Origin of the sequence: Mesorhizobium sp. M1C.F.Ca.ET.210.01.1.1 (genome assembly GCF_004791585.1) — a bacterium.
Lineage (GTDB): Bacteria > Pseudomonadota > Alphaproteobacteria > Rhizobiales > Rhizobiaceae > Mesorhizobium.
The window spans coordinates 31,236-88,906 of record NZ_SRUU01000005.1 but is presented as its reverse complement, the minus strand read 5'-3'; the positions used below and the strand labels follow the sequence as shown (position 1 = coordinate 88,906).

The 57,671-nt window shown below is 64.4% G+C and carries 42 protein-coding genes and 1 tRNA gene; 20 read left to right on the top strand and 23 right to left on the bottom strand.

Features of this window, described 5'->3' with window-relative positions:
* Positions 1–133 precede the first annotated feature (133 nt).
* Both EN853_RS07550 and EN853_RS07545 read right to left on the bottom strand, forming a co-directional pair.
* Positions 134–210 (bottom strand) — tRNA-His (locus tag EN853_RS07550).
* A gap of 340 nt (positions 211–550) precedes the next feature.
* Positions 551–1,015, bottom strand: coding sequence for a phasin (locus EN853_RS07545; protein WP_127858914.1), 465 nt, complete (start codon positions 1,013–1,015; stop codon positions 551–553).
* A gap of 245 nt (positions 1,016–1,260) precedes the next feature.
* Between EN853_RS07545 and EN853_RS07540 the strand changes: the two genes are divergently transcribed.
* Positions 1,261–5,118, top strand: a complete 3,858-nt coding sequence (locus EN853_RS07540; protein WP_127858913.1) for a PAS domain S-box protein — start codon at positions 1,261–1,263, stop codon at positions 5,116–5,118.
* 249 nt (positions 5,119–5,367) lie between these two features.
* Here the strand turns inward: EN853_RS07540 and EN853_RS07535 are convergent, their stop codons facing one another.
* Positions 5,368–7,326, bottom strand: a complete 1,959-nt coding sequence (locus EN853_RS07535) for an acetoacetate--CoA ligase (protein WP_127858912.1) — start codon at positions 7,324–7,326, stop codon at positions 5,368–5,370.
* A 263-nt stretch (positions 7,327–7,589) separates the two neighbouring features.
* Between EN853_RS07535 and EN853_RS07530 the strand changes: the two genes are divergently transcribed.
* Complete coding sequence (locus tag EN853_RS07530; protein ID WP_127858911.1) at positions 7,590–9,476, top strand: AsmA family protein; 1,887 nt, start codon at positions 7,590–7,592, stop codon at positions 9,474–9,476.
* Between the two features lie 87 nt (positions 9,477–9,563).
* Here the strand turns inward: EN853_RS07530 and EN853_RS07525 are convergent, their stop codons facing one another.
* The 6 genes from EN853_RS07525 to EN853_RS07500 all read right to left on the bottom strand — a co-directional run bounded on the left by EN853_RS07525 (position 9,564) and on the right by EN853_RS07500 (position 16,569).
* Positions 9,564–10,382, bottom strand: coding sequence for an ABC transporter permease subunit (locus tag EN853_RS07525; RefSeq protein ID WP_127858910.1), 819 nt, complete (start codon positions 10,380–10,382; stop codon positions 9,564–9,566).
* Positions 10,379–11,341, bottom strand: coding sequence for an ABC transporter permease subunit (locus EN853_RS07520; RefSeq protein WP_127858909.1), 963 nt, complete (start codon positions 11,339–11,341; stop codon positions 10,379–10,381). Before EN853_RS07520 ends, EN853_RS07525 begins: the two co-directional genes overlap by 4 nt.
* A 9-nt stretch (positions 11,342–11,350) precedes the next feature.
* The gene (locus EN853_RS07515; protein WP_127858908.1) at positions 11,351–12,490 is read right to left on the bottom strand and encodes an ABC transporter ATP-binding protein; all 1,140 of its coding nucleotides are present in this window, start codon (positions 12,488–12,490) and stop codon (positions 11,351–11,353) included.
* Between the two features lie 77 nt (positions 12,491–12,567).
* A complete protein-coding gene (locus EN853_RS07510) occupies positions 12,568–13,665 on the bottom strand; it encodes a polyamine ABC transporter substrate-binding protein (RefSeq protein ID WP_127858907.1) in 1,098 nt (365 codons plus the stop codon).
* Positions 13,666–14,003: 338 nt separating this feature from the next.
* Positions 14,004–14,954 carry a DMT family transporter gene (locus EN853_RS07505; protein ID WP_127858906.1) on the bottom strand — a complete coding sequence of 317 codons (951 nt, stop codon included), beginning with the start codon at positions 14,952–14,954 and terminating at the stop codon, positions 14,004–14,006.
* Between the two features lie 166 nt (positions 14,955–15,120).
* Entirely contained in the window at positions 15,121–16,569 is a 1,449-nt protein-coding gene (locus EN853_RS07500; protein ID WP_127858905.1) for a helix-turn-helix domain-containing protein, read from the bottom strand.
* A gap of 247 nt (positions 16,570–16,816) precedes the next feature.
* On the opposite strand from EN853_RS07500, the gene aceA reads away from it, so the two are divergent.
* The 3 genes from aceA (at position 16,817) to EN853_RS07485 (ending at position 19,075) form a co-directional block, all read left to right on the top strand.
* A complete protein-coding gene (gene aceA / locus EN853_RS07495) occupies positions 16,817–18,106 on the top strand; it encodes an isocitrate lyase (protein ID WP_127858904.1) in 1,290 nt (429 codons plus the stop codon).
* A 50-nt stretch (positions 18,107–18,156) separates the two neighbouring features.
* Positions 18,157–18,399 carry a hypothetical protein gene (locus EN853_RS07490; RefSeq protein ID WP_127858903.1) on the top strand — a complete coding sequence of 81 codons (243 nt, stop codon included), beginning with the start codon at positions 18,157–18,159 and terminating at the stop codon, positions 18,397–18,399.
* A gap of 313 nt (positions 18,400–18,712) precedes the next feature.
* A complete protein-coding gene (locus EN853_RS07485; RefSeq protein WP_348631565.1) occupies positions 18,713–19,075 on the top strand; it encodes a response regulator in 363 nt (120 codons plus the stop codon).
* Positions 19,076–19,189: 114 nt separating this feature from the next.
* Here the strand turns inward: EN853_RS07485 and EN853_RS07480 are convergent, their stop codons facing one another.
* Complete coding sequence (locus EN853_RS07480; RefSeq protein WP_245516848.1) at positions 19,190–19,930, bottom strand: HAD family hydrolase; 741 nt, start codon at positions 19,928–19,930, stop codon at positions 19,190–19,192.
* 131 nt (positions 19,931–20,061) lie between these two features.
* On the opposite strand from EN853_RS07480, the gene EN853_RS07475 reads away from it, so the two are divergent.
* The 3 genes from EN853_RS07475 (at position 20,062) to EN853_RS07465 (ending at position 23,943) form a co-directional block, all read left to right on the top strand.
* A complete protein-coding gene (locus EN853_RS07475; protein WP_127859066.1) occupies positions 20,062–21,495 on the top strand; it encodes a glutamine synthetase family protein in 1,434 nt (477 codons plus the stop codon).
* A 6-nt stretch (positions 21,496–21,501) separates the two neighbouring features.
* Positions 21,502–22,788, top strand: a complete 1,287-nt coding sequence (locus tag EN853_RS07470; protein ID WP_127858901.1) for an FAD-binding oxidoreductase — start codon at positions 21,502–21,504, stop codon at positions 22,786–22,788.
* A gap of 258 nt (positions 22,789–23,046) precedes the next feature.
* The gene (locus EN853_RS07465; RefSeq protein WP_127858900.1) at positions 23,047–23,943 is read left to right on the top strand and encodes an SH3 domain-containing protein; all 897 of its coding nucleotides are present in this window, start codon (positions 23,047–23,049) and stop codon (positions 23,941–23,943) included.
* Between the two features lie 100 nt (positions 23,944–24,043).
* Here EN853_RS07465 and EN853_RS07460 read toward each other — a convergent pair whose 3' ends face one another.
* Both EN853_RS07460 and EN853_RS07455 read right to left on the bottom strand, forming a co-directional pair.
* The gene (locus EN853_RS07460) at positions 24,044–24,325 is read right to left on the bottom strand and encodes a Mur ligase family protein (RefSeq protein ID WP_135922529.1); all 282 of its coding nucleotides are present in this window, start codon (positions 24,323–24,325) and stop codon (positions 24,044–24,046) included.
* A 216-nt stretch (positions 24,326–24,541) separates the two neighbouring features.
* Positions 24,542–25,288, bottom strand: coding sequence for an SDR family oxidoreductase (locus tag EN853_RS07455; protein WP_127859065.1), 747 nt, complete (start codon positions 25,286–25,288; stop codon positions 24,542–24,544).
* A gap of 345 nt (positions 25,289–25,633) precedes the next feature.
* On the opposite strand from EN853_RS07455, the gene zwf reads away from it, so the two are divergent.
* The 3 genes from zwf to edd all read left to right on the top strand — a co-directional run bounded on the left by zwf (position 25,634) and on the right by edd (position 29,695).
* Positions 25,634–27,103: a glucose-6-phosphate dehydrogenase gene (gene zwf, locus EN853_RS07450; protein ID WP_127858899.1), complete on the top strand. Its 1,470-nt coding sequence runs from the start codon at positions 25,634–25,636 to the stop codon at positions 27,101–27,103.
* Complete coding sequence (gene pgl, locus EN853_RS07445; protein WP_127858898.1) at positions 27,085–27,807, top strand: 6-phosphogluconolactonase; 723 nt, start codon at positions 27,085–27,087, stop codon at positions 27,805–27,807. Before zwf ends, pgl begins: the two co-directional genes overlap by 19 nt.
* 64 nt (positions 27,808–27,871) lie before the next feature.
* On the top strand, positions 27,872–29,695 hold the full coding sequence (edd, locus tag EN853_RS07440) for a phosphogluconate dehydratase (protein WP_127858897.1): 1,824 nt from the start codon (positions 27,872–27,874) through the stop codon (positions 29,693–29,695).
* A 61-nt stretch (positions 29,696–29,756) separates the two neighbouring features.
* On the opposite strand, the gene EN853_RS07435 is transcribed toward edd, so the two are convergent.
* The 4 genes from EN853_RS07435 to EN853_RS07420 all read right to left on the bottom strand — a co-directional run bounded on the left by EN853_RS07435 (position 29,757) and on the right by EN853_RS07420 (position 35,971).
* Positions 29,757–31,412 carry a VWA domain-containing protein gene (locus EN853_RS07435; protein ID WP_127858896.1) on the bottom strand — a complete coding sequence of 552 codons (1,656 nt, stop codon included), beginning with the start codon at positions 31,410–31,412 and terminating at the stop codon, positions 29,757–29,759.
* An 88-nt stretch (positions 31,413–31,500) separates the two neighbouring features.
* Complete coding sequence (locus tag EN853_RS07430) at positions 31,501–32,463, bottom strand: GlxA family transcriptional regulator (RefSeq protein WP_126085807.1); 963 nt, start codon at positions 32,461–32,463, stop codon at positions 31,501–31,503.
* A gap of 52 nt (positions 32,464–32,515) precedes the next feature.
* The gene (gene folD / locus EN853_RS07425) at positions 32,516–33,415 is read right to left on the bottom strand and encodes a bifunctional methylenetetrahydrofolate dehydrogenase/methenyltetrahydrofolate cyclohydrolase FolD (protein ID WP_127858895.1); all 900 of its coding nucleotides are present in this window, start codon (positions 33,413–33,415) and stop codon (positions 32,516–32,518) included.
* 234 nt (positions 33,416–33,649) lie between these two features.
* Positions 33,650–35,971, bottom strand: a complete 2,322-nt coding sequence (locus tag EN853_RS07420; RefSeq protein ID WP_127858894.1) for a GumC family protein — start codon at positions 35,969–35,971, stop codon at positions 33,650–33,652.
* Positions 35,972–36,168: 197 nt separating this feature from the next.
* Here EN853_RS07420 and EN853_RS07415 point away from each other — a divergent pair, with 197 nt between their 5' ends.
* Positions 36,169–37,464: a lipopolysaccharide biosynthesis protein gene (locus EN853_RS07415; RefSeq protein ID WP_127858893.1), complete on the top strand. Its 1,296-nt coding sequence runs from the start codon at positions 36,169–36,171 to the stop codon at positions 37,462–37,464.
* Positions 37,465–37,466: 2 nt separating this feature from the next.
* Here the strand turns inward: EN853_RS07415 and EN853_RS07410 are convergent, their stop codons facing one another.
* Genes EN853_RS07410 through EN853_RS07400 form a run of 3 tightly spaced genes read right to left on the bottom strand, consistent with a single transcriptional unit; the run spans position 37,467 to position 40,356 of the window.
* Positions 37,467–38,393 (bottom strand): DUF6492 family protein, encoded by a 927-nt coding sequence (locus EN853_RS07410; RefSeq protein ID WP_127858892.1) that lies wholly within the window; start codon positions 38,391–38,393, stop codon positions 37,467–37,469.
* The gene (locus EN853_RS07405; protein ID WP_127858891.1) at positions 38,390–39,184 is read right to left on the bottom strand and encodes a WecB/TagA/CpsF family glycosyltransferase; all 795 of its coding nucleotides are present in this window, start codon (positions 39,182–39,184) and stop codon (positions 38,390–38,392) included. Before EN853_RS07405 ends, EN853_RS07410 begins: the two co-directional genes overlap by 4 nt.
* Entirely contained in the window at positions 39,181–40,356 is a 1,176-nt protein-coding gene (locus tag EN853_RS07400) for a glycosyltransferase (protein ID WP_127858890.1), read from the bottom strand. Before EN853_RS07400 ends, EN853_RS07405 begins: the two co-directional genes overlap by 4 nt.
* Before the next feature lie 168 nt (positions 40,357–40,524).
* Between EN853_RS07400 and EN853_RS07395 the strand changes: the two genes are divergently transcribed.
* The 3 genes from EN853_RS07395 (at position 40,525) to proC (ending at position 43,714) form a co-directional block, all read left to right on the top strand.
* On the top strand, positions 40,525–41,538 hold the full coding sequence (locus EN853_RS07395; RefSeq protein ID WP_127858889.1) for a glycosyltransferase: 1,014 nt from the start codon (positions 40,525–40,527) through the stop codon (positions 41,536–41,538).
* On the top strand, positions 41,507–42,826 hold the full coding sequence (locus EN853_RS07390) for an O-antigen ligase (RefSeq protein ID WP_127858888.1): 1,320 nt from the start codon (positions 41,507–41,509) through the stop codon (positions 42,824–42,826). Before EN853_RS07395 ends, EN853_RS07390 begins: the two co-directional genes overlap by 32 nt.
* 72 nt (positions 42,827–42,898) lie before the next feature.
* Positions 42,899–43,714, top strand: coding sequence for a pyrroline-5-carboxylate reductase (gene proC, locus EN853_RS07385; protein WP_127858887.1), 816 nt, complete (start codon positions 42,899–42,901; stop codon positions 43,712–43,714).
* 12 nt (positions 43,715–43,726) lie between these two features.
* On the opposite strand, the gene EN853_RS07380 is transcribed toward proC, so the two are convergent.
* The 3 genes from EN853_RS07380 to EN853_RS07370 all read right to left on the bottom strand — a co-directional run bounded on the left by EN853_RS07380 (position 43,727) and on the right by EN853_RS07370 (position 45,764).
* On the bottom strand, positions 43,727–44,119 hold the full coding sequence (locus EN853_RS07380; protein ID WP_127858886.1) for a type II toxin-antitoxin system VapC family toxin: 393 nt from the start codon (positions 44,117–44,119) through the stop codon (positions 43,727–43,729).
* Positions 44,119–44,361 (bottom strand): type II toxin-antitoxin system VapB family antitoxin, encoded by a 243-nt coding sequence (locus EN853_RS07375; RefSeq protein WP_126085818.1) that lies wholly within the window; start codon positions 44,359–44,361, stop codon positions 44,119–44,121. Before EN853_RS07375 ends, EN853_RS07380 begins: the two co-directional genes overlap by 1 nt.
* 89 nt (positions 44,362–44,450) lie before the next feature.
* Entirely contained in the window at positions 44,451–45,764 is a 1,314-nt protein-coding gene (locus tag EN853_RS07370; protein ID WP_127858885.1) for an NAD(P)H-dependent oxidoreductase, read from the bottom strand.
* 540 nt (positions 45,765–46,304) lie between these two features.
* On the opposite strand from EN853_RS07370, the gene EN853_RS07365 reads away from it, so the two are divergent.
* Genes EN853_RS07365 through EN853_RS07350 form a run of 4 tightly spaced genes read left to right on the top strand, consistent with a single transcriptional unit; the run spans position 46,305 to position 51,863 of the window.
* A complete protein-coding gene (locus EN853_RS07365; RefSeq protein ID WP_127858884.1) occupies positions 46,305–47,762 on the top strand; it encodes a TolC family protein in 1,458 nt (485 codons plus the stop codon).
* Between the two features lie 30 nt (positions 47,763–47,792).
* Complete coding sequence (locus EN853_RS07360) at positions 47,793–49,925, top strand: type I secretion system permease/ATPase (RefSeq protein ID WP_127858883.1); 2,133 nt, start codon at positions 47,793–47,795, stop codon at positions 49,923–49,925.
* A gap of 17 nt (positions 49,926–49,942) precedes the next feature.
* Positions 49,943–51,232: an HlyD family type I secretion periplasmic adaptor subunit gene (locus EN853_RS07355; RefSeq protein ID WP_127858882.1), complete on the top strand. Its 1,290-nt coding sequence runs from the start codon at positions 49,943–49,945 to the stop codon at positions 51,230–51,232.
* Positions 51,222–51,863 carry a ribbon-helix-helix domain-containing protein gene (locus EN853_RS07350; RefSeq protein ID WP_127858881.1) on the top strand — a complete coding sequence of 214 codons (642 nt, stop codon included), beginning with the start codon at positions 51,222–51,224 and terminating at the stop codon, positions 51,861–51,863. Before EN853_RS07355 ends, EN853_RS07350 begins: the two co-directional genes overlap by 11 nt.
* A gap of 12 nt (positions 51,864–51,875) precedes the next feature.
* Here EN853_RS07350 and EN853_RS07345 read toward each other — a convergent pair whose 3' ends face one another.
* Positions 51,876–52,880 carry a transglutaminase-like cysteine peptidase gene (locus tag EN853_RS07345; protein ID WP_127858880.1) on the bottom strand — a complete coding sequence of 335 codons (1,005 nt, stop codon included), beginning with the start codon at positions 52,878–52,880 and terminating at the stop codon, positions 51,876–51,878.
* A gap of 324 nt (positions 52,881–53,204) precedes the next feature.
* Here EN853_RS07345 and EN853_RS33880 point away from each other — a divergent pair.
* Positions 53,205–57,671 (top strand): DUF5801 repeats-in-toxin domain-containing protein (locus EN853_RS33880; RefSeq protein WP_210235715.1); only part of this gene is annotated, 4,467 nt, incomplete at its 3' end.

The following is a 57,671-nucleotide window of genomic DNA, read 5'->3' as shown; positions in this document are numbered from 1 at the left end:
GCTTTCGGGAGAAACGACAATGGCCATCAACATCGACAAGGCCGCGCTTGCGGCAAGCCCGGCAATAGCGATCAGCATCAGGGACGATGGGGCACTTTGGACTGAAAAGTCAGCTGCTTACGCGACAGGTCGATGGTACCGTTGGCTGGGCTCGAACCAGCGACCCCCAGATCCACAATCTGGTGCTCTAACCAACTGAGCTACAACGGCACATCCGCCTGAGCGCAATCCGAGGAGAAATCATTCTCCGCGTCCGCTCTGTCGTCGGCGATGCGTCCAATACGGGCTATCAGAGTCTAATTCAAGGCCTTTGATAAGGCAAAGATCGGTTCAGCGAACCGGCGTCAGTTTTTAACGGGCAAAAGAAAAGGCCGGCGGGAGGAGGTGCCGGCCTTTTCCTGTTACGAGCCAGCGGGAGGAGGAGCTGGCTGGTCACCCCGGAGAGCGAAGGGAGGAGGTTTCACTCCCCGGGTATTCATCTGATCAACATATCGCACGTCTATTTGTCTGACAAAATGCGACGTTTTGATGCAGCTTTGGCAAGTGCGTATCAGGCCGCCTTGACGTCCTTGAACGCCTTTTCGAAAGCGGTCTTGACCGGCTTGGCGACGTCCTCGACCGCCTTGGAAGTGACGGCCTGGAAGTCCTTGGCCTGCTCGACGGCCATTTCGGCGCGCTTGCGCAGGAAAGCGGTCTGCAGTTCGACGACCTCGGAGAGCGTCTTGGCGCCTACCAAGGCTTCGAGATGCGAGAAGCCGGCTTCGGCATTGGCGCGCAGCACGGCGATGGTCTTGAGCGACAGGTCGCTGGACACGGTCTTGGCGGTCTCGTAGGTCGACTCCAGAACCTTCTGGGTCTCCTCGGCACCGTTCTTCAGCTTGGCATAGGCCTCTTTCGACTGCTCAACGCCTTTCTCGGCGAAGGCGCGGAACTGGTCGGTGGCCTTGGAGGCGTCGAAGCTCGGGAATTCCACGGTTTCGATGGTCTCGCCGGTCTTGGTCGTAGTCTTGGACATTTTTCCAACCTCTCAGGGGCAGCGGCTTTGACAGAAAGCCGTCTCGTTCATGTATGATGGCAATATAAAGGCAAATTTTGTGCATTGCAACATCTTTGTTGCGGTGCACCATCAAATCGCCCGCCCGTTAACCACGAGCCCAGAGATTTCAGTCATTGCACGGCATGGCTTGTGGACCTTCACCGCGTACGCTTTTATTAACAAAGCGTTAACCGAAATGCCCGCTTCGGAGGGTTCGCCAGCGCATGCCGCCTGAAAACTACTCCTTCCTCGATGTCGCCGTGCTCGATGCAGTGCGCCAGCGTTTTGCCGCCGGCGACGCGCTTGCCATATTGTCGGCCGACCTCGAGCAGGTCATCTGGGCCAACGGGCCGGGTGCCGCGGTGTTCGGCTATCCGGATATCGAGGCCATCATCGGCGCCTCCGCGCGGCTGCCGCTGATCGCCAGGCGGCAGATCATGGCGACCAGCGGCTTCCCGGAAATCGGCAGCAACCGCGCCATCACCGTGAGACTCGCAACCGGCATGATGAGCCGCGCCGTCGGCTTGCTGGCCAGCGCGGTGACGATGCCGGACGGCGAGAAGGCGATCATGCTGGCGATGCCGGCGGCGCAGACCGGCTCGCGCAGCACCGCCGAAATCGCCAGCCGCGCCATCGGCGGCCTCACCGAGGCCGGCCATTTCATCGCCTTCGTCGACGCCCAAGGCCATGTCGAGGCGGCTTCGGAGGGTTTTGCGGCGCTCGGCATCACGCCGGAGACGTTGGCGGCGCTGGTCGCGGATGTGGCAAGCGCGGGCGACCGCATCGTCAAGCGGCTTGTTCCGGGCGCAGGCACCTCCTACCCGGCCGGCTTTGCACGGTTGACCGACGCGCGCCATCTCCTGGTGGTGATCGACGAGAACAAGTTGAACGTCCAGCAGGACGACCGGACTGCCGGCGATCAGGTGGCAGCGTCGGAAAGCGCGCCGGCCATCTCCGAAGACCAGAGCGCCGAAGCCGAGCCTGCCCGGGAGGCCCAGCCTCCCGCCGCGACCGTGGGCGAAAAGGCGGACACGATCCCGGTGGCCGCGGATGGCGCTCGGCCGATTGAAAAGACCGCGGCCACGGTCGATCATGGGCCGGATGCTGCCGAGGCCGCCAAGCAGCCAGCCGATGCCGGTCCCGCGCAGCACGACCATTGGTATTTCAACGCCGGCGGCGACGATGTGAGACGGCCGGAGGAGCCGGCACGGATCGAAGCGACGGACACCGCGGCCGAAAGCCGGCCGGCCATCGCCGAAGGGGCTCCGGCCCAGTTGCACGCGGCCCGCAACATCAACCGTTCGGCACCGCCGCTGCGTTTCGTCTGGCGCACCGACGCAGAAGGCAAGTTCAGCGCGCTGTCGCCGGAATTCGCCGACATTGTCGGCAGGCCGGCCGCCGATGTGATCGGCCGCCGCTTCAGGGACGTCGCCACGACTTTCGGTCTCGACGCATCGGGCGAAATTGCCACGCTGCTCGAGCGGCGCGACACCTGGTCCGGACGCTCGGTGCTTTGGCCGGTGGCAGGCACGGACCTGAAGATCCCGGTCGATCTTGCGGCGCTGCCGGTCTATGACCGCAGCCGCGCCTTCGAGGGATTCCGCGGCTTCGGCGTCGCGCGCGGCGCCGACGCCGTTGTCGACCCGGAAGCGCTCGGCATGGCGCTCGTGCCCAATGGCGCCGCGCCGGCCAAGCCCGCACCTGCCGCCGGGCAACCGGCGGCCGAGCCGTCGAAGCCTGCCGACCCGTTCCTGGGCGAAGTGCCGGCGCTGACCATCGTGCCGAAACCGGAGCGGCGCTATGCCGACAAGGTGATCCGGCTGGCCGAGCACAGGCAACCGGCCAACGACAAGCTGCCGGGAAACGACACGCTGGCAAGCGAGCGGGGTCTGTCGATCCTCGAGCGCAGCGCCTTTCGCGAGATCGGCGAGCGGCTGCGCAAGGACAGTTCCGGCCCGGCCGAGCCGCTTTCCCCTGAAGCTGAAAAGCGCCCCGATGCGATCGGGGCCGCAAGTAGGGCCGAGCCCGCGGCGGGACAGCCGAAGACCGGCGGCGGGAAGACCGGCGAACCCAGTCTAACGGCGACCGGGCCCGTGCAAGAAGCGCCTCCCGAGGCCGAGGCCATTGAAACGGCGGAGGCGCAGACCGAGGCGGAAGATCAGAAGGACCTGGCTCGCCTTGACGGCGCCGACGAGGCTTCCGTGGCTGCCGGCGGGGAAGACGGAACGCCACCCGCCTCGGGTTCGCTGCTCAACTATGCCGGGCGAGAGGAAGCTGGGGGCGACGCGGATGAAGCGCCGACTCCCGCGGCCCGCCAAGCCGCAGCGACCGAGGGATCCGAGCCAAAGGCTGAACGGCCGGCCGAAGCCTCTCGTGCCGACGCCGATGACAGCATGACCGCCGACGATTTTCGTGACGCGGAAGACAGCGAGGACTGGGCCGGTTCCGAAAGCGCCCTGCCCGCAGCCGAACAGTCCAGCGAAGCGAAGGCAGCACCTCCGGAGCGGCCGCGCCTGACGGTGCCGCCGCTCAAGCTTGAAGGCTTCGTGCCATCGGCTTTCTCGACCGGCGAGGAAACGCGGGCGCCCGATACGTCGATCGTCGCCAGGCTGCCGGTGCCCCTGGTTATCCATTCCGGCGATGTGCTGCACTACGCCAATGAGGCGTTCCTCGAACTCACCGGCTACGACACGCTGGAGGACCTTGCCGATGCCGGCGGACTGGGCGCGCTGTTCGCCGATCACTACGCCGACGATGGCGAGGCCGACGAAAGCGACCGTTCGCTGAAGCTCAAGACCCGCCAGGGCCAGGAATTCCCGATCGATGCGCTCTTGCGTTCCGTTCCCTGGCGCGGCGGCAAGGCGCTGATGCTGGTGGTGCGCCGTGCCGGCGAAGACGAAGCACCGGCGCCGCTGATCAGCGCGGCCAATGACGAGCCGAGCCAGCAGCCGGATGTTTCGGAGCTCAAGGCGCGCATCGCCGAAATGCGCACCATCATCGACACGGCGACCGACGGCGTGGTGCTGATCGGCCGCGACGGCAATATCCGTTCGATCAGCCGCCCGGCTGAAGCCTTGTTCGGCTTCGACAGCGACGATATCGCCGGCAAGCCCTTTGCCTCGCTGTTCGCCATCGAGAGCCAGCGCGCGGCGCGCGACTATCTCGCCGGCCTTTCCGAGCCGGGCGTGGCGAGCCTGCTCAACGACGGCCGCGAGGTCATCGGCCGCGAGGCGCAGGGACGCTTCATACCGCTGTTCATGACCATCGGCAGGCTGCCGAACGACAGCGGTTTCTGCGCCGTGGTGCGCGACATCACGCAGTGGAAACGGGCCGAGGAGGACCTTACCCAGGCGCGCGCCGTGGCCGAGCGCGCCTCCTCGCAGAAGACGGATTTCCTCGCCCGCATCAGCCATGAGATCCGCACGCCGCTCAACGCCATCATCGGCTTTTCCGAACTGATGGTGGACGAGAAGTTCGGTCCGGTCGCCAACGACCGCTACCGCGACTACCTGCGCGACATCAACCGCTCCGGCAATCACGTGCTCGACCTCGTCAACGACCTTTTGGATATCTCAAAGATCGAGGCCGGCCAGCAGGAGATGGCCTACGAGGCGGTGTCGCTCAACGACACGCTGGCCGAAACGGTGGCGCTGATGCAGCCGCAGGCCAACCGCGAGCGCGTCATCATCCGCTCGAGCTTCGCCTCACGGCTGCCGGAAGTGGTGGCGGACCTGAGAAGCGTGCGCCAGATCGCGCTCAACATCCTATCCAACGCCATCCGCTACACGCAGGCCGGCGGCCAGGTGATCGTGTCCACTGCCTACGAGGCCTCCGGCGATGTCGTCATGCGCGTGCGCGATACCGGCATCGGCATGACCCCGGCCGAGATCGAGCAGGCGCTGAAGCCGTTCAAGCAGATCAATGCGCTGAAACGCGGCCGCGGCGACGGCACCGGGCTCGGGCTGCCGCTGACCAAGGCGATGGTGGAGGCCAACCGCGCCCGCTTCACCATCACGTCCACCCCCGGCGAAGGCACGCTGGTCGAGGTCGGCTTCCCCTCGACGCGCGTGCTCGCGGAATAGTCGCGCTCCCGGAAAAGAAAAAGGCGTCCAATGGACGCCTTAAGAGATGGGATTGCTGTCACAACGGGGCTTGAGCGAATCTGATCCTCAGGGGACGAGGAACGGGATTTCTCCCTCAAGTTACACGCGACTATCGGCGCCGTCCCTTAACAAGTCCTTACCGGGGCCCGAAAAAATTTACGAATGTGTACCACTCGTGAAATCTAGGTAAATTCGACCGACACTGTTCCTTAACCATGCCGCAGCGGCTCAATCCGCCAGCTGCGGCAAATTCCTGAACAGCTCGAGCGCCTCCGGATTGGCGAGCGCCTCTTTGTTCTTGATGGCGCGGCCGTGCACCACGTCGCGCACGGCAAGCTCGGTGATCTTGCCGGACTTGGTCCTTGGAATGTCGGTGACGGCAACGATCTTGGCCGGCACGTGGCGGGGGCTGGCGCCGCTCCGGATCCTGGCGCGGATGCGCTTTTCCAGGTCTTCGTCGAGGCTCACCCCGGCGGCCAGCCGCACGAACAGCACGACGCGCACATCGTTGTCGAAATCCTGGCCGATGCAGAGCGCCTCCAGGATTTCCGGCATCTGCTCGACCTGGTTGTAGATCTCGGCCGTGCCGATCCTGACCCCGCCCGGATTGAGCGTGGCGTCGGAGCGGCCGTGGATGATCATGCCGCCATGGGCCGTCCATTCGGCGAAGTCGCCATGGCACCAGATGTTGTCGAAGCGCTCGAAATAGGCCGCGTGATACTTCTTGCCTTCGGGATCGTTCCAGAAGCCGATCGGCATCGCCGGAAAGGCTTTCGTACAGACGAGCTCGCCCTTCTCATGCCGCACCGGCTTGCCGTTGTCGTCCCAGACATCGACGGCGAGGCCGAGGCCGGCTCCCTGGATCTCCCCGGTCCAGACCGGCTCGGTCGGCACGCCAAGCACGAAGCAGGAAACGATGTCGGTGCCGCCGGAAATCGAGGCGAGATGCACGTCCCTCTTGATGCCGTCATAGACGAAGCGGAAATCCTCCGGCGACAGCGGCGAGCCGGTGGAAGAGATCGTGCGCACGCTCCCGAGGTCGTGGCTCGCAATGGGTTTCAGCCCCGCCTTGCGCACGGAATCGATGAATTTCGCCGAGGTGCCGAAATAGGTCATCTTCTCGGCATCGGCGAAATCGAAGAGCGCATTGCCGTCAGGATAGAAGGGCGAGCCGTCGTAGAGCAGAAGCGTCGCACCCGAGGCGAGGCCCGAAACCAGCCAGTTCCACATCATCCAGCCGCAGGTGGTGAAGTAGAAGAAGCGATCGCCGTCGAGCAGGCCCGCATGCAGGCGCTGTTCCTTGACATGCTGGATCAGCGTGCCGCCGGCCGAGTGCACGATGCATTTCGGGATCCCGGTAGTGCCGGAAGAGAAGAGGATGTAGAGCGGATGCGCGAACGGCAGCCGCTCGAAGCTTACGGGCTTCACGGCGAAGGAAGACAAGGCGGCCTCCAGGGCATCGGCCTTGTCGACGGTGGCGGCGACATCGGAGGACGTGCCGAGATAGTCGACGATCAGCACCTTGCGCACCGTCGCCAGCTTCCCGGCCACCGCCCGGACCTTGTCGGCGACCTCGATCGCCTTGCCGTTGTACCAATAGCCGTCGGGGGCGATGAAGACGACCGGCTCGATCTGGCCGAAACGGTCGAGCACGCCCTGTTCGCCGAAATCGGGCGAACACGAGGACCAGACCGCGCCGATCGACGCGGCGGCCAGCATGGCGGCGACCGTCTCGGGCATGTTGGGCATCATGGCGGCGATGCGGTCGCCCTCTCTGACCCCAAGCGAGCGGAAGAGCTGCTGCAGGCGCGAGGTGAGCGCATGAAGCTCGCTCCAGGACAGCCGGCGCTCGACCTTGTCCTCGCCGCGGAAGACGATGGCCAGGCTGCCACCGGTCTTCTTGAGAAGGTTCTCGGCGAAATTGAGTTTCGCGTCGGGAAAGAACGCGGCGCCCGGCATCTTGTCGCCATCGATCAGAGCCCGCTCGCCCTTGTCGCCAACCAGTCCGCAGAAATCCCAGACCAGGCTCCAGAACGCCTCGCGATCGTCGATCGACCAGCGGTGGAGCTCCGCGTAGCTGGAGAAAGCCTCGCCTGACTTCGCTGCCGCTGCCTTCATGAAGGCGGTCATGGGCGCTGCGGCGATCCGGTCCTGCGTCGGCGTCCACAAGGGGGTATCGGCGGCCATCATCGTTCCTCCCAGAGCGCGTCGCGATTGCGGCAGTTAAGCCTGATGTCGCCTGCGTCGTTGTCCCAAAACCGGCGTGGCGTTCGTAGGCCGGCGGGTCCATCGCTTATGCATACCGCAGCGCAGCAGAGCAAGATTTTGTTGGAATGGCCGGCCAGGACGCGGCGCAAATGCCATCGCAGAGCCATAAAGACTTGAAAAGCGTCGGCGCTTGGTTACACCCGTCGGGCGATTTTGTCGGCAACGGAAATATACGGGGCGAGATGCCATCATCTTTGATCCGGCGCGGGGTATGGGTGATCGGTGTCGCGGTGCTGGTCATCGCGCTCGCCTTCGCGGCCCTGCCGCTGATTGCCTCGACGCGCATCGTGCGCGACCGCATCGCCTGGGAATTGAGCGCCTGGAGCGGCTTTCGCGTGACGATCGACGGCTCACCGCGCATCGAGGTGTGGCCGAAGTTCCGGGCAATCCTCAGCGATGTGACGCTGTCGCAATGGACCGAGGCCGACGCCCCGCCAGTGGTCGAGGCCGAGCGTGTCGAAGTTGACCTCTCCGCTATGGCCGCGCTGCAGGGCGACGTCGCGTTCTCGACGGCAAGGCTGGTGCGGCCGACCATCAGGGTCGAGCGCACGGCGAGCGGCTTCTATCTGCCATCGCTGCCCACCGGCGGCCGCATCACACGCTCGATCGACACGGCGCGCGGCGTGGTCAGCGCGAACCCGCAGAAGCCCGATCTCGGCAGATTGCCTTCCGATCCGTTCGGCACCGTCGAATTCCGCGACGGCCGCGTCGTGACCTCGGCGGGCGGCAAGGACACCGAAATCCTGAGCAGCCTCAGCGGCCAGGTGAACTGGGCGGCCATGAACAGCGACGCCACGCTTACCGCGACCGGTATCTGGCGCGGCGAGAGCGTCCAGATCGATTTTTCCTCGGCGAGGCCGCTTGTGCTGTTTGCCGGAGGCGCCGCGCCCGTCACGCTCGCCTTCAAGGCTGCGCCGGCGACGCTCTCTTTCGACGGCGTCGCCTCGATGTCGCAGAACGCCTATCTGGATGGCCAGGCGAAATTCGCCGCTCCTTCTCTGAGACGCCTGCTCGAATGGTCGCAAGCCGGCATGGCGCCCAGCGCCGCGATCGGCTCCGTCTCGGTCGCGAGCAAAGTGACAGCGTCGGCGGGACGCGCAAAATTTGAGAACACGACGGTAGCGCTGGACAACAATCCCGGCATGGGCGTGCTGGACCTTTCGTTCGGCGAGGCCCTGCCTGTCATTTCCGGCACGCTTGCCTTCGACACGCTCGATCTTCGATCGTTCCTTTCCGCTTTCACGCCCATCGCTCCCACCGGCCAAGCAGGCCCCGGCGAGATCGACACCAGCTTTGCCGACAAGATCAACCTCGACCTCAGGCTGTCGGCGGCGCATGCCACCGCCGGCCCGATACAACTCGCCGACGTCGCCGCGACCGCTCAGGTCAAGAACGGGCTCGCCGTCTTCGACATCTCCGACGCCTCGGCCTTCAACGGCAACATCCAGAGCAGCCTGCGTTTCGACCGCAAGCCGGACGGCACTCAGGTCGAGATGCGGCTTTTGGCGTCGGACGTCGAGACCGGCGCCTTCGCAACCGCGGCTGGGATGACGCGGCTGGTGCCGGCCGGCACCGGAACCGTCTCGATCATCCTCAAAGGGCCGGGCAAGGCTTGGGACTCCATCTTCGAGAACGCCGATGGGTCGTTCTCGGCGACCTTCGGGCCGGGCTCGCTAAACGGGCTCAACCTGCCCGCCTTCCTCAAGCGCAACGAACAGGGCGGGTTCTTCGCCCTCGACGACGTCGCCGACGGTTCGCTGCCGATCGACGGCGCCGAGATCAAGGCGAGCATCTCGAAAGGCGTGGCGCGGCTCGACAAGGCCGAGGTCAATTCCCAGAAGTACAAGATCTGGCTTTCCGGCATCGCCTCCTATGCCGGGCGCGGGTTGGCGCTGTCCGGCGGCATCGTCTCGACGGCGCAGCCACAACAACAGCCGGCGCAGCAACCGGCAACCAGCGGTCAGGCAGCCGTGCAGGCGCCGCAGCCTCCAAACCAGTCGCTGTTCTTCGTCGGCGGCAACTGGAGCACGCCGTTCATCTCGCCGATCAGCGGCGTTTCAGGCCAGTAGAGCAATTCCGGGAAAGGCTCGCGGTTTCTCCGCCGGGCGAGGATATGCAAAAACGACGGACGCCAGCCGCGTCCGTCGTTAAATGCCTTACCCGCGCTGTGCCGCCTGCTCGTCGCGCTGACGCTGGACCTCGCGGCGCTTGTTGGCGATCGAGGCGATGATCACGCCGACCGCGACCACCGCGATCAGGATGGTACAGGCTGCGTTGATCTCCGGCGTCACGCCGAGGCGCACCTGGCTGTAGATCTTCATCGGCAGCGTCGTGGCGCCCGGGCCGGAGGTGAAGGAGGCGATGACCAGATCGTCGAGCGACAGCGTGAAGGCCAGCATCCAGCCGGAGATGATCGCCGGCATGATGACCGGCAGCGTGATCTGGAAGAAGGTCTTCACAGGCGGCGCGCCGAGGTCCATAGCGGCTTCCTCCAGCGAGCGGTCGAAGGAGACCAGGCGCGACTGCACGACGACGGCGACGAAGCACATGGTGAAGGTGATGTGTGCAAGCGTGACCGTGAAGAAGCCGCGGTCGAGCCCGACGGCCACGAACAGCAGCAGCAGCGACAGGCCGGTGATGACTTCCGGCATGACCAGCGGCGCGAAGACCATGCCGGAAAACAACACCCGCCCCTTGAAGCGCGTATAGCGCGTCAAGGTGATCGCGGCGAGCGTGCCAAGCACGGTCGCCACTGTGGCCGAGATGACGCCGACGCGGGCCGTCACCCAGGTGGCGTCCATCAGGCCCTGATTGTGGAACAGCGACACGTACCATTTGGTCGAGAAGCCGCCCCAGACGGTGACGAGCTTCGATTCGTTGAAGGAAAAGACGATGAGCAGAACGATCGGCAGATAGAGGAAGGCAAAGCCGAGCACGATCGAGGTGATGTTGAAGCGGCTCCAGGTGGCGTTCATTTGCCTTGCTCCTGGGCTTTCGCCTGGGCCTGCTGGAAGAACATGATCGGAACGGTCAGCACCAGCAACAGAATGACCGCCACCGCCGACGAGACCGGCCAGTCGCGGTTGGCGAAGAACTCGTTCCACAGCGTCTTGCCGATCATGAGCGTCTGCGAGCCGCCGAGAAGATCCGGGATGACGAATTCGCCGACCGCCGGGATGAACACCAGCAGGCAGCCGGCGATCACGCCCGGCAGCGACAGCGGGAAGGTGATCTTCCAGAAGGCGCCGGTCGGTGGGCAGCCGAGATCCTGCGCCGCCTCGATCAACGAATAGTCCATCTTCTCCAGCGACGAGTAGAGCGGCAACACCATGAAGGGCAGGTAGGAATAGACGATGCCGATAAAGATCGCGGTGTAGGTGTTGAGGATGACCAGCGGCTGGCTGATGAGGTGCAGCGACAAAAGCACCTGGTTGAGCAGCCCTTCGGGCTTGAGGATGCCGATCCAGGCATAGACGCGGATCAGGAACGAGGTCCAGAACGGCAAGATCACCAGCATCAAGAGGGTCGGCCGGATCGTCGCCGGGGCGCGCGCCATGCCATAGGCGATCGGATAGCCGACGATCAGCGTCAGCAGCGTCGAGATGGCCGCGATGATCAGGCTGGTCACATAGGCGTTGAAGTAGAGCGCGTCCTGGGTGAGCCAGGTGTAGTTGTCGAAGTTCAGCTCGCGGAAGCCGGCGAAGAATCCGGAAATGCCTTCGCTGAAATCGAGCACGGGGGTGTAGGGCGGCATCGAGATCGCCGTCTGCGACAGCGAGATCTTGAAGACGATGATGAATGGAACGAGGAAGAAAAACAGCAGCCAGAGGTAGGGGACGATGATGACGAGGCGGTCGACGAAACCTTTCGCCAGCCGAGTCGGCAAGGCGGCGGTTTCGGCTGGCGGAGAAGCGGCGGCGGCGATGTTGGTCATGGCCCGCTCCTACCTGGTCAGCACGACGCCGGCATCCGGCCGGAAGGAAACCCAGGCGCGGTCGTTCCAGGTCAGCGGATCCTCGGTGACGCGTGAGGCGTTCATTGCGCTGGCCCGCACCATCTGACCGTCATCGAGCTTGATGTGGAAGACGGTCATGTCGCCGAGATAGGCGACATCATAGACCTCACCCTCCAGCGCATTGACGGCATCGGCCGGCTTTTTCGACGAGACCCTGATCTTTTCCGGTCGGATCGCGAAGACGATGTCGGCGCCCATGGCGGTGTCGGCGGCGTTCTCGACGACGATCTGCGCCCCGGTCGCGCCGGTGATGCGCGTGGTGTTCGCCGCCCGCTCGGCGACCTTGCCCTCGAACATGTTCACATTGCCGACGAAATGCGCCACGAAGCGCGAGGTCGGGGCCTCATAGATTTCCGCCGGCGTCGCCACCTGCATCACCTCGCCCTTGTCCATGATGGCGATGCGGTCGGCCATGGTCATGGCTTCTTCCTGATCGTGGGTGACGACGACGAAGGTGAGGCCGAGTTCCTGCTGCAGGTCCATCAGCTCGAACTGCGTCTCCTCGCGCAGCTTCTTGTCGAGCGCGCCGAGCGGCTCGTCGAGCAGCAGCACCTTCGGCCGCTTGGCGACCGAGCGGGCCAGCGCCACGCGCTGGCGCTGGCCGCCGGAAAGCTGATGCGGCTTGCGCTTGGCGAACTGCTCGAGCTTGACCAGCCGCAGCATCTCGGCGACGCGCTTTTCGATATCGGCGGCGGGCATACCCTCCTGCTTGAGGCCGAAGGCGATGTTCTTCTCCACGGTCATATGCGGGAACAGCGCGTAGGACTGGAACATCATGTTGACCGGCCGCTTGTAGGGCGGGATGCCACGCAGGTCCTGGCCGTCGAGCAGAATGCGCCCCGCGGTCGGCTCCTCGAAGCCGGCGAGCATCCTGAGCAAGGTCGACTTGCCGCAGCCCGAGGCGCCGAGCAGGGCGAAGAATTCCCGCTCGAAGATGGTCAGCGACAGATTGTTGACCGCGGTGAAGTCGCCGAACTTCTTGGTCACCTTGTCGAACTGGATATACGGCTTGGCGTTCGGATCATTCCACGGCGCGAAATCCCTGCGGATGCTGCCAAGCGATTTCATGTCCCCACTCCGTTCTTTCTTGGTGCTGCAAAAGAACGCGGCCCCGGCAGCTGGCTGCCGGGGCCGCTTCTCAATGCTTATTGGCCAGTGACGATCTTGGTCCAGGTACGCGTGATGATGCGCTGTGTCTTGGGATCGTATGGCTGCACTGTGTAAAGCTTCTTGGTCGTCTCCTCGTCCGGATAGACCGAGGTGTCTTCCAGCAGAGCCTTGTCGACGAACTGCTGCGAAGCCTTGTTGCCGTTGGCGTAAAGCACGTAGTTCGACGACTTGGCGATGACTTCCGGCGTCATCATGTAGTTGATGAACTCAAGCGCCTCGGCGACATGCGGTGCATCGGCGGGGATCGCCATCTGATCGAACCACATCTGGGCGCCTTCCTTTGGCACCGAATAGCCGATCTCGACGCCCTGCTTGGCTTCATCGGCGCGGTTGCGCGCCTGGAACACGTCACCCGACCAGCCGACCGCCAGGCAGATATCGCCGTTGGCCAGAGCATTGATGTATTCGGACGAATGGAACTTGCGGATATAGGGCCGGACCTTCAGCAGCGCTTCCTCGGCCTTGGCGATATCGTCGGGCGAGGTGCTGTTCGGGTCGAGGCCGAGATATTTCAGCGCCGCCGGAATGATATCGGCCGGCGAATCCAGCACATAGACACCGCAATCCTTCAGCTTGGCGAGGCTCTCCGGATTGAAGAACACGTCCCAGCTGTCGATCTTGTCGGTGCCAAGTGCTGCCTGCACCTTCTTGATATTATAGCCGAGACCGACCGTGCCCCACATGTAGTTGACCGAGTATTCGTTGCCCGGATCGTACTTGGAGGTGCGCTCCGAAATGACATCCCACATGTTGGAGATGTTGGGCAGCTTCGACCTGTCGAGCTTCTGGAAAACGCCGGCCTGGATCTGGCGCGCAAGGAAGTTGGCGCTGGGCACGACGACGTCATAGCCGCTGCCGCCGGCCAGCAGCTTCGTCTCCAGTATCTCGTTGGAATCGAAGGTGTCGTAGACCACCTTGATGCCGGTCTTCTTGGTGAAATCATCGATGATCGAGCTGTCGATATAGTCCGACCAGTTGTAGACGTTGACGACGCGGTCGTCGGCATGGCCGCCTACCGTGAAGAGCGTCAGAAATGCCGAGGTCGCCGAAAGCAAAAGCGCTTTGCGGATCATGATGTTCTCCTTTGGTGAGTGTTCCCCTGCCGGCCCGTCGCGTTAGGAGCGCGGGACGGCGTTTGGTTCAGATTATTGAGCTTTCCGGAGAGCGACAGGCGCGCCCGCGTGGCGCTGCGCCGGATCGTTGAGCGGCAGTTGCGGCCCTTGCATCCCTTCCAGGAAGCTATCCGGGCGTCAGCGGCGTTCGCCGCGGCGTAAGCAGAGATATGACAATGTTGTCCGACCCCGGTGAGGCCGGCGGAGACACTTGGCAAGATACGCCTGTCTTGTTGTTGCCGTAATTGCAGCCTGCCCGGCCGGCAACGGGGTTGTCAATGGGGGAAGACTCCCCAACTTCAATTAGGCGACGGCAGGCCGGTGACACCCGGCCGCTCGGGGCGCGTCTGCCGCTTGAATTCAAAACCGATATGGACGAGCAGCGCGGTGACCACGACGGCGCCGCCGACGATGGTGCGCGCCGACGGCACTTCGGCATGGACCAGCCAGACCCAGATCGGCCCAAGGATCGGCTCGAACGTGCCGAGCAGCGCCGCGACGGCCGCCGGAACCAATCGCGCACCCATGGCGAAAAAGGCGAGGCCGACGCCGAGATTGAGGACACCGAAGGCGAACAGGAAGCCCATGTCGCGTCCGGAAACGGCGAATTGCGAAGCCTGCGAGGCAGCGAACATACAGGCAAGCAGCGCGCCGAGGCAGGTGGCCGGAACCATGCGCACATGCGCGAAGCGCCGGGTGATGACGGTCGCCGTCGAGAACATCACCGCGATCAGCAAGGCCAGCCCGTCGCCGATCGGCGAGACGGCGCCGCCAAGGGATTCCGAGACCATGATGGCAACGCCGGTGATGACCGCGGCAATGGCGATCCAGGTGGCCGGGCTCACGCGTTCGCGAAACAGCAACCAGGCGAGCAAGGCCGCCAGGAGCGGCACGCCGGCCTGCATCAATAGGATGTTCGCCACCGTCGTGTAGGCGAGCGCCACCACGAAGCTCGTAGAAGCGGTGGCGAAGCAGAAAGCGACGCCGAGCCCCGGCAGGCCCATGCCGCGGAACAGTCTCAATGTGCCGCGCACGCCATCGCGCCAGAGCATGAAGGCTATGAGGAAGGCCACCGCCCAGAGCGAGCGCCAGAACACCACGGTCCAGCTGTCGCCGAGATGGATGAAGCGGGCGATAGTGCCGCCAAAACTCCACATCAGCGCCGACAGGAAAACCAGCAGCATGCCGATCCGCTCCTCGCGCGGCGAGACGGCAGGCAAGGCAAGGCGGGGCGAAGCGGTATCGGTCATAGACGGGACTGTCAGCAATTTGCGGGCGGCACGATCCACCACGGACGGCGATGCTATATCCCATTCGCGTAGCGCAAAGGCTGGAGCGCGGCGTGATCCAGCACCAGCTGAAATGTAGGACAAAGCCCGATGACGGCCGCTAAGCCGCTACACGCTTGGGCGACGGCTATCCCTGGAAATCGAAGGCGCTAAGGCCCGTCACCATCTCATCAAGGCCGAGCGGGCGGGTCACGGGCGGCTCGGCGCGCGCCAGGCAGCCGGCGCGCTCGCAGAGCCTGCAGGCCGGGCCGACCGGCGTTGCGAATGCAATACCCTGCGCGGCCTTGCCGGCGGACGGTCCGGGCAGCGCCGCGCTGTAGACGATCTCGTCGCGAAAGCCGATGTCGCAGCCGAGCAGAAGCGCTGTGCGCCGCGGCCGCTCGGAGAAGGCGCCTTGCGGCCCTTCGAGCGTGCGGGCGATGCAGAGGAACTCGGCGCCGTCGGGCATTTCCACCGCCTCGACCAGGATCCGGCCCGGCTGCGAAAAGGCGGCATGGACAGGAAGCTTCGGGCAGGCGCCGCCAAAACGGCTTTGCGGATAGCCCAGGCTGCCCGCCTTGCGGAAGCGGTTGCCGGCATTGTCGACCTCCAGCATGAAGAACGGCACGCCGGCCGCGCCAGGCCGCTGCAGCATGGTCAGGCGGTTTGCCGCCTGTTCGAAGGACACGCCGAAACGGGACCGCAGGACATCGATGTCGTAGCGGGCGCGGATCGCGGCCGCATGAAAGGCCTGATAGGGCATCATCAGCGCGTGCGCGGCATAGCGGCCAAGCTCGAAGCGGGCGAGCCGGCGCGCTTCGTCGGTGCCGAGCTTCAATGCCTGGATCTCGCCCGCCACGGCCACAGTCATGCGCATCAGGCTGGCCTCCATGGCGACTTCGCGCAACTGATCGAAGGGGGAGAGCCGCTCCGACAGGAACAGGCGTTGCGAATGGCGGTCGTAGCGCCTGCGCCAGTTCGGCATGGTGGCGACCGGCAGGACCTTGACCACGATGCCGTGCTCGCGCCTCAGCCACGCCTTCAGCGCGCCAAACAGGTCATCGCCCGGATCGAGCACTGAAATGAAGGCTTCGGCTTCCTCTTCCAGCGCGGCGAAGTGATTGGGCCGCCGTTCCAGAACCTCGTGCACCTCATCGACAGGCAGGCGCGTGCCGGACAATGCGGTCGCCCTGCCCTCCCGCGCCAGGAGCTCATTGAGATCCGACAGCCGTTCTGCCTGTTCGCGATAGGCGCGAAACAGTTTCACCATCGCGGCGGAAGCGTTCGGCGCGATCTCGGCGAGATCGATCAGCTCCTGGTCGCCCGGCAGTTCGCCTGAGAGCAGCGGATCGCCGAACACTTCCTTCAGCGCCGCGATCGACCCTTTGCTCTCGCCCTGCAATTCGTGCGGGTCGATCTTGTAGGCGGAGGCCAGCTTGAGGATCAGCTGAACCGTCAGCGGCCGCTGGTTGCGCTCGATGAGGTTGAGATAGGACGGCGAGATTCCCAGCCCCTCGGCCATCGCCGTCTGGGTCAGGCCCTTGGCGTTGCGAAGCCGGCGGATGCGCGGCCCCGCGAAGATTTTCTGGTCGGCCAATCGGCTGTCCTTGACAAGATTTTACATGAAGCTACGCGGTTTGCAGTGAGGCGTCCTTTTACAATCATGACAAATTTACAGCGTCCGCCTGTCAAACACAATACAGGTTTTCCCTTATTTTTCCCGGAAATCTACGGTTTTCCTGGCTCTCTTTGCGTCGCGGTGTAAACAATGTCACAGATCAACGGCGCCGGAATGACTCAGAAGAAGGCGCCATCCGAACAGCAGAACCGATCTGGAGCAACCGATGACTGATTTTTACAACCTCGTCCCGTCCGCGCCGGAAGGCCGTTTCGACGGAATCGAACGGCCCTACTCGCCACAGGATGTGAAACGTCTGCGCGGCTCGGTCCAGATTCGCCATACGCTTGCCGAAATGGGCGCAGGCAGGCTTTGGAAACTCATCCACGAGGAAGATTTCGTCAATGCGCTCGGCGCCATGTCGGGCAACCAGGCCATGCAGCAGGTCAGGGCGGGTCTGAAGGCGATCTATCTGTCGGGCTGGCAGGTCGCGGCCGACGCCAACACCGCGTCCGCCATGTATCCGGATCAGTCGCTCTATCCGGCCAATGCGGCGCCGGAGCTGGTCAAGCGCATCAATCGCACGCTGCAGCGCGCCGACCAGATCGAGACGTCCGAAGGCAAGGGGCTTTCGGTCGAGACCTGGTTCGCGCCGATCGTCGCCGATGCCGAAGCCGGCTTCGGCGGACCGCTCAACGCTTTCGAGATCATGAAGGCCTTCATCGAGGCCGGGGCCGCCGGCGTCCACTACGAGGACCAGCTGGCGTCGGAGAAGAAGTGCGGCCATCTCGGCGGCAAGGTGCTGATCCCGACCGCGGCGCACATCCGCAACCTCAACGCGGCCCGCCTTGCAGCGGACGTTATGGGCACGCCGACACTGGTGGTTGCGCGCACCGACGCGGAGGCGGCAAAGCTGCTCACCTCCGACATCGACGAGCGCGACCGGCCCTTCGTCGATTACGACGCCGGCCGCACGGTCGAGGGCTTCTACCATGTGAGGAACGGCATCGAGCCCTGCATCGCGCGCGCCGTCGCCTACGCGCCGCATGCGGACCTGATCTGGTGCGAAACCTCGAAGCCTGATCTGGCGCAGGCGAAGAAGTTCGCGGAAGGTGTGCGCAAGCATCATCCGAACAAGCTGCTCGCCTACAATTGCTCGCCGTCGTTCAACTGGAAGAAGAACCTGGACGACGCAACGATCGCGAAGTTCCAGAAGGAGCTCGGCGCTATGGGCTACAAGTTCCAGTTCATCACGCTGGCGGGGTTCCACCAGTTGAACTTCGGCATGTTCGAACTGGCGCGTGGCTACAAGGACCGGCAGATGTCGGCCTATTCGGAGCTGCAGGAAGCCGAGTTCGCGGCGGAGGCAAATGGCTACACTGCGACCAAGCATCAGCGCGAGGTCGGAACCGGCTATTTCGATGCCGTCTCGATGGCGATCACCGGCGGCCAGTCCTCGACCACCGCCATGCATGAGTCGACCGAGCACGCGCAGTTCAGGCCGGCGGCCGAGTAACGAGATCAAGAGGAAACGCCCGAAGGGCATTTACGTCAGGGAGAAGACCAATGGCATCGATAAGCCGAGTCAAGGAACGGGCCGAAGAACAATCGAGCGCAATGAGCGTCGACCAGCAGGCGACGATCCGCATGCTTGCCAACGACCTGCACAGGCTCAACCAGTCTGTGATGAAGGCGGTGGAGGCGGGCGTGTCCGTGGAGCTGGTGCGTTCGGCCAGGCACCACGGTGGAGACGGCAACTGGGGTGATCTTTTGATCCCAGTGATCGTCACCCACCAGAGTCACAGTTGACGTAACGTCAACAATCTTCCGCGAGTGTCTCCCGGGCACTATACGTTCGGGAGACTTTCGGCTTTTTCGAATTCGGCTTGTGATGATAGGGAGAACTTGCGCCGAATTTTAGAAATTCTTGCTATATTCTCATTTTCCACCGTTTCAGCTTGACACCGCTGGCGATCTCGCGCCAATTGCGCTCAGGTTTCAACCCTGCATTGAACCAGAGCGTCCGCCCAATATGTCTCCCGCCGATCGTGACGACCCTCGAAAACCATTCAAACCGGCGGACCGCGCCACGGCTGCCCGGTTGCCGGCAGACTTCTCCAAGGTGCTCGTGGTCGGCAAATCGTCGATCAACCGGGTCGTGGTGTCGAAGATCGTGGAGAAATCGGGGCTGAAGCCGATTTCCGAGTCGCCCGAGAAGGCCGGGAAGGCCTTGTCCGGCCTGATCCCCGGCGCAGTCATCCTGGACGGCGGGCCCGACGACAAGGATTGCGACGGGCTGTTGTCCAGCATCGACGCGCTGCGGCGCGCATCCGGCAAGGCGCAGCCTTCCGTGATCCTGCTCTCAACCAGGAATGGCACCCCGGGCAGCCTCGGCCTGTCGAGCGTGGTGGACGCCGTGGTTGCCAAGCCGATCACGCCCGAAAGGCTGCAACCGGTGATCGATCGCCTAGTCGGCCGCAGCTAGACCGGAGCGGTTCGCCTTTCGAGGAAACGCCGAACTGCTCTTACTGTTTGTCTTGCGCGGATCCGGTCCGGAAAACCGTTCAACCCTTTTCCTGAAATTGCTCTGAACCGCCGCTCAGCCGGCCCGTGCGATGGTCTCGACCAGCGCCGGCAGCTCGCCAAGGTCGGCAACCTGCCGGAAGCGCGACGCCGCAACAGGCGCCTCGGCATGTTCGACCGCCCAGGTCAATTCATGCGGCACATGGATGCCCCAGCCGCCGGCCTCGATGACCGGGATGACGTCGGACTTGAGCGAGTTGCCGACCATCATGCTGCTCTGCGGACCTTCGCCATGACGGCTGAAGATGCGGGCATAGGTGGCGGCGGTCTTGTCGCTGACGATCTCGACGGCATCGAAGAGATCACCCATTCCCGACTGCGCAAGCTTGCGCTCCTGATCGAAGAGGTCGCCCTTCGTGATCAGCACCAGATGGTAGGAGCCCGCCAGCTTCTCGACCGTCTCGCGCGCATGCGGCAGCGGCTCGATCGGATGGCTGAGCATCTCGCGGCCTGCAGCCAGGATTTCGCCGATGACTGAACCAGGCACATCACCGTTGGTGACCGCGATGGCTGTCTCGATCATCGATAGGGTAAAGCCCTTGATGCCGAAGCCGTAGAGGCCGAGGTTGCGCCTTTCCGCCTCGAGCAGCCTTGCCGCGATATGCTCATGGTCGCCGTGCTCGGCCAGCAAGGCGGCAAAGCGCTTCTCGGTCATGCGGAAGAACTGCTCGTTCTGCCATAGCGTGTCGTCGGCATCGAAGCCGATCGTGGTCAAACGTGGAGCCGACATGTGCAGACCCATCATATGTAGGCTCATCTAGACCTTGTTGCGCCGCGCCGCCAGCGGCAAGACGGACGGTGCTTCGCTGCGACGAACCCGCGCCTCCCCTTCCCTTCCCCCACGGGCCCCGGCTATACTTCGAAATCCGCAACACAATCTGGTGAATGATGCCGCCTGAAAAAAAGGAAGTCCGTCCGTCGAGCCGGGGGGGACGCGCCCGCACGCCTGCCTTCCTGAAGAACGAACGCGGTGTGAAGAACTGGAAGGAAGCCAGCGCCTGGCTGGAATGGCGCGGCATCGAGGACATCGAATGCATCACGCCGGATCAGGCCGGAGTTGCCCGCGGCAAGATGATGCCGTCGAAGAAATTCACCTCCAACACCTCGCTGGCGCTGCCTTCGGCAGTGTTCATGACGACGATTTCCGGCGGCTATCCGGAAGACGGCAACGGCTTCCACTACCCGGAGGATGATGGCGACCTGAAGCTGCTCCCCGATCTCTCGACGCTGACCGTCGTGCCCTGGGAAGAAGACCCGACGGCGGCAGTGATTTGCGACCTCGTCCACCAGGACGGCCGCTCCGTCGAATTCACGCCGCGCAATGTGCTGAAGCGCGTGCTGGCCGCCTATGACGACCGCGGCCTGAAGCCCGTCGTGGCGCCAGAGATCGAATTCTACCTGGTGCGCAAGAACCCCGACCCGGACTATCCGCTGACACCGCCCGTCGGACGCTCGGGGCGGCCGATCGGCGGCGGCGCCGGCTACTCGATCGCCGGCGTCAACGAGTTCGACGAGCTGATCGACGACATCTACCATTTCTCCGAGCGGCAGGGCCTGGAGATCGACACGCTGATCCACGAAGAAGGCGCCGGCCAGCTCGAGATCAACCTGCGCCACGGCAATCCGATCGAGCTCGCCGACCAGGTCTTCATGTTCAAGCGCACGATCCGCGAGGCGGCGCTCAAGCACGAAATCTATGCCACCTTCATGGCGAAGCCGATCCAGGGCCAGCCGGGTTCGGCCATGCACATCCACCAGTCGGTGCTCAACAAGAAGACCGGCCGGAACATCTTCTCGGCCGAGGACGGCTCTGAAACGGATGCGTTCTTCCATTTCATCGGCGGCATGCAGAAGCATGTGCCGAACGCGCTGGTGATGCTTGCGCCTTACGTCAATTCCTATCGCCGGCTGACGCAGGCCGCGTCGGCGCCGGTCAACAACAAATGGGGCTACGACAACCGCACGACAGCCTTCCGCGTGCCGCGCTCCGATCCTGCGGCGCGGCGCGTCGAAAACCGCATCCCGTCCTCGGACGCCAATCCCTATCTGGCGCTCGCCGCCTCGCTTGCCTGCGGGCTGATCGGCATGAACAACAAGGTCAAGGCGGAGCCGCCTGTGCTGACGACCGCCAACGAGGACGAGATCGACCTGCCGCGCAGCCTGCTCGAGGCCGTCGACCTCTTCGAAGCCGACGAGGAGCTTGGCGCCATTGTCGGCAAATCCTTCGCCGCCACTTATGCCGCTATCAAGCGAGCAGAGTTCGAGACATTCATGGAAGTGATCAGCCCGTGGGAGCGGGAATATCTGCTTCTCAACGTCTGACCTATCATGAACTATCAATCCCCGATTTCGCCTGGCCGTTCCTGGTATGAGGATACGACTGGGCTCCGTCCCGAGTACCCCTCGCTCGATGGCGATCGGACGTGCGATGTCGTCATCATAGGCGGCGGCTTCACCGGCCTGTCGGCCGCGGCGCACTTGACCAAAGCCGGGACGAATGTCGTTCTCATCGATGCCTACCGCTTCGGCGACGGCGCATCCGGGCGCAACGGCGGCCAGCTCGGCACCGGCCAGCGCGCCTGGGCCGAGGAACTGGAGGCCGAATACGGGTTCTCCCGCGCCAAGGCGCTGTTCGATCTGGCGGAAGAAGCCAAGGCGCATCTCTTGGACTTCGCGGCCGCCAACGAAATCGAGATCGACTACATGCCGGGCCAATTGTCGGTGGCGCACAAGCGGCGCTATATCGACGACTACAAGGCCCATGCCGAGATCATGGCGAGCCGCTTCGGCTATCCGCACATCTCCTTCATGGATGCCGGCGAGACCACCGAGCGGCTGGGCTCGACGCGCTATTTCGGCGGCACGCGCGATACCGGCACCGGACATATCCACCCGCTGAAGCTGGTTATCGGCACGGCGAAGGTGGCCGCCGCAGCGGGCGCGCATCTGTTCGAGCGGTCGCCCTCGACCGGGATTGCCTCGAGCGGCGGCAAGGTGCGGGTCACCACCCCGAAAGGCACCATCTCAGCCGAGAAATGCCTGATCGCGGTCAATGCCTATGGCGGCAACCTGGAGCCCGTGAGCGCGGCGCACATCATGCCGATCGGCTCCTTCATCGGCGCGACCGCGCCGCTTGGCGCCGCATCCAAGGTGCTGCCGGGCGGCGAGTCGGTGGACGATTCCCGCTTCGTCGTGCGCTACTTCCGCAAGTCGAAGGATGGGCGGCTGCTTTTCGGCGGCCGCGAGGTGTACGCCGTCAACGATCCGAAAGACATCCATATCCACATCCGCCGGCAGATCGCGGAACTCTATCCGGCGCTGCAGGACGTCGAGATCACGCATGGCTGGGGCGGCTATGTCGGGATCACCGTGCCGAGGAAGCCGTTCGTGCGCGAGGTGATGCCGAAGGTGATTTCGATGGGCGGCTATTCCGGACACGGGGTCATGCTGTCCAACTTCTTCGGCAAGCTCTATGCCGAGACGGTGGCCGGCAACCGCGACCGGCTAAAGATGATCGAGGACCTGAAGATTCCCGCTTTCCCGGGCGGCCGCCGCTTCCGCGCACCTTTGCTCTTCCTGGCGCTCAGCTGGTTCGCATTGCGCGACAGGATCTGACGTCGAGCATTTCGGTGGAAGTGCTTGATTCGATGGAGGGCGCTCCATCTGCGGCGTGTTGCAGAATCCTTAACAAATGCAGGAAATTTCACAAAAAGGCGCACTCATGCCACAATCGGCGGGAAGAGATGCTAGTTCTGGGCGATAAAACGGGGATTTGCGCGGGCCTGCCCGCTGGAATTTCGGGACCGACGCCAGCCGCCAACTGTTTGCGGCAAGATCGAAAGAACGTCGGCCCGGTTGTTGGAGGTGGTCTGAGTGAACGAGCCCTTCAGTTTCGGCGCGCTGGGACGACAGCGCTTTTCAATACAGTTCGGCTATGACATGCGGCCATCATTCTGGCAGGGCCTGCAGTCGAACGCGCATCTTGTGATCGCGGCCGTCGGCACCGTGGCGCTGCTTGGCGTGGCAGCGGTGGCGCTGTGGCTTGCCCTGCCCGCCAACGACCGGCAGGCTGTTGCCGGCGCAGCGCAAGCCGTCCCGGCGGTCTCCGTCAAGACGACGAAGATCACACCGGTCGTCGCGAACGCCGACGTATCCGTGGCGGCCGCGCCGCAAGCGGCGCGCAAGGCCGATGCGGTTTCACCGGCCATTGCGAAACGCGAAGCCTCCATTCCCGCCCTGGCACCCAACGATCCACGCTGGACCGCTCCCGGCGCCGACACCGTGCCCGCTTCGGCCGAGGCTGCGCCTGCCCCGGCTGCCAACCCGCCGGCCCGGCAGGCCGACAAGCCAGCCGTTGCGGCTTACGCCGAACCCGCCGCCGGGAACGATGCCTCCAGCGCGTTGTCCGAGGTCGCGGCACCCGCCCCCACCGACGACACACCTGCGGCAATCGGGCAAAAAGCCGAAGACAAGATGGACGGCGCTCAGACCGCGGCGATCCCGGCAGCAAAGCCGCAGGCTCCCGACGATCAGTCGGCGGCAACCGAGGACCAGGGGAAACCTAACCCTGAAAAAGCAAGCGCGGCCGCCAACGGGCGCATCCTGCGGGCGGTGACGATGCGAGCAGGTCCAAAACAGAAAGCGGCTGCCATTCTCACTGTGCCCGCTAAAACTTCGGTGCAAGTGATAAGCTGCAAAAAATGGTGCGAGATCGTCTATAACGGCAAGCGCGGCTGGGTCTACAAGACCTACGTCAAGAACGGCGGCTGAGCTCGATCGGAAACCGGTCAGCGGATCCCATCACCGGCGAGCAGCCGTCCGACGCTTTTTGCGGGCAAGTTTGCGCTTTGCAACGAAATCCCGATGCTCCTCAAACGGCACTTATTTGCGCCATCGGCCGGATCGAATCGACGCCGAAGGCGCCAGCTTCGAAGACAACATAATCAACATTGCCGGCGCGCTTCATGCGCTTGTAGAGCGTGCGGACCAGCGCTCTCATCGTGTTGAACAGCGCCTGCGTATGGACCGAGCCACGGCTGGCCTGGATATTGCCCAGCAAGCTCGTGGTCGTCGATTTTCCGGAACTGCCGGTGACGCCAATGAAGGTCGCCCTGCTTCGCGCACGCGCGCGCCGCGCCAGATAGCGGCGCAACCGCCAACGATATCTCGTTGATCTTCCGCAGCCGGGCGTTCATCGCCCCCCGCAACTCCGGACCCCGACCCCTTATGCCTTTCCAAGGATTGGCGAGTCAAACCCGGGCCGCGTGTGTCGCCTGGAGGAGTTCAACGTTAGACGCAATCGCGCATTGCTCCAGATATTGTTTTTACGCAATTCCGGGGCGGCCATTCGCGCTTTTCCCGGATTGCTCTAAATGCAGCGTCCGCCGTCGACCTCCAGTGCCACGCCGGTGACGAAGGCGGCTTCGTCCGAAGCCAGCCACAGCGCCGCATTGGCAATGTCGAGCGGCGTCGAGAGCCGGCCGAGCGGGATCGAGGCGCGGAACTTCTCACGGATCTCCGGCGTGTCCGCGCCCATGAACTTCTCCAGCATGCCGGTTTCGCCGGCGACCGGGCAGAGGCAATTGACGCGGATGTTCTTCGGCGCGAGTTCGACCGCCATCGACTTGGTGGCGGTGATCGCCCACCCCTTGGAGGCGTTATACCAGGTCAGGCCCGGCCGCGGGCGAAGCCCCGCCGTCGAGGCCGTGGTCAGGATGACGCCGCCGCCCTGCCGATCCATGATCGGCACAACGGCCAGGGCGGCATGATAGATCGCCTTCATGTTGACGGCGGTGATCAGGTCGAAGGTTTCCTCGTCGACTCCGAGCAGATCGCCGTTGCGATGCGTGTAGCCGGCATTGTTGACCATGATGTCGATACGGCCGAAGGCGCTCTTGGCGGCATAGACCATCTCGTCAAATTCGGAGCGCAGCGAAACGTCGGTCTGGGTCCAGATCGCGCTGTCGCCGATTTCCTGCGCCACGCGCTCGGCGCCCTTGGCGTTGAGGTCGGCAACGACGACGCGCGCGCCCTCTTCCGCGAAGCGCTTCGCCATGCCCTTGCCGAAGCCCGACGCCGCGCCGGTAATGATGGCAACCTTGTTTTCCAGACGCATGGTTTTCCCGCTCACTGAGATCATCCGCAATTCGCATCGGCAGCGCGCGCCGGAAGCGACAGATGGCGCACCCGCGATTTCTCCCTTAGCTTTCGTCACATTCACGTTCTATGTTGCAGTCGCGAACGCTCCCGCAAGACATCGCTTGCCGACAAGCCTTCCGGGAGCACCTGTGTCAAGCGCCAGTATCAAGCGCCAGTATCGGGGGCACGTCTGGACCCATACAATCCTCCGCGATTGGCCCCCGCGATTGGCCCTTGATGCGACACCAAGGCACTGGACGATTTAAATCGATTAGAATATATCAGCCCACGCTACGGCGACCGGCATCAAATCGGACTGACCATGACCAGCCAGATCATCCCCGTCGACCCATTCGACTTCATTATCTTCGGCGGCACCGGCGACCTGTCGGAACGCAAGCTTCTGCCCGCGCTCTATCATCGCCAGCGCGGCCAGCAATTCTCCGAGCCGACGCGCATCATCGGCACGTCACGCGCAAAAATGACCGACGCCGAGTTTCAGTCCTTCGCCAAGAAGGCGATATCCGAGCACGTGAAGCCGGCCGACGTCGACGCCAAGGAGCTTGAGACCTTCCTGGCGCGGCTTTCCTACGTCTCGGCTGACGCGACGACCGGCGCCGGCTTCGACAAGCTCAAGAAGGCGATCGGCGACAGCGACCGCATCCGTGCCTTTTATCTGGCGGTGGCACCGGCCCTATTCGGCGACATTTCGCACCAGCTCAAAGAGCACAAGCTGATCACACCGAACTCGCGCATCGTGCTGGAGAAGCCGATCGGGCGGGATCTCACCTCGGCGCGGGCGCTCAACGATGCGGTGGGCGATGATTTCCACGAAAGCCAGATCTTCCGCATCGATCACTATCTCGGCAAGGAAACGGTGCAGAACCTGATGGCGCTTCGCTTTGCCAATGCGCTCTACGAGCCGTTGTGGAATTCCGCCCATATCGACCATGTGCAGATCACCGTGGCCGAGACGGTCGGCCTGGAGGATCGTGTCACCTATTACGACAAGGCCGGCGCGCTGCGCGACATGGTGCAGAACCACATCCTGCAGTTGCTTTGCCTGGTCGCCATGGAAACGCCATCCTCGATGGATGCGGACGCCGTGCGCGACGAGAAGCTGAAGGTGCTGAGGGCACTGAAACGCATCAACGGCAACGAGGCGCCCAAGCATACCGTGCGCGGCCAGTATCGCGCCGGCGCCTCAGCCGGCGGAGCCGTCAAAGGCTACGTCGAGGAGCTCGGCAAGGACAGCAACACCGAGACTTTCGTCGCCGTCAAGGCCGAGATCGGCAATTGGCGCTGGGCTGGCGTTCCCTTCTATCTCAGGACCGGCAAGCGGCTGGCGACCCGCGTTTCGGAAATCGTCATCGAATTCAAGCCGATCCCCTATTCGATCTTCGGCGACAGCGCTGGCCCGATCTTCGCCAACCAGCTGGTCATCCGCCTGCAGCCGGACGAGGGAGTCAAGCAATACATCATGATCAAGGATCCGGGGCCCGGCGGCATGCGGCTGCGCCAGATCTCGCTCGACATGAGCTTCGCGCAGTCGTTCCAAGGCCGGGCACCGGACGCCTATGAGCGGCTGATCATGGATGTGGTGCGCGGCAACCAGACGCTATTCATGCGCCGCGACGAGGTCGAGGCGGCGTGGAAATGGATCGACCCGATCCAGAACGCCTGGGAAAGCGCTAGGCAGGAAGCGCAGGGCTACACGGCCGGCACCTGGGGGCCCTCGGCCTCTATCGCGCTCATCGAACGTGACGGACGGACATGGCACGAGAGCAATTGAGCGGCGCCGCCTACGCCTGGAACGGCTTTGCCGACCGCCAGGAGCTGGCAGCGGCCCTTGCTGGCCACGTCGCCGCGCGGTTGACAAAAGCGATCGCCGAGCGCGACACGGCGCTGCTCGCCGTATCCGGCGGCACGACACCGGCGAAGTTCTTCGCCGCGCTCTCAGCCATACCGATCGCCTGGGACAAGGTCACGGTGACGCTGGTCGACGAGCGTTTCGTACCGCCCACCTCGCCGCGCTCGAATGCCGGGCTGGTGGCCGCCAACCTGCTACAGAACAAGGCCGCGGCGGCGCGCTTCGTGCCGCTCTACCATGAGGCGGCGAGCATCGAGGCCGCCGCCGCTTCCGACAGCGATGCCCTGCAATCACTGGCCTGGCCGCTGGACGTGGTGGTGCTCGGCATGGGCGCCGACGGCCATACGGCCTCCTTCTTTCCCGATGCCGGCAATCTTGCCGTTTTGCTCGACCCGTCCTCGCAGCGGATCGTGCTGCCCGTGCATGCGCCGAGCGGCGGCGAACCGCGGCTGACGCTGTCGATGGCGCGGATCATTGCCGCCGGCTTCATCGCGCTCCACATCGAAGGCGAGGACAAGCGCATCGCCTTCGACGGCGCGATGGAAGCAGAAGCAGACACGAAAAAGCCCATCCGCAAGGTGCTCGAGGCAGCGCCCATACCGGTAGAGGTGTTCTGGGCACCCTGATTTCACGAAGGAGCAGCCCCGGAGGCTGTGGGAGGAGGTTTTCCGGGGCTCGAAAGGACCAGCCATGACAGCCAGACGCGACATCGAAGCCATCACGGAACGCATCCGCCAACGCTCGAAGGCCGGCCGCGAAGCCTATCTCGACCGCATCGCGGAGGCATCCGGCCGCGCCGCCAACCGCGCGGTGCTCTCCTGCGGCAACCTGGCACACGGCTTTGCCGTTTGCAGCCCGTCGGAGAAGGTCGCGCTCGGCGGCGACCGCGTGCCGAACCTCGGCATCATCACCTCCTACAACGACATGCTTTCGGCGCATCAGCCGTTCGAGACCTTTCCGGCGCTGATCAAGGAAGCGGCGCGCGAGGCCGGCGGCATCGCCCAGGTCGCCGGCGGCGTGCCGGCGATGTGCGACGGGGTTACCCAAGGCCAACCGGGCATGGAACTGTCGCTGTTCTCGCGCGACGTGATCGCCATGGCGGCCGCGATCGGGCTCTCGCACAACATGTTCGACGCCGCCGTCTTCCTCGGCGTCTGCGACAAGATCGTGCCGGGGCTGGTGATCGCAGCACTCACCTTCGGCCACCTGCCGGCTGTCTTCATCCCGGCCGGGCCGATGACGTCGGGCCTGCCGAACGACGAGAAGGCCAAGGTCCGCCAGCTCTATGCCGAGGGCAAGGCAGGTCGCGCCGAGCTGCTCGAGGCGGAGTCCAAATCCTATCACGGGCCGGGCACCTGCACCTTCTATGGCACCGCCAACTCCAACCAGATGCTGATGGAGATCATGGGCCTGCACACGCCCGGCGCTTCCTTCGTCAACCCAGGCACGCCGCTGCGCGACGCGCTGACCAGGGAAGCGGCGAAGCGGGCGCTAGCGATCACCGCGCTCGGCAATGCCTACACGCCGGTGGGCCGCATGATCGACGAGCGCTCGATCGTCAACGGCGTGGTCGGCCTGCACGCCACCGGCGGCTCGACCAACCACACCATCCACCTGATCGCGATGGCCGCAGCGGCCGGCATTTCGCTCACCTGGCAGGACATTTCCGACCTTTCGGAAGCTGTGCCGCTGCTGGCGCGCGTCTATCCCAACGGGCTGGCCGACGTGAATCATTTTCATGCCGCCGGTGGGCTCGGCTTCCTGATCCGTGAACTGCTCGACGAGGGCATCCTGCACGAGGACGTGCAGACGGTGTGGGGCGAAGGCCTGCGGCCCTATGCCGTCGAAGCAAGGCTCGGCGCCGACGGCAGCGTGGTGCGCGAAGCGGCGCCGCAGGAGAGCGGCGACGAGAAGGTGCTGGCGCCATTCAAGAAGGCGTTCCAGCCGACCGGTGGCTTGAAGGTGCTTGCCGGCAATCTCGGCCATGCCGTCATCAAGACCTCGGCCGTCAAGCCCGAGCGGCGGGTCATCGAGGCGCCGGCCAAGGTGTTCGACAGCCAGCAAGGCCTGAACGACGCCTTCAAGGCCGGCACGCTCACCGGCGACTTCGTCGCCGTCATCCGCTTCCAGGGACCGAAGGCCAACGGCATGCCGGAGCTGCACAAGCTGACCACCGTGCTCGGCATCCTGCAGGACCGCGGCCAGCGCGTCGCGCTGGTGACGGACGGGCGCATGTCGGGCGCCTCCGGCAAGGTGCCGGCGGCGATCCATGTGACGCCGGAGGCGGTCGAGGACGGACCGATCGCCAGGATCCATGACGGCGACATCGTCCGCCTCGACGCCGACGCCGGCACGCTGGAGGTGCTGGTGCCGGGGACTGAATTCGCGCTGCGCCGCACGGCGGAAGCCGACCTCATCGGCAACGAGTTCGGCTTCGGCCGCGAGCTGTTCGCCGGCTTCCGGCAACTGGTCGGCCGCGCCGACCATGGCGCCGCCGCCTTCGCAAACGCGTGAGCCAGCCATCCATGAAAAAGGGCGGCTTGGCCGCCCTTTTTTGCATTCCGGCAAAGTGACCCTACTGAACGGTGATCTCGGTTCGCTCGCCGGCCTTGATCGTCACGGGCATTTCCTTGTCCTGGCCCTGGTCGGAGGCGTGGCGCACGACCACATAGTCGCCGGCTGGGATCGTCTGCTGCCAGCTGTCGCCATAGCTTAGCCCAAGCGACTTGCGCTTGCCTTCGATGTCCTTCTTCGACGAGAACACCTCGATTGAGTAGGCGCCGGGCGCCGACATCGCCAGCACGCCGGCATCGAGCGTGACCTTGATGTCCTGATTGTCGCCGGCCTTGATGCTGAAGGGCTGCTCGACGACGGCGATATCGAATGTCGTGAGCGCGACATAGTCATCCGGCGGAAGCCAGAACTTGCTGTCCGGACCATAGGAGTGCTCGACGCTTTCTCGGGAACCGTCGATCTTCTTCTTCGCCTTGACGATCTCGAAGCCGATGCCGGAATTGTCGGCCTTGTCGCCACCCGGCGTGTAGTAGGCGTTGAGCACGGCATGGCCGACGCCGACGACGACGTCTTTCTCGACTGTCTGCCCGGCGGCGAGCTGGATGGTCTCGGTCACCGTGCCGGCGCCGATCTGCACCGTCACCTTCTGCTCGCCTGCCGGCACCGTCGCCTTGGCGTCGCCATAGTGGGTGGTGTTGCCGCCGGGATAGGCGAAGTCGACACGCGCCTCGCCGCTGAGCTCCGAGCCCTGGCTCGCGTGCGGATGGATAACCAGCGTGCCTCCGTTCAGCGTGAACAGCGGCTTGTAGACCTGGCCGGCCTCTATTCTGATCTTCTGCTCGCTCCTTGCCTCGTCGTCGCGGCCGACGACGATGTAGTCGCCCGGCTCGAGGTTGGTCTTGAGCTCGCCATACTCGGTCATGACCTGATCGCCGCGCGAGCCGTCGGCCGCGGCTTTATAGATCTCCCAGGCATTGCCGTCGGTGATCGGATCGCCACCCTCGGCCATGACCACGCTCGGCACGAAATTGAATTCGGGCTTGGCGGGTTCGGGCGCGGGGGCGGGGGCGGGAGCTGGCTCGGGCGCGGGAGCCGGCGCCGCGACGGTCTCGACCAGCGCTTGCTGCAACGCCTTTTCGTCGGAGGCCTGGATGTATTTGCCGCCGGTGTTTTCGGCGAGGCAGGCGATCTGCTTGCCTTCGTCGGCGGTCAAGCCGAAGCCGACCACGTCGGCAGTGAAGTCGACGCCGGTTTCCTTGAGCTCCTTGCCAAGCGCGCAAGGATCGCCGCCGCAGGTCTCGAGGCCGTCGGTAATAAGGACGACGGTGGCCTTGTCCTCGGTGTATTTGAGCGCTTCCGCCGCCTGCTTGACGGCAGCCGTCAACGGCGTCTTGCCGAGGAATTTCATGCTGTCGGCGGCGGCCGAAATCGCGCTCGCCGAACCCGCCTGCGGCGGCACGATCAGCTCGATGTCGTCGCAGCTGCCCTTGGTGCGATGGCCGTAGGCCATGAAGCCGATCTCGTCGTCGGCCGGAACCGACTGCAGCACCGTGCGCAGCGATTCGCGCGCGATCTCGAGCTTGGGCTTGCCGTCGATCTGGGCCCACATGGAGCCCGATGCATCGAGAATGATGATGACCTTGTTGGCGGCAAAGCCAAGGGTGGTCATCGACAAAAGGAGGATCGCCGCAGCGACGCTCCGTGCCAGTCCCGCCATGAAAATCTCCTGAGTGAGCCCCCTGTCCGCGTCGGGAAAGCTATTTGAGGCCGGCTTTGGAGACAAGCCCGACAGCCCGCAAAGACACTCAGTAGGTGGTGCGGCGCTCTTCCGACGGCGGACGGCCGAACTGCAGCCGGTAGCTTTGCGCGAAATAGGAGTGCGAGGTGAAGCCGGTGGCGATCGCCACGTCCAGGATCGGCATGTTGGTCTGGCGCAGCAATTCGCGCGCGCGCTCGAGCCTGAGCCGCATGTAATAGCGGCCCGGCGTCACGCTGAGGTGGCGCAGGAACAGGCGTTCGACCTGGCGCACCGACAGGCCCGCCGACTTGGCCAGCTGCACCGCCGACAACGGCTCGTCGAGATGGTCGGCCATCAGCTCGACGATGCGCCTGAGCTTCTCCGACTTGCCGGTGAGATCGCGCTCGGGACCGACGCGCTGGCGGTCGCCGGCCGAGCGGATGCGCTCGTGCTGGAACTGGTTGGCGACGCCATTGGCGAGGTTGGACCCGAAATCGCCGCGCACGATCTCCAGCATCAGGTCGATCGAGGTGGTGCCGCCGGCGCAGGTGTAGCGCTTGCGGTCGATCTCGAAGACGTTGCCGGTGCAGTTGATGTCGGGGAACCGCTCCATGAAGCCGGCGCGGTTTTCCCAGTGGATGGTGCAGCGGTAACCGTCGAGCTGCCCGGCCTCGGCGAGCAGGTAGGAGCCGACCGACAGCGCGCCGAGCGCGTTGCCGCGCCGGCCCCAGCTGCGCAGCGCGGCCAGCACCTTGCTCTTGCCGGGGAATTCGGTGGTGAGCCCGACCGACACGAACAGGATGTCGACCGGCGGCATATCGGCGACGGAATAGTCTATCTTCAGCGGCAAGCCATTGGAGGCCATGACCGCGTCGCCATCCGCCGATATCGTCGTCCAGCCGTAGAAATCGCGGCCGAGCAGACGGTTGGCCGAGCGGAAACAGTCGATCGCCGCGGCCAGCGAGAACATCGAGAACTTGTCGACCAGCAGGAAGCCGAACTGCCGACCGCCCTGAACGGGATCGCCCATGACCGGCCGTTCAACAGGAGCAGTAAGGTTCGGCAAGGATGCTGCTTTCTGATCAGAAGGACGGCCGCTTCAATCTGGCCGCGAGGTAGGCGGAAGCTACAGTGTTGGCCATCAGCATGGCAATGGTCATCGGCCCCACGCCGCCGGGGACCGGCGTGATGGCGCCGGCGAGCTTGGCCGCCTCGGCATAGGCGACGTCGCCGACCAGCCGCGACTTGCCTTCGCCTTTCTCGGGCGCGGGAATGCGGTTGATACCGACATCGATAACGGTGGCGCCGGGTTTCACCCAATCGCCCTTGACCATTTCCGGCCGGCCGACAGCGGCGACCAGGATGTCGGCGGTGCGGGCCAGCGCCGGCAGATCCCTGGTGCGGCTATGCGCGATGGTGACGGTGCAGTTGGCGGCGAGCAGCAGATTGGCCATCGGCTTGCCGACGATGTTGGAGCGGCCGACCACCACGGCGGTGAGACCGGAAAGGTCCCTGCCGCGCACGCGCTCGATCAACAGCATGGAGCCCGCCGGCGTGCAGGGCACGAAGGCGGTCTCCAGCTCGCCGGTGCCGAGCTTGCCGACATTGATGAAATGGAAGCCGTCGACATCCTTCTCCGGCGCGATCGTCTGGATGACCTTGCCGGCATCGATATGGCCCGGAAGCGGCAATTGCACGAGGATGCCGTGGATCGACGGATCGGCGTTGAGGTCGCCGATGATCTTCAGCAGCTCCGCCTCGGAGGTCTCGGCCGGCAGCGTGTGCTGGAGCGAGTGGAAACCGCATTCCTTGGCTGTGCGCGATTTCGAGGCGACATAGACCTGGCTCGCCGGATCCTCGCCGACGATCACCACGGCCAGGCCAGGCCTGGTCGCGCCCCTGGCCGACAGCTCGGCGGTCAGCGCCTTGACCTTTCGAACCACGTCTCCGGCGACACTCTTTCCGTCGATCACTTCGGCCATCACTCACCTTCAGCACTGTTTCGCGGCCGCTCTTGCGCGCGGCCCTGATCCTCAATCCAGCATCGCGATCCGCCGGGCGCCGGGCGCGGACGGTCGAATGCAGCGCGGCATTGTCACGAAAATTCGACAGGGCAATCCCGTCAAAACGTCGTCGGATGCCGTAAACCCGAAACCGGGCCGCTTTTATCGGAAGCCACTTTTGTCGAAGGCAGCTTTTATCGAAGACAGGTCGTTTTAGAAATAGCGGCGGCGCGATCGGCTTTCGGTCAGCTCGCGCACCGCCTCGCGGAACTCGCGCAGGCTGGCCCGAAGCTCGTCGACCTGGCTCTGCTGGTCGGCTGAGGACTGGCGTGCCTCGGCGACCGGCGGTTGCCGATGGGGAGGCGACGACGGATACGCATCGTCGGATGGTCCCGCAGGCCGCGCCGACCGATAGGAATAGGAATGATCTTGCACGGGCGGCGTCTCGAAGCCGCGCTCCAGTGTCGGCGCGCTCCTGGCGCCTGCAGGCCGCTCCGAGCCGGCATTGGCCGGCTCGTCCGACCTGCGCAGCAGAAAATCGCGCAGCGACGAAGCCAGCGATCCGAAGAAGCCCGCCCGGGCGGCCCCGTTGGCGGGGGCGAGCGATGATGCGGACGCCGCAGCTGGCGGAGACGCGGCTGGCGGAGAGCTCGGCGGTGCCGCCCGATAGGCTTTGTCCTCGAAGGCCGGCTCGCGCTCTTCGGGCTTGCGGCGCGAGCGGCTGTCCGCCGTCTCGCGCAGGCTGGCATAGACTCCGCGCAGCGCGCCGAGGCCGATGCCGGCGAAAAGGCCCGCCAGCAAGCCGGCCATCGCCGTCACGGCGCGCGACGGCCCCTTGGCTTCGAGCGGCGGGTAGGCCTCCGAAATCAAGGTGATATTGGCGGTGTTGATGTCCTTCTGCTCGCCGGTTTCCTTGGCCCGCAGCAGGAACTGCTCGTAGACCGAGCGCTTGGCGGCGGCCTCGCGCTCGAGCTCGCGCAGCGAAACCAGGTTGTTGTTGACGTCGCCGCTCTGCACCTTGGCCTGCGCCAGACGCGAGGCAAGGTCCTGCTCAAGCTGCACGGAGCGCTTCAGGTCGACCTGCAGCGAGGACGCTATGCGCTGCAATTCGGCGCTGATGCGTTCGCGCGCGCCGGCAAGCTGAGCGTTCAGCGCCTGAAGCTCCGGATGCCGCGGCCCGAACTTGATCGCGGCGCGGTCGGCTTCCTGTTTCAGTGCCGCGTATTGCGAGCGCAGTTCGCCCATCGTGTTGGAGTTGATCTCCTCCGGCAAGGTGCCATTGAGAACCGCGTTGACGTTCAGCGAGCGCGCCGAAGCAGCGCGAGCATTGAGCTCGAGCGTGCGGGCGCGCGCGACGGAGAGCTGCTCGTTGAGCTTCAGCATCTGGTCGTCGCTGATCAGATGACCCTGGGCGTCGACAAGGTCATGCGTGGCCCTGAAATCCTCCACCTTGCGCTCGGCCGTCTCGACGCCCTTTCGCAATTCGTCGAGCCTGGCCGTGAGTTCATCATTCGCGCGGCCTGCCGTGTTGGACTGGAGTTCGCTGGAGATCTGCTGGAACGCCGTCCTCATCGTGTTGGCGATCAAGGCCGACTTATCGGGATTCTGGGTCGTGGCGGTGATCGAGACGACGAAGGTCTTGCCGCTGCGCTCGACGTCCAGGCTCTCGGCGAGGTTGCCGACCGCCAGCGCGCGCCGGCGCGCCTCGTTGGCAGAACTCTGCGCATCCTGCCGCGACAGGATCGAGCGGAGCATCGACATCAGGCCGAGGCCGCCCTTTCCCTGGCCGTTGAATTCGGGGTCGTTGGCGAGGTTGAGGTCGGTGACGACCTTGTTGAGGACCGTGCCCGAGGTCAGGATGCGGACCTGGTTCTCGACGATGGCGAGCGTCGCATCCGAGGCGATGACATTCTGTGTCAGGTCGCGATCGGTGAGCTTGAGGTCGCGCGGATCGACAATGACCTCGGTAGTGGCCTCGTACTTCTTCGGCGTCGACAGCGCTATGGCGACGCCAAGAGCCGCGCCAAGGATCGTCGTCGAGAGGATCAGCGCCTTGGAGCGGGTGATGCCGTGAACGACATGCATCGGGTCGATCAGCGGTTTCCATTCCTGCGCGTCGGCATCATGGCCGGCCAGCGGCCGGCTTGCATGGCGAGGGCCCGCATAGCGCGGTTCGAACGCGGCCTGCGAAGAATAGGCCTGCGAAGAATAGTCCGGGGAACGGCCCTCTTCGCGCTGTCCGATTTGCGGACGGGCTTCTCGCTCGGCCCGGTCGTCCTGGATGGTCTGTGAAATCGGGGCGGCCTGAGGCTGACCGGGTTCGTCGACGCTCGCGGGTTGCGGGTTCGACCGCCCCTCGCGCTCGAAGCGCGCGGCGCGGTGGCGCGCGGCGGCATCCTCGCGCCATGACGGGTTGGCCTTGTCGCCGATGGAGACCAGCGAGGCGTCGGCGCTGTCCTCGCCGCGCACGGCCTGGCCGAGCGCAAGCAAAGAGCGCTCGCGCCTCCAATCGTCAAGGTTTTCCCTGTCGGCCATGTCCTGGAACTTACTCTCTGACGGCTTGGGAGCGGTCGGCCAATCGTTAAGTCACGCTAAACAGGCATGGGAAACAAAAGGTTAATTTTGGGCCTCGAAACGCACAGTTTCTCGTCCCGATTGCAGCGTTTGCGGCGGTGCCGGCCCCCCCGCCAGAACGGCACGTTAAGCTTTCCACCTTAAGTTTTGGCGGACACATGACCCAGACCAGCGACATACCGCAAAGGTGGACGTTCGCGCGGATCGGCCACTTCGTGGCCGCGCGCCGGAGGCTGGTTTTCGACTATTTCTCGGCGATCAGCGGCGCCGGCGGGCGGCTGGTGTTCTCGCTTGCCTATTTCGTGGCCTTGGCCAACACGCTTTCCATCGCCGAATTCGGCATGTTCGCCACGACCTCGGCGGCAGGCGTCATGCTGTCGCGCTTGCTTGCCTTCGGCTTCATCTCGGCGCTGTACCGCACGGCAACGATCCGTCCCAACCTGATCGGCACCTTCACTGCCGGCTTCCTGCTTCTCGGTGTGATCTCGCTGCCGGTCCTCGCCGCCGCTTCCTACGGCGTCTACCTCATCTTCTTCGCCGGCACGGTGCCGCTGTCGGCCTTTGCCGCGGTCGTCTTCGCCGAAGCGCTGCTGTGGCGGCCGGTCGAGGTGGTGCTGATCGTCAACAACGGCCTTGGCAAGTTCGGCCGCGCGGCAGTGCTGGCGATCCTGGCGACAGCACTGCGGGCGGTGGGCGCGGTGCTGTTCATGCTCGCCGCGCAGCGCACGATCGGCGTCTGGTCGTGGTTCTACATCGGCGCCAACGCCGCATCGCTATTCGTCGCCTTCGCCTTCTTCTACCCGCGCCAGCGGCTCAGACTGCGCAGCGAGCTCTATTTCCGGCGGCTCGCCGATTCCGTCTATGTGGCCGGATCCGAGGTGCTGTTCTATCTGCAGATGGAGTTCGACAAACTCCTGGTTCTGTCGATCGGCGGACCTCACCTCGCCGGCATCTACGCCATCATCATGCGGCTGGTCGATCTCACCGCAATCCCGATCCGCACCTTCTCGATGATGCTGGTGCAACGCATGATGCGCGCGCCCGAGCTCTTGTCCCGCTTGGCAGTCAAGAGCGGCATCGAAGGCGGCGTGTTCCTGGTCTCGACACTGGCGCTCCTGTCGCTCGGCATCGTGCTGCATTTCTTCCCCACTGCGCTGGGCAAGAATGTCGCCGAGGCAGCGCCACTCGTGGCACTTGCAGTCTGCGTGCCGGGCTTGCGCAATCTCGTCGAATACCAGGCCGAGCTTCTGTTCGCGCGCGGCCAGACGGCGGTCAGGGCAATCAATCTCGGGCTGCTCGCCGGCCTGAAGGCGATGCTGCTCGCCTATGTGCTGACGACGATTCCCGACACGTCCAATCTGGTGCTGTCGCTCAACATCGTCTTCCTGCTGCTCTATCTCGCCTCGATGCTGCTCACCTATTCGGCGATGCGGCGGCCGGCGAAGGCGATCTGATTTTAGCGATCGACCCCGATCAACCGGCGGATGCGGGCCACATCGGTGCCGATGAAGGACTGCATGCCGATCGCCACCTGCTCCGGCGCCATGGCATCGACAAAGCGGCAGAATTCCTCATCCGACAGCGCCTCGCCGTTCCAGTGGACGCGGCAGAACTCCACCGAGTCATGGAAATGCCCCGCCCCGGCCAGCACGTCGTCGACATAGCGGCCATAGATCATGCATTCGGAGAATTTGCGTGCCGAGCCGACGACGCTGACCCAATCGCGCCCGTGCGCTTTCTCGATCCGCTCGCACATCGCGTTGACTGTCTCGCGGCGCCAGGCAATCAACGTCGAGATGTAGTCGTCGGCCGAACGCTTCGCCGGGTCGATGCCAAGCGCCGAGCCGGCATTGCGCGACCAGATGCGATGCTCGTCGTGACCGTCATTGGCCAGCACGCCGTCGCGCCGGAACAGGCGCGCCTTGCCGTCGCGCCAGAAAGCGCCGGCGTCGAACGGCTTGAGGAAAGCGACGTCGGAATCGCAAAAGACCAGCACATCCTCCCCGGCATGCGCGGCGACCGCGATGCGGCGAAGCTGCTGCACATGCCAGCCGCGCAGCGGCTGGGTCCTGAAACTCAGCCAGACGCGGCGATGGAACAGGCTGAGCGGATCGTCAAAGACGCGCAGCCAGCGCGGCAAAAGATCCCGCTCGTCGACGACCGTGCGGCGGCTGCCTTCCAACTGGCGAAACAGCGCCACGTCGCGGTGCTCGACGAGGATATAGTGCCGCGCGACGCCGGTGACGTGGCGGTCCATGGTCTCGCACAGCAGCCGGCAGCGTTCGAAATCCGGCGCGTAGCTCGCCGTCACGACCGCTGCCGAGGGCGTGAGCGGCAACGGCTCGATCCTGGCGGCGGCGTCGGGCACGAAACGGCTGTTCAACTGCGCGCCTCCGCCGGCCGCGGCCCGAGCGACAATTTCTGCTTGAGGACGCGCCACAGGAAGAGCGGATTGCCGACCACGTAGCGGCGCCACAGGCGGCCGGGTTCGATCCACAGGCGAAACAGCCATTCGAGCCTGAGACGGCGCATCCACAGCGGAGCGCGCGGCACGGTGCCGCTCAGGAAATCGAGCAGCGCGCCGACGGCGATCGGCAGCGTGCAGTGACCGGCATCGATATGGCGCGCGATCCACAATTCCTGGCGCGGCACACCCATGGCGACCAAGAGCACATCCGGCCGCAGCCTGGCGATGCGCTCGACGATCGCAGGCTCCTCGGCGGAGGAAAAATAGCCGTCATGGATGACCACGAACTTGTGCTGCACGGCGAGCGCGGAAAGCTTCACGGATGCCGCCTCGGCATTGACGCGCGTCGCGCCCAGCAGCGCCACGGTCAGCGGCCGCGTCGATGCCTGGAGGAACGCCGGGACGAAATCGGTACCGTTGAGATTGTCGGGGAAAGGCGCGCCGTAGAGCAGCTTTGCGGCGATGTCGACGCCGATACCATCCGGCAGAACGAGAAAGTCCTCGAGCGCTTCGGCAAATACAGGATCGCTGTAGGCGAGGTTGGCGTTGTGGGCGTTAAGGAAGCTCACCTTGGTGAAGCGCCGCTCGGCGACCAGCCGCGAAAGCAGCGCTGTCGCTTCGTCCCAGCGAATGGAAAGAACGGAGATGCCGAGTATCCGCTTCAGCGTGTCGAAGCCGAAGGCGGCGCGGGCGGCATGCATGTTCATGCGGCCACCTCCCTCCTGACGGCGCCGAGCTTCTCCAGCCCAAGCCCGACCGCGGCATCGAGCGCCCTCACCTGCCGGCGATGGAAGGCGCTGCCGTCGACGTCACGGACATCGGCTGCCGCGGCTTCGAGCGCCGCTGCGAAAGCGACGGGATCGTCTGTCACGACACAGTTCTGCGGCCGGTAGCCGATGCCGCGCAACGAGCGGCTGGTGGCGACGGAAGGCAGGCCGAGCTCGAAGGTTTCGATGGTCTTCAGCTGCACGCCGCTGCCGGCGGTGCTGATCAGCGGAATGACGGCGCCGCCGCGCACGAAGGCCTGGGCGTCCGGAACCCTTCCGACGAACTTGACACCGGGATGCGCCGACGTCACGCCCGACGGCATGTTACCGGCGATCCTGATGCGGAAATCCGGCCTTAGATGCGGCACGACCTTGGCAAGAAACCAGTCCAGGCCTATGCGGTTGGGCTGCCAGGTCCAGGTGCCGATCAGCGCAGCGTCGCAGTCGGCGCGGCGCGGGCCTTTGATATTTGTTGGCGCCGCGGCGCGCGTCACCAGAGGCAGCACTGCCGAGCGATCAGCGGAAGCGACACCGAGGGCTGCACGGTCCTCTTCGGCCAGTGTGAAGACGAAGCGCGCGGCGCGGCACAGACGATCTTCCATGACCTCGAGCAGCCTGGCCTCGCGGCGAAACAGCCAGCGCTGAAGGGCGCTACCGGCTGCAGCGGCGTTCTCCTCGGCCGAGCGGTGTTCGACATTATGCGCGACGAAGATCAACGGCCGGTCGCCCAGGACACTTTCGAAGGCGCCGGCAAATTGCACGGAATTCAGGATATAGCCGTCGAACGGGCCGACACGCTCGATCGCGGCGCGGACATCCGCATCGGAAACGACGCGCAGCTTGACGGAGGAAAAGGTGAGGCCGGCGAGCATCGCCTTGCCAACCCAGGCAAGCTTCTGCAGCGGCGAGGCGCTTTCGGTGCGCACGTCGATCGCGCCGAGGACAATGGTGCTTTCAGGATCGGTGGCGGGTTTTCCCGGCCAGCTGAAGCCGATCACCGTCACGCGCGCGCCGGCACGCCGCAGCGCGTCGATGATCGCGGCGTTGGCAATCTCGTAGCCCGAAGCGAGGGCGCCATCGGGTACGATCGATGTGGCGAACAGCAGATGCATCTCACCTATCCATTGGTGTAGCCGGTAGCAAAACGCGATGAAGCCTTGATTAAATGGCAGCGCCAAAGGCTGAAAGCCGAGGTTTCCCGGAGCTCGCCGGAAAAGGTGATTAACGAAACGTTATCATCGGACTGCTATCGAGGACCGAACCCACACGGCTGGAAACGGATGCTCCCTTTGCCATCGGACGCTTTGGTATCGATCAAGGGGGTGTCGATCGCGGGGCGGTCTCCGGGGCTTGCCGCCGGGACCGTCGAGGCGATCGTCACACTGCCGACCTTCAAGCGACCCCAGCTGCTCTTGGAAACGCTGGCATCGCTCCAGGCCCAGAAAACCGCGCGTCGTTTCGCCGTGATCGTCATGGAAAACGAGGGCGAGGCGCGCGAGGGCACCAAGGTGGCGCTGCCGCTTTTCGAGCGCGGCGAGATGCCGGGCCTGGTCATCATCGCGCATGAGCGGGGCAATTGCAGCGCCTACAATGCCGGCTGGCAGACGGCGATGCTGCAGTTTCCCAATTTCAAATACCTGCTTGTCATCGACGACGACGAGATCGCCGAGCCCGACTGGCTGGAGCGCATGTGCAAGGCCGCCGAGGCGCTGCGAGCCGACATCGTCGGCGGGCCGCAGGTGCCGGTTTTCGCCGAGCCGGGCCATGCGAGATGGGCCAACCACCCCGTTTTCGCGCCGCCATACGGCGAAACCGGCCGTGTGCCGGCGCTCTATTCGTCCGGCAATCTGCTGGTCGGGCGCAATGTGCTGACGGCCATGGGGCCGCCCTTCCTCGATCTGAGGTTCAACTTCATGGGCGGCGGCGATTCCGATTTCCTGAGCCGTGCCGCGCAGAAAGGCTTCGTGCTCGGCTGGTGCGCGGAGGCAAGGGTAAAGGAAACGGTTCCTGCCCGGCGCGTCGAAGCCGACTGGATCCGCGCCCGCAGCCTGCGCAACGGCGTCATCTCGACCCTGGTGGAAAAGAAGAAGCGGACCGGCACACCCTTCGCCGGCGTCAAGGTATTTCTTAAGAGCCTGGCGCTGCTTGCCGCCTCGCCGCTGCGCGGCGCCGTCAGGCTGGCGCGCACGGGATCGCCGGCGATAGGCCTCTATCCCATCTATGTCGCGCTTGGCAGGGTGCTTGCTGAATTCGGATATGCCAATGAGCAGTACCGACAGCCTGAGAAGAACTGAGCGCGCGCCGCTCAGCGCCGCGTTCACGCGCGAGGGCATGGCGACGGCAATCGCCGCGCTGCTCTTTACCGTCATCATCGTCTCCTTCCGGCCCTTCCAGCCGGCCGGCGCCGAGCTCACCGGCGATGGCGGCGACATCGTCAACCAGCTCGGCTTCGGCTCGCTCGGCGCCATCTCGATCTTCTCGCTGCTCGCCTTCGCCGATCCGCGCGTCGTGCGCTCGCTCATCAGCCCGTCCTGGGCGCTGATGCTGGGCTTCTTCTTCCTGTCGGTGATCCTGGTGACCGATCCGCCGTCTGCGATGCGCGCGGCCTCCTTCACCATGATCGGCATCATCACCATGGCGACGATCCTGGTGCTGCCGCGCGATGCCGATTCCTTTGCGCGGGTCATCATCTTCACCGCCGTCGTGGTGATGGGGCTCTCCTACGTCGGGCTCATCGTCTTTCCGCACGAGGCGCTGCACACCGCCGACTCGCAGGAGCCCGAGCATGCCGGCCTGTGGCGCGGCGTCTTCACCCACAAGAACATCGCCGGACCGGTGATGGCCTGCTTCAGCTTCGCCGGGCTCTATCTGTGGCGGCGCGGGCAACGCTGGTGGGGAGCGGGCATCTTCTGCGCAGCGATGATCTTCATGCTGCACACCGGCTCGAAGACGACCGCGGGACTGGTGCCGTTCTCGATCCTGATCGTGGTGCTGCCCAGCCTCATCGGCATGCGGCTCGGCACGCCGATCCTGTTCTTGTCCGCGATCATCGCGACGGCGGTCGGCACGCTGGGCATCGTCTTCATCCCGCCGGTGAAGCACCTGGCGGCGGTCTATTTCCCTGATCTCACCTATACCGGCCGCACGACACTATGGGAGTTCGCCGGCGAGATGCTGGCGAAGAGGCCCTGGACCGGCTACGGCTATGAGAGCTTCTGGGGAACGCCGCTGCTGCTCAACCAGGACCAACCCTTCGACCGCCCCTGGGACATCCGCACCATCGTCCATGGTCACGACGGCTATCTGGACATAGCGGTGCTGATGGGCATCCCAGCGCTCTGCGTCGCGGCTTACACCTTCCTGATCGCGCCCCTGCGCGACTATATGCGCATCCCGCCGCGCAAGGAGAACATCTTCCTCGGCGACTTCTTCATGATGGTCGTGCTGTTCGCGGCGCTCAACGGCTTCCTCGAAAGCTTCTTCTTCCGCCGCGCCGACCCGGTGTGGCTGCTTTTCGTGCTCAGCGTGCTTGGCCTAAGGCAGGTTTCGCTGCGGCCAATTCCGGTCCGCCGCCCTCACTAATCGGTCTCTTCGCGCGGGCCTTTCCCGCCGCCGCGCGACCGTCTATGGAAGAGCCTTGTTTCGGAGGCTTCCATGACCATCAGGCTCATTCTCGCCGGTTGCGGCAATATGGGATACGCCATGCTCTCGGGCTGGCTGAAATCCGGCAGGCTCGAGCCATCGGCGGTGTTCGTGGTCGAGCCCAATGCGGACCTGCGCAAGCGCGCCGAGGCACTGGGCTGCAGTGCCGCGGCCGAGGCTTCCGCAATTCCCGCCGATGCCGTGCCGGATCTCGTCGTCATCGCGGTGAAGCCGCAGGTGATCCGCGATGTGACGGCGAACTACAGGCGCTTCGGCGACGGCAGGACCACCTTCGTCAGCATCGCCGCCGGCACGCCGGTCGCCACCTTCGAGGAGATCCTCGGCGAGCTCGCGCCGATTGTCCGCTGCATGCCGAACACCCCGGCGGCGATCGGCAAGGGCATGATGGTGGTGTTTTCCAACCCGCTCGTCCTGGACGACGTTAGGCGTTTCGTCGCCGAGCTGCTGTCAGCGAGTGGTGTCGTGACGACGATCGACGACGAGAGCCTGATGGATGCGGTGACCGCGGTCTCCGGTTCCGGTCCGGCTTATATCTTCCATTTCATCGAAGCGCTGACGGTCGCCGCCGAGAAGGCCGGCCTGCCGGCCGAGACAGCCAAGCTGCTCGCCATGCAGACCATATACGGCGCGGCCTCGCTCGCCGCCGAAAGCGACGAAGAGCCGGGCGTGCTGCGCCAGCAGGTGACCAGCCCCAACGGCACGACCGCCGCGGCCCTTGCCGTGCTGATGGGCGAAGACCGGCTGACGAAGCTGCTTACGGAAGCGGTCGAGGCTGCGCGGCTTAGGTCGATAGAGCTGGGGAAGTAGTATCTGTGCCGATCACGCGAGATCGGTGTGCGAAAAATCATTGCCCTTGTAGAGCAAAGACATTCCGCGACTTTTCGCCGATGCGTATGATAGGCAGTCGGCGAGGTTGAGTTGAACCGGATGACCGCGACCCTTGCCATAGTCTGCAAAGGCCTGGATCGCGAGTTTCGCGTCGCCGCTTTCAATCGGGACGACTTCGATTTCGGCCTGGCGAAGAAAGGCCTCGATCGCTGTTTCCGCAATGAGCGGCTCCACCGCAAGCAGCGTGGAAAGCCGCATAGCTGCTTCGAGCACGACCAGCGGGGACGTTATTCTCCTCGCCGCTTGTCCTATCTTGCCGCTCCAGTCAGCGGCGTCTTCTTCGTCCGCCAAGATGGCGACCACCACGGAGGTGCCGACGAACATTAAGAATGGCCCCACATCTCGTCGATTTCGTCCTTGCTCAAGGCCCTCCCACCGGCACCTGCCTTGGATTTCAGTTCTTGTGCTATGGCCGCCAAGCGCTCAGCGAGCGGGATTTGTTCGCGTTCGCGTTGCAGCTCAGACTCGAGTGCTTCGATGACCGCTTCGGTCATTGAGATTTTGCGCTTTTCGGCGAGTTGCCGGGCGAGTTCCCTCGCCCGGGGATCCCTGATTTGGAGATTCATCTGAACGACCTCGCGTCCTTTGTCACTACAATATAGTAGGCCTGTCATGACAAAGCCAGTGCCGCTGCGGGAATAGGAGTCCTGAGCGGTCAGGCGCCGTACAACATCTCATCCTGCAAGCGGCGCAAAGCAAATAGTCTGGTCGTCTGATCAGGTTCAGCGTTGTCGCTGGTCAGCAGCTCGCCTTTCCTGACCGGCTTCAGCACCTTGCCGCCTTCCAGCAGCCCGACCGGCAGGGCGCGGCTGGCGCGCGCCTCGGCGATCGTCATGGTCCAGGAGCGATAGCAGGTCTCGCCGATGGCGTCGAAGGTCTCGCCGGCGACGAGATCGCGCTTGGCGACCGCGCAGACCTCGGCCACCGGCCTCGGCAGCGGCACCATGTCGGGCCTGCCATAGAGCATGATGCGAGCCGCCGTCAGCGGCACTTCCAGCGAAGTCAGGTGGTATGGCCTGAAGAAGCTGTAGTAAGGGCCGTGGCCGACATGGAGGTCGTCCATGCGCTCGACGACGCGCGGATGGGTGGCCTCGACGACGACGAAAACGCCGGGCGCCACGCCCTTGCCTATGGTGTAGTCGACGACGCCCTTCTTCGACAGGATGCCGCCGTCCTCGCGCGGGATGAGCACCTTGGCCAGTTGGTCGCGATCGGCCTTGGGGCCGTGCATGCCCGCGACATCGGGCACCAGGCCGGTGGCATTGGCGATGGCGCACATCTCGACCATGGTCTTGGAGCCGTCGACGAACTCGACCAGCATGCGCGGATTCATGTTCCGGCGCAGCGCTTCCTCGCGATAGTCGTCAGGAACGGCATCGTGGTTGAGCGGGTTGTTCTTGCCCTTGCCGGCAGAGACGATGGTGTAGCCGAGCGCCGAGGCGAACTCGATCAGCTCCATGCAGCTCGACGGCTCGTCGCCGGCGCCGACCGAATAGACGACGCCGAGCCGATCAGCCTGCTGCTTGAGGTAACAGCCGATGGTGACGTCGGCCTCGACATTCATCATCACCAGATGCTTGCCATGCTCCATGGCCATCAGGTCGAAATCGGCGGCGACGCCTGGCTTTCCCGTGGCATCGATGACGACGTCGATCAGCGGGTTGGTGACCAGCAACTCGTTCGAGGTGATGGCGATCCTGCCGCTCTCGATCGCCTGGCTGACCTTGGACGCGGTCTCGGACTCGGCAGCCATCGCATCGTCGCCATAGGCGATGCGAATCGCGTCGCGGGCCGTGTGCGGGCGGCGCGTGGAGATGGCCGCAACCGAAATGCCCGGCATCAGCATGCCCTGGGTCACCAAATCGGTGCCCATCTCGCCGGAGCCGATAACGCCGATGCGCACTGGACGGCCCTCGGCTGCGCGCCGGGCGAGATCGCGGGCAAGCCCGGTCAGGGCGACATTTGTCATACAAGAACGTCCATGCTTTGGTTCAGCCCGCAATACAGGGAACGCTTCTCCTTTGCCAACAAAACCAGCCAAGCGCGTGGCATTTTCGCCGACATGCGTTGCAGAACCGGAGCAGATTTTACGCGCCTATCCACAGCCTTCGGGCCTTCGCGGCATGGTGGGCTCGAGCCTCCGGGGCGAAAGCTGGCTTTCCGAAGGAACGAGATGGCAAAGCTCACGCCAAAATCCGATTTTGCCGGCAAAGCGGCGCTGGTTGCCGGCGCCTTCGGGCGATTCCTCCGCGCGCTTGCAATTCGTGAAGAAAACTCCTGATTGCAGTCGATTTTGGCCAAACCGCGATCCGGGCGGGCACCGTTTCTGTGCCATTTTTGCTACATCCGACAGGACTAATGGCTCGAATCCTCGCTTTTGGGCGCCTCTAAATCATTAAGCGCTCACATCTTCGGAAAATCTGCTAGATACTGCTCGAAAGCTCCGGTGGCAGGCTTGGGCAAATAAGCGCCAACAAAAACAAGAAGGCGCGGGGATCACGGGGTAGAAATGACCAGGACGGGTAAAGTGACCGTCGGCTGGCGCGTTGCGCTTGCCATGACGGTGTCGATGCTTTCTTGCGGGAGCGCAAGCGCACTAACGCTCAAGGAAGCCGTTGCGGTTGCCGTGGAGTCCAATCCTGAGATTGGGCAGGCGATCGAAAACCGCGAAGCCATCGAATTCGAGCTGCGCCAGGCAAAAGGCCTCTATCTTCCCAGCGTCGATCTGGAAGCGTCGACAGGCGTTCGCCGCCTGGACAATTCTTCCCGGCGCGCGCTCGATGAGCAGCACGACGCGCTTTATCCGAACGAGGCCGACCTCACCGTTTCGCAGACGCTTTATGACAGCGGCGCAAGACGGGCCGAATTGAACCGTCAGGCCTCGCGCGTCGACGGCGCTTCCTTCAGGGTGCTGGAGCGGTCCGAGTTCATCGGGCTTGCCGTGGTCCAGGACTATCTCGAATACATGCTGCAGGCGTCGATCGTCACTGAGGCGAAGAAGAACCTCGCCTTCCATCAGTCCATACTCGGCGACATCAAGCAGGGCATCGCGGGCGGCGCGCTCAACGATGCCGACCGGCAGCAGGCCGAGGAGCGGCTTTACGCCGCGAAGGCGCGGATGCAGGAGGCGACGGAGGAACTGGAGGCGGCCAAGATCCGCTTCTTCAAGAATGTCGGCAAGCCGCTGACCAATCCGTCGCGGCCGGCCGATGTGGCCGGCGCGCTGCCGCGCTCGCTCGATGACGCGATCGGGCTTGCCAGGCAGAACAATCCGCGCGTCCATATGGCCAACAGCGACATCGACGCGGCGGCTTCGCTGGTCGACGCCGCGCGGGCGAAATTCGGCCCCACGATCACCGCCGAGGGCGTCGCGCGGGGTGGATATGACATCGACGGCGACGATGGCGACACAAGCGACCTGCAGGCGCGCGTCGTTCTGCGCTGGAACCTTTATCGCGGCGGCATCGACAAGGCCAACGAGCAGGAGCAGATCCGCCGCACCAGCGAGCAGCGTCTTGCGCTGCACCAGGTCCTGCGCGAGATCGAGGAAGCCGTGCGCACATCGTGGGACCGCCGCTTCCGCCAGGCCGAACTTGCACAGACGCTGCGGCTGCAGGCCGCCACCAACGAAAAGCTGGTTGCGTCCTACCGCGAGCAGTTCAAGGTCGGACAGCGCTCGCTGCTCGACGTGCTCGATGCGCAGAACACGCGTTTCAACACCGCAACGCTGGCCGATACCTCGTCCTATGCGTCGCTGTTTGCCGAATACCGGCTGCTGGCTGCGACCGGGGAATTGCTGAAGACGCTGAACATCCAGCCGGCCAAGCAATCGGCAGCCTACGCACGAACGGAATTCGGCGTGCCGGAAACGGCCGATACCGAAACCTATGCGCGCACGCCGTCGGAGCAGAAGAACGATCTGCCGTTCGACATCCTCGCGCCGGTCAGGAAGAAGCAGCCGATGTAAGTATCGATCTCAGGTCCTTCGGGGCGGATCGTGAACCAGCAACCTAATATCGTCTCGCCTAAGGAGGCTTTCAAAGCCTGCTTCTCGGCGATTGCCGCCTATCTCGGCCGGCCGAGCGCGGAGACCGTGCTGTTTGCCGGGGTGCCGATTTCGGACACGCGCATCGAGCCGGACGACATCAGGCACCTCGCCGAACGCATCGGCCTCGAGACCCAGGCGTTCAGCCATCGCGATTTCGTGCGCGGCCGCGTCGACCTTCCGGCTATCGTCTTCCGCGCCAGCCAGTCGCCGGTTGCGCTGCTCGCCGAGACCGAGACCGGCCAATATCTGACGGCGCCGCAGGAAAACGGTCGCACAACGATCAGCAAATCGGAGCTCGCCGAGAGCTATATCAGCGGCGGCGCCTCGTTCTCGATCACCTATGCCAACACCGCCGAGGAGATGGCGGTCGGCACGGCGCCGAGGATCGAAAGGCGCCATTGGCTGACCGGAACCATGGGGGCGTTCTGGCGCACCTATTCAAAGGTCGTGATGTCTGCGGTCTTCATCAACCTCTTGGCGATCGCCTCGCCGATCTTCACCATGAACGTCTACGACCGCATCCTGCCGAACAAGGCGATGTCGACGCTCTGGGTGCTGGCGCTCGGGATCGGCGCGGCCATCCTGTTCGACCTGCTCTTGAAAACGGCCCGCGCCTCGCTCATCGACTATGCCGGGCGCAAGGCGGATCTCAGGATTTCCTATCTGCTGTTCGAAAAGGTGCTCAACTCGTCGCTGTCGGTGCGGCCGGGTTCGACCGGCGAATATGCGAACCGCGTCACGCAATACGAGTTCGTGCGCGAGTTCTTCACCTCGAACACCATCAGTGTGTTCATTGACACGGTTTTCGTCTTCGTCTTCTTGGCTGTCATCTACGCCATTGGCGGCTGGCTGGTGATCATACCGGCTCTTGCCTTCGTGATCGCCGTCATAGTCGGGCTGGTGACACAGCGGCGCATCGGCAAAAGGGTCGCCGCTTCGATGAACGAGGCAGCGCAGCGCCAGGCACTGCTGGTCGAATCCATCTCCACGCTGGAGACGATCAAGTCGCTGCGCGCCGAGGCCTACCTGCTGCGCAAATGGGGCGAGCACTCCAAGAACGCGGCCAACACGTCGGAAAAGATCAAGGAGCTTTCGGCTGCCGCCGGCAACATCACCGGCGCCATCCAGCAATTCGTGACCGTCGCCCTGGTGGTTGCCGGCGCCTACGCCTTCTCGGAAGGCCAGGTTTCGACGGGAGCGATCATCGGCACCGTCATGCTGGCGGGCCGTGCAGTCGCGCCGCTCGGCCAGATCGCCATCACGCTCTCGCGCTTCCGGCAGGCAATGCTGTCGCTCAGGATCATCAACACGATCATGTCGCAACCGGAGGACCGGCCCGACACGGTCGGCTTCGTCAACCGGCCGATCCGCAGCGGCGCGATGGTCTTCAAGAATGTCGGCTTTGCCTATCCGGGCACCGAAAACGAGGTTCTGCAGGGGCTCAACATTGCGATTCGGCCTGGTGAACGCGTCGGCATCATCGGCCGCATCGGCTCCGGCAAGACCACGATGGGTCGCCTGATCGGCAGGCTCTTTCTGCCGACTGCCGGAGAGCTGCTCATCGACGGCATCGACATCCGCCAATACCACCCGTCGGAAGTCCGCGCCGCGGTCGGCATCGTCGCGCAGGCCGGCGACCTGTTTTCGGGCACCATCAAGGAAAACCTTTTGATGGCCGCTCCGGAAGCGACCGACGAGGAGATCGTCGATGCGGCGAAAGCGGCCGGCGTCGATGACTTCGTCTCGCGCCATCCGCGCGGCTACGACATGAATGTCGGCGAGCGCGGCACCAATCTCTCGGGCGGCCAGAGGCAAGCTGTGGCGATCGCGCGGCTGCTCCTGACCAAGCCGAAGATCGTCTTCCTGGACGAGCCGTCGGGTTCGATGGATCTCGCCTCGGAACGGCAGTTGATCAAGCAGCTCAAGGTCGCATTCGACCGCAAGACGACGCTGATCGTGTCGACCCACCGCTACAGCATGCTGGAACTGGTCGACCGCCTCATCGTCATCGAGCAGGGCCGCGTGGTCGCGGACGGAGCGAAGGAACAAGTGATCCAGGCATTGCAAAAGGCGAATGCCTGACCGGGGTACGTTGGGGAATGTTTGCAAGGGAAGATCGGCCGCCGCTTTTCGCATCGGCGTCCGTCTACATCATAGGGGCACTGTTCGTGGCCTTCACCGCCTGGGCATCCTTTGCCGAGGTCGATGAGATTGCGCGCGGCGACGGCAAGGTCATTCCCGCCTCCAAGACGCAGATCATCCAGGCGAGCGAAGCCGGCGTCGTGCAGGAAATCGCGGTCAAGATCGGCCAGACCGTCAGGAAGAACGACCTGATCATCCGCCTCGACAACACGGGCAACACTTCGAGCCTAGGCGAGGAGCAGGCCAAGGCCCGCGCCCTGCAGGCGCGCATCGCCAGGCTTAAATACGAGCAGGGCGGCAACCTCGAGGGCGCCTTCCCCTGTCCGTCCGACATCCAGAAGGCGGCCCCGGAAATCTGCGACAACGAGCAGAAGCTGCTCGTTGCCCGCCGCGACAACTTCCAAGTGAAGCTGTCGGTGCTGAAGTCGCGTCTCGATCAGCGCGAGAAGGAGCTGGACGAGGCCACCGCCAATTCCGACCGCCTGTCCAAGAGCCTCGCCGTCAGCGACCAGGAAACGGCGCTGGTCGAATCGATGGTCAAGAAGGGCCTGATGGCCAGGACCGAGCAGATTCGCGTCGAACGCGAGCAGACCGATCTCCGCGGGCAGCTCAACCTTGCCGGAGAGACCATCAAGAAGAGCAAGGCGGCCATCACCGAGGCGCAGCTTCAAGTCGACGAGCTCGGCCTGCAATTGCAGCAGGAAGCATTGAGCGACTTGACGCAGGCGCTGGCGGACCTCTCGGTGGTGGACGAAACCATCCGCGGCGCCACCGACAAGGTGGCGCGCACCGACATCCGCTCGCCCGTCGACGGCATCGTCAACACGCTCGATGTCAATACGCTCGGCGCCTTCGTGCAGCCGGGCGCCGTCGTTGCCGGCATCGTGCCGACCTCGGAAACGCTGCTGGTCGAGGCGCGGGTCTCGCCGCGCGACGTCGCCTTCATCCAGCCTGAGCAGGACGCGCTGATCAAGGTCACGGCCTATGATTTCTCGATCTTCGGCGGCATCGAGGGCAAGGTCTCGAACATCACCGCTGACAGCCTGGTCGACCAGAAGACGGGCGAGCCCTATTACCAGGTGCGCGTCGCGACCGAGAAATCCACGCTGCAAAGGAACGGCAAGAGCTACTCGATCATCCCCGGCATGATCTGCTCCGTCGATATCAAGACCGGGCGCAAGACGATCCTCAGCTACCTTTTGAAGCCCATCAACAAAGCGCGTCAGGAGGCGATGAGTGAGCGATAGCGCCGCACGCCCCGCGACCCCGCGCGACCGGCTGCTGCCGTCGCTCGCGGCCGAGGATTTCGGCCCGGAGTTCCGCGTCGTGGCGCGTGGCGGCGTGCGCCGCGGCATCCGGCTGGAGCGCGCCTTCTGGGCATCGCTGAAGCACATGGCCGAAAGCCGCAAATGCACGATCGGCATGCTGGTCGAGGAGATCGCCGAAAATCATCCCGACCAGGGCAATCTCACCTCGGCGATTCGGGTCGCGTGCATGCGCGGCCTCGCCGAGGAAAGCATGGAGCTGCGCAAGCTCGCCTCGATCCGGACGATCAACGCAATCCTGATCGCCTGCCCCTCGCCCGCCTTCGCGCTGTCGTCGGCGAAGAAGATCCTGACCTTCAACACGTCCTTCCAGCAGCTGGTCAGGCGGCAACTGCCGAACGCACCGGGCGAGGACGGCCGGCAGGACCTCAAGCTGGCGCTGGACCTCAACGTCACCGACATTTTTGCCCGGCTCGACGCCAATAGCGACACGCCCATCACCACCGGGTTCGTCATCGGCGCTGGCGAACGCCGCTACCGGGGCCAGCTCAGCGCCGTGCGCGCGCCGGTCACCGAGTCGGAGCTTTTGATGGCGTTCGTCTTCAACGGGTAGCTGGCAAGCCGCCTACTTCAGACCGGAACCGGCATTCGCGGACGCCACGGCCGCATCAAGCGAAGAGCCCTCGCCGGGCGCCACGGTCGCGAAGCCGCCGGCGATGTCCGCGAGCCGCGAGCCGGACTTCGATCCGTGGATCCAGGCGCGATCGGCGCTGAAGGAATAGAGCGGGACATAGTCGGGAAGATCGCTGTCCATCGCCACATTGTTGCTGAGGCTGTCGAGGATGAAAGCGCCGCTTGCCGTGCTCACGGAGAGGACGGCGTGGAAGAACTTCCGGCGGCGATCCTGCAGCACAACGAGCGACATGCTCTGCGCCGGGATACCGGCGCGCAGCAGCGCCGCCATCTTCAGTATGGCGAAATCCTCGCAGTCGCCGGCGCGATGTTCGAGGATCTCGGAGGGTTTGGCCCAATAGTCGAGCGTGCCGTAGACGACGCTGTCCTTGCGATAGGCGATCAGACGGTTGATGCTGGCGTTGACGAAGGCCAGCTTGTCGCGAAAACCCTTGTTGCTGGCAATGTCGATGATCCCGGCAAACGCCGCGTTCTGACGATCGCAGGCGCTGCCGGGCGTGCAGTCGAGGATTGCCCTGTAGACAGGCGCCCAGCGCGCGGCGACCGGGAAGTTGTGCATGGAGAGGGCGGCCGATCCGAATACGCCAGGGATGATCGCCCCAGTCTGGATCGGGTCAACCTGGATCGGGTCAACCTGGATCGGGTCAACCTGGATCGGATCGATGCCGGCACCCGAAGAACCTGCCATCGGGCGGTCGTCGGCGGGGCCATAGGCGCCGACGACCCCGGATATCCGGTAGGCGGCTACGGGCTGCCAAGGCTGCAATCTGGCCAGCGGAATACCGCCGAGATTGGCCGGCTCAGGCACCGTCTGAGAGGCTGGATCTCCGACGGAAATCGCGCCGGCGGACGACGCATCCGGCAGTCCGGCGAGGCCGATTGCCAGCAGCAGAACCTTGACCCCCGATGCCGCCAAGACAGCTTTTTGTTTTTTCATGACGCCCACCTTTGACTGTGGACGCTACCAATCCTGTCTCAAATTATCGGAAAGGAAGGTGGGTAAATTTTCGCGAATCAATCTATTCTTCTTTGTCTCAAATTTTATTCAAATTTATACTTCCGCCTGCCGAACCGACGACGTATTTCCCGACCGATCCGGCGACGCCCGCGATAATACATAACTGAGTATATCACGGCGATTTACCAAGTGTAAAAAATGCGAATCTCTACATATCCGAGTATATGAAATAGATTGACGGTGTGTTGCAAAGTTCGAGGCTCACATGTCTCTTTCCGAGAAATGCCGAAGGGGGCTTGAGCTATGACGACCAGTATCGAATTCGACGCCGTTTCAAATTCCTGGAACGAGCACACGACCGTTGGCGAACATCCTGTCTCGACGGGTGTTCAAGTCGCGCAGGCCACTGGCGGCCAGGCGGCGCAGAGCGGCGAACCAGTACCGGTCGATGTCGGCAGCGGGGCGCCGGCAAAGGGCGAAGGCAACGCCCAGAATGCGCAAGGGGCAGACAAGCCGGCCGCAGACGCCAACGCTCCTGCCGGGAACGCACCGGCCGCGAACGCGACAGCTTCGAACGTTGCGCATGAATACACCGCCGAGGCCGGCAATGTCGTCAAGCTTCCGGCCAATACCTCGATCGACAACATCAAGGTCGACGGCCACAACCTCGTGCTGGTGCAGCCCGACGGATCCGAGATCGTCATCAAGGACGGCGCGCTGAACGTGCCTACCTTCATCATCGGCGATGTCGAGGTTCCGCGCGTTGCCCTGATCGCTGCCCTTGAGTCCAGCCATGTCGATGTCGCCTTCGGCGCCGACGGCTCGATCTCGGCCGGCGGAAACGGTTCGCCAGGCAGCGCCGGCGGAAACTTCTCCGTTCCTCCTGGCGGAATCGGCGACGGCTTCGGCCTGACGGCGCTGCTGCCGCCGACGGCCCTGGCGTTCGGACAGCCGGAACATCGCGAGCTGTTCCCCTCCGTGGCCCCCGACAAGGGCGTTTCAGTTGTGGCCGTGTCGTTGCTCAGCCCGGATGAAGCGGCGAGCGAGACAGGCTTGAACGGCGGGCCGCAGCAATCGCCGGGCAGCGACGCGCCGAGCAACGCGGAAACGTCAAGCATAGGAACGATCAGCATCGACGCACCGGACGGCATCGGATCGATCGTCATCAACGGCGTCACCGTCACCGGCACCGGCCAACAGATCCAGGGCCAGTTCGGCTACCTGACCATCGTCTCCTTCAACCCGATCACGGGCGCCATCGAATACAATTATACGGTGACCGAGTCGGTCACCCATCCCGAACATACGAACGGATACGATCCGAACGATACGGTTCCGGACAATTTCAGCATCACCGTCACGGATACCGACGGTGACACCGCCAGCACCACTTTTGCCGTCGCCATCATCGACGACGTGCCGACGGCGATCGCCGACACCGACAGCGTCGCGGCCGGCCAGATCGGCCCGGCGACCGGCAATGTGCTGGTTGGCGGCACCGATGCGGCCGATGCCAACACGACGGACGGCGTTGCCGACATCCAGGGCGCCGACGGCGCGACGGTGGTTGGCGTCGCCAAGGGCACGACGAATGCCGATCTGGACGACGCAAGCACGCTGAACACAGCGATCCAGGGTGCCTACGGCAAGCTGACGCTCCACGCCGACGGCAGCTACACCTATGTGCGCGATGCCAACACGCCCGGCGGCGTCAACGACGTCTTCACCTATACGATCAAGGACGGCGACGGCGACACCTCGCACACCACGCTGACGATCTCGATCGGCAACTCGACGCCCGAGATCACCGACCTCACGCCGGAGGCCAACGGCGGCGACGTCATAGTCAACGAAGACGACCTGTTGGCCAGCCGCGGATCCGGCGAGTCGGCCGGCTCCGACGCGTCGAAGGAAAGCACCACCCAGGGCGGCACCTTCACCATCCACTCGCCCGACGGCATCGCTTCGCTGAACATCGGCGGACACGACTTCATCACCAATGGCGTGTTCACCGCCGGTTCCATCACCACGCCGCTCGGCAACACGCTGGAGGTGACGGCCTACAATGCCGCCACCGGTGAGGTGACCTACACCTACACGCTCGTCGACAACGAAGCGCATTCCGCCATTCAGGGCACCAACAGCCTGTTCGAGAATTTCGACGTCACGTTGACCGACCTGGACGGCCAGAGCGCCAGCAGCACGCTCTCCGTCAACATCGTCGACGACGTGCCGACGGCTTCGACCGAGGCGCCGCAGAACGTCGCCGAAGGCGCGACGATCACCGGCACGCTGGACTTCGTTACCGGCGCCGACGGCGCCACGGTTACGCATATCGACGGCACGCTGCTGGTCTTCGGCCAGGATGGCTACTCGCAGTCGATCGACATCGGCGACGGCTTCATCAAGGTGAAGGCGGACGGCAGCTACTCCTTCACCGCCGACAATCCGGTGATCGGCACGGGTGCCGCGTCCGCCACCTACACCGTGACCGACGGCGATGGCGACACGTCAACGGCCGGCTTGAGCTTCGTCGTGACGGACGCGAACCACCCGACCGCCGGCACGGCCGCGGCCTCGGTCGACGATGACGGGCTTGCCGGCGGCAACGTCGCAAGCACGACGGGCGACATCGCTGTGCCAAATACCGATGGCGACAACAACGAAGCGACGTTCTCGGGCACGCTCGGCGGCAGCGTCGGCGGCGACGGCGCGGGCGCCAACGGCTTCTCCTTCGCGGCCCTTAACGGCACGGCCGGCACGGTCGGCCAGGAGAGCGTGACCTTTAGCTGGGATGCCGGCACAGACACGTTGACGGCGACCGGCCCGCGCGGCGCACTGTTCACGGTCCATGTGACGGATCCGGCGACCGGCGCCTACACGGTGACGCTGCTCGACAACGTGCTGCAGGCACAGGGCCCGAACGACGAGAACAACGCCACTGTCGATCTGGGCTACGTCATCACCGACGCCGACGGCTCGACCGCACCGGGCACGCTGACCATCACCTTCAACGACGATGCTCCCACTGCAAGCGCTGAAGCGTCGCAGAACGTCGCCGAAGGCGGGACGATCACCGGCACGCTGGACTTCGTCGCCGGCGCCGACGGCGCCACGGTTACGCATATCGACGGCACGCTGCTGGTCTTCGGCCAGGACGGCTACTCGCAGTCGATCGACATCGGCGACGGCCTCATCAAGGTCAAGGCTGACGGCAGCTATTCGTTCACCGCCGATAGTCCGGTCAACGGCACGGGCGCCGCTTCGGCGACCTATACGGTGACCGACGGGGACGGCGACACGGCAACCGCCGGCATCACATTTGCGGTGACGGACGCCAATACACCGACGAGCGGCACGGCCACGGCCACGGTCGACGACGACGGGCTTGCCGGCGGCAATCCGGCAAGCACGACGGGCGACATCAACGCGAATGTCGGCGACGCGGACGGTCCGGCCAGCAGCGAGGCGAGTTTCTCGGGCACGCTCGGCGGCAGCCTCGGCGGTGACGGCGCGGGCGCCAACGGCTTCTCCTTTGCTACCCTTAACGGCACCTCCGGCACGGTTGGCCAGGAGAATGTGGCCTATAGCTGGGATGCCGGCACCAACACGCTGACGGCGACCACCACCAGCGGAGACCGCATCGGCACCGCCCTGTTCACCGTCCATGTGACGGATCCGGCGACCGGCGCCTATACCGTCACGCTGCTCGACAACGTGCTGCAGGCACAGGGCCCGAACGACGAGAACAACGCGACGGTCAATCTTGGCTATGTGATCACCGATGCGGACGGCTCGACGGCACCGGGCACGCTGACCATCACCTTCAACGACGATGCGCCGACGGCTTCAGTCGGCACGGTCAACGACAGCGCCATCACGCTGGTGACGCAGGACGCCCAGACGATCGGCATCAACTCCGACACGGCAAGCGCGAGCTTCGCGGCCGCCTTCCTGGCGGCGGTGACGCCGAGCTATGGCGCCGACGGCGCCGGCTCGACGGTGATCAGCAACTACACGCTCAACGTCACCAACGCGGTCTCGGGCCTGACCAGCCAGGGCGATGCCATCACGTTGGTCAAGGTCGGCAACGACATCATCGGCCAGACCGCCTCGCATGGCGACGTCTTCAAGATCTCCGTCGATGCCTCCGGCACGGTGACGCTGACGCAGTACCAGCAGATCGACCACCTGCCCGAAAGCCTCGACACCACCAACAACAACGCCCACATCGACCTCGGCAACGGCCTGGTGACGCTGTCGGCGACGGCGACGGTGACCGACGGCGACCACGACCAGGCGACCTCGATGGTCAGCACCGACCTCGGCGGCAACATCGGCTTCGACGACGCCATCCCGTCGCTGACGGTCGGCACGGTCGCGGACGCCGCCATCACGCTGGTGACGCAGGACGCCCAGACGATCGGCATCAACTCCGACACGGCAAGCGCGAGCTTCGCGGCCGCCTTCCTGGCGGCGGTGACGCCGAGCTATGGCGCCGACGGCGCCGGCTCGACGGTGATCAGCAACTACACGCTCAACGTCACCAACGCGGTCTCGGGCCTGACCAGCCAGGGCGATGCCATCACGTTGGTCAAGGTCGGCAACGACATCATCGGCCAGACCGCCTCGCATGGCGACGTCTTCAAGATCTCGGTCGACGCCTCCGGCACGGTGACGCTGACGCAGTACCAGCAGATCGACCACCTGCCCGAGAGCCTCGACACCACCAACAACAACGCCCACATCGACCTCGGCAATGGCCTGGTG

What these genes read in the sequence shown, in the direction of transcription:
- EN853_RS07405 (WP_127858891.1), bottom strand. Translation starts at nt 39,184, where the DNA reads ATGAACATGCATGCCGCCCGCGCCGCCTTCGGCTTCGACACGCTGAAG.
- edd (WP_127858897.1), top strand. Translation starts at nt 27,872, where the DNA reads ATGACAGCCAGACGCGACATCGAAGCCATCACGGAACGCATCCGCCAA.
- EN853_RS07520 (WP_127858909.1), bottom strand. Translation starts at nt 11,341, where the DNA reads ATGACCAACATCGCCGCCGCCGCTTCTCCGCCAGCCGAAACCGCCGCC.
- pgl (WP_127858898.1), top strand. Translation starts at nt 27,085, where the DNA reads ATGGCACGAGAGCAATTGAGCGGCGCCGCCTACGCCTGGAACGGCTTT.
- EN853_RS07395 (WP_127858889.1), top strand. Translation starts at nt 40,525, where the DNA reads ATGCTCCCTTTGCCATCGGACGCTTTGGTATCGATCAAGGGGGTGTCG.
- EN853_RS07355 (WP_127858882.1), top strand. Translation starts at nt 49,943, where the DNA reads ATGTTTGCAAGGGAAGATCGGCCGCCGCTTTTCGCATCGGCGTCCGTC.
- EN853_RS07510 (WP_127858907.1), bottom strand. Translation starts at nt 13,665, where the DNA reads ATGATCCGCAAAGCGCTTTTGCTTTCGGCGACCTCGGCATTTCTGACG.
- EN853_RS07380 (WP_127858886.1), bottom strand. Translation starts at nt 44,119, where the DNA reads ATGTTCGTCGGCACCTCCGTGGTGGTCGCCATCTTGGCGGACGAAGAA.
- proC (WP_127858887.1), top strand. Translation starts at nt 42,899, where the DNA reads ATGACCATCAGGCTCATTCTCGCCGGTTGCGGCAATATGGGATACGCC.
- EN853_RS07525 (WP_127858910.1), bottom strand. Translation starts at nt 10,382, where the DNA reads ATGAACGCCACCTGGAGCCGCTTCAACATCACCTCGATCGTGCTCGGC.
- EN853_RS07490 (WP_127858903.1), top strand. Translation starts at nt 18,157, where the DNA reads ATGGCATCGATAAGCCGAGTCAAGGAACGGGCCGAAGAACAATCGAGC.
- EN853_RS07505 (WP_127858906.1), bottom strand. Translation starts at nt 14,954, where the DNA reads ATGACCGATACCGCTTCGCCCCGCCTTGCCTTGCCTGCCGTCTCGCCG.
- EN853_RS07535 (WP_127858912.1), bottom strand. Translation starts at nt 7,326, where the DNA reads ATGGCCGCCGATACCCCCTTGTGGACGCCGACGCAGGACCGGATCGCC.
- EN853_RS07370 (WP_127858885.1), bottom strand. Translation starts at nt 45,764, where the DNA reads ATGACAAATGTCGCCCTGACCGGGCTTGCCCGCGATCTCGCCCGGCGC.
- EN853_RS07345 (WP_127858880.1), bottom strand. Translation starts at nt 52,880, where the DNA reads ATGAAAAAACAAAAAGCTGTCTTGGCGGCATCGGGGGTCAAGGTTCTG.
- EN853_RS07540 (WP_127858913.1), top strand. Translation starts at nt 1,261, where the DNA reads ATGCCGCCTGAAAACTACTCCTTCCTCGATGTCGCCGTGCTCGATGCA.
- EN853_RS07480 (WP_245516848.1), bottom strand. Translation starts at nt 19,930, where the DNA reads ATGAGCCTACATATGATGGGTCTGCACATGTCGGCTCCACGTTTGACC.
- EN853_RS07545 (WP_127858914.1), bottom strand. Translation starts at nt 1,015, where the DNA reads ATGTCCAAGACTACGACCAAGACCGGCGAGACCATCGAAACCGTGGAA.
- EN853_RS07390 (WP_127858888.1), top strand. Translation starts at nt 41,507, where the DNA reads ATGAGCAGTACCGACAGCCTGAGAAGAACTGAGCGCGCGCCGCTCAGC.
- EN853_RS07420 (WP_127858894.1), bottom strand. Translation starts at nt 35,971, where the DNA reads ATGGCCGACAGGGAAAACCTTGACGATTGGAGGCGCGAGCGCTCTTTG.
- aceA (WP_127858904.1), top strand. Translation starts at nt 16,817, where the DNA reads ATGACTGATTTTTACAACCTCGTCCCGTCCGCGCCGGAAGGCCGTTTC.
- zwf (WP_127858899.1), top strand. Translation starts at nt 25,634, where the DNA reads ATGACCAGCCAGATCATCCCCGTCGACCCATTCGACTTCATTATCTTC.
- EN853_RS07415 (WP_127858893.1), top strand. Translation starts at nt 36,169, where the DNA reads ATGACCCAGACCAGCGACATACCGCAAAGGTGGACGTTCGCGCGGATC.
- EN853_RS07435 (WP_127858896.1), bottom strand. Translation starts at nt 31,412, where the DNA reads ATGGCGGGACTGGCACGGAGCGTCGCTGCGGCGATCCTCCTTTTGTCG.
- EN853_RS07515 (WP_127858908.1), bottom strand. Translation starts at nt 12,490, where the DNA reads ATGAAATCGCTTGGCAGCATCCGCAGGGATTTCGCGCCGTGGAATGAT.
- EN853_RS07400 (WP_127858890.1), bottom strand. Translation starts at nt 40,356, where the DNA reads ATGCATCTGCTGTTCGCCACATCGATCGTACCCGATGGCGCCCTCGCT.
- EN853_RS07430 (WP_126085807.1), bottom strand. Translation starts at nt 32,463, where the DNA reads ATGGGCGATCCCGTTCAGGGCGGTCGGCAGTTCGGCTTCCTGCTGGTC.
- folD (WP_127858895.1), bottom strand. Translation starts at nt 33,415, where the DNA reads ATGGCCGAAGTGATCGACGGAAAGAGTGTCGCCGGAGACGTGGTTCGA.
- EN853_RS07375 (WP_126085818.1), bottom strand. Translation starts at nt 44,361, where the DNA reads ATGAATCTCCAAATCAGGGATCCCCGGGCGAGGGAACTCGCCCGGCAA.
- EN853_RS07530 (WP_127858911.1), top strand. Translation starts at nt 7,590, where the DNA reads ATGCCATCATCTTTGATCCGGCGCGGGGTATGGGTGATCGGTGTCGCG.
- EN853_RS07475 (WP_127859066.1), top strand. Translation starts at nt 20,062, where the DNA reads ATGCCGCCTGAAAAAAAGGAAGTCCGTCCGTCGAGCCGGGGGGGACGC.
- EN853_RS07365 (WP_127858884.1), top strand. Translation starts at nt 46,305, where the DNA reads ATGACCAGGACGGGTAAAGTGACCGTCGGCTGGCGCGTTGCGCTTGCC.
- EN853_RS07455 (WP_127859065.1), bottom strand. Translation starts at nt 25,288, where the DNA reads ATGCGTCTGGAAAACAAGGTTGCCATCATTACCGGCGCGGCGTCGGGC.
- EN853_RS07470 (WP_127858901.1), top strand. Translation starts at nt 21,502, where the DNA reads ATGAACTATCAATCCCCGATTTCGCCTGGCCGTTCCTGGTATGAGGAT.